Below are 57,671 nucleotides of genomic sequence, written 5' to 3' on the forward strand. Positions count from 1 at the left end.
GCTACCGCGGACTACTGCGCCATGCCCTGACCGCGACCGGTGCGGCGTCCCTTCCGGCTCCGGGAGCGAGCCCCGATGAGCCCTGACACGACCAGCCCCGCTCAACGGCATGAAGTCGTGCCCGGACGAGATCCCGGTTCTGCAGACCCCTAGAACGAAATGAGAGACACGATGCCTGCTACCCAAGAGAGGACCCAGACCCGGCGGCGACTTTCACCCGTCACAGCGGAGTCATCGCTGTTCACGTTCTATGACATCGAGTCCTTGTCGAATGTGTTCAGCCTCGTCGCCTACACGCCGCGCCCGGACCCGGCCCGCGATGCACTCGAGGTCTTCTACCTCGTCGACGACGCCACGCTGGCCGCAGCGGTCCAGACCCGCTCGCTGGTCGAGGTGATCCGCACCGGCAACCCCGGGCTGCCACAGGTCGAGGTTTCGCTATACGACCTCCACACCATCCGAGGCAACCTGCGGCTGGCGCAACTGATCGGGCTTTCCGACGCAGAGCAGGTGTGCGATCCGGAGCAGGACTCCTCATACCCCGGTGACTTGCGTCCCGTCTGTGACACCGACCCCAGCTTTGACCCGGCGGTCCACCCGTTCCTCGCCGGCTACAACTCCATGAACTACGACACGACCATGTTGGCGCTGTACCTGTCCGAGGTGTACTCCGACGTCGTCGACCACCGCGCCCGCCTGGCGTACGCACAGCAGCAACGCCGCAGTGCGAGTACGCCGCAGCGCGTCGCAGAGACCGAACAACTTCTCGTCGATGTCCTCGCACAGCGCCCGCAGTTCAAGCCGATCACCGCGGCCGCGTTGCGCGCACACAACGACGAGCTGTTCGATGCCAAGAACATCGAGTACATGCCCGGTTACCTCGGCTGGGACACACCTCAGGGCAAGATCCGCCGCGCGATGCTCCAGTCCGGGCGTCACCTCGACGTCGCGCGGCTCAACGAGCTGCAGCGCAAGGTCGGGCTGAAGCGCCTGCTCGGCATGCTCGGGCACCAGATCAAAGAATCCGACAAGCTGGGCCACGACTCGATCATCACGACGCTCGAGGAGCTCTACGAACTGCTGGCCTACAACGTCGCCGACTGTTTGGGCCTGGCCCAGCTGTTCGAGCACCCGCTGTACTCCAGCGCCTTCGACCTCAAGGCCGGCCTACTGACCCAATACCGCGAGACCGTCTTCAACCGCAACGAGACGGTACGCCGCGACCGGCTGACCATCGATTCGTCCTCGGCGAAGTTCGTCGGCCGCATCCTCGCCCCGCACACGCCCCTGAACGACATCGAGAAGGTCTCGTATGTCTACCCCGCCGCAGAAATTGCTCACGAGCGCGGAATCGCCCAGGTCAACGTGCTCGACGAATGCGTGCGGTTCTTCGAGGAGCACGTCGCCCCCGATCGCGCCGCCAACCCAGCACAGGCGAAGGCGCACACGGACTTCCTGCAGGTCGTCGCGTACTACCGGTCGATCGAGGGGCAGAACTTCAACGACTCCGAGGAGTACAGCGAGCTGTACGGACTCCCGGTCCGGTCGCTGAAGGAGATCCCGAAGTCGCCCAACAACCTGCCCTACTTCCTGGCCGACGGGACCCCGTCGTCGTGCTTCGCGACCTTCTCCACCGGGGGGATCCACGGGGCCGAGGCCGATATCGCCGGGTTCAACAGAGACCTCGCGGAGCACCGCGCCAGCACGATGATGCTCGGCCTGGCCCGCCACCTCTACCCCGACGCGAAAGACTTCGTCGCCGAGGCGAAGCGCCAGCACAGCATGCTCGCCCTGCCAGACGGCACGTCAGTCGACAAGCGTCTCGTACTGCTCGGATCGGACCCGGCGAAGGTCAAGTACCGCAAACCCAAGAAGGACGACCCAGTCCAGGCAGAGCAACTGACGCGATCCCAGACGCAGATCCCTGACCCCGCAGGCCTCCTGGCGGTACAACGCCCGGACCACGAAGCCCTGGACGTTGCGATCACCGACAGCATGAGTCCCGGCGGAGTGTTCGTCATCCGGGGCAAAACGGTGCTGGCAAAGTCCGCGGCCACGTCGGCCGAGTACCGGACGGAGGCGGCGAAGAAGGCACCGGAGCTGTTCGTTGCCAAGGAGGACGCGTCCACCAAGCTCCACCCGAAATACGCCCGGACCTCGACCGGCCACGTCACCCACGAGGACTTCACGAGCTACTACCCGAACCTGCTGCGCAACATGAGGGCCTTCTACAACCCCGAGCTGGGAGAAGACCGCTACGCAACGATCTTCTTCGACAAGGAACGACTCGGACGCGAACTCAAGCAGCCCGGCCTCCGCGCGGCTGAGAAGGAACGCCTGACCACCTTGCGCAACGGGACGAAGCTCATCCTCAACGCCGCGTCCGGCGCAGGCGATGCATCCCACAAGAACCCGATCCGGATGAACAACCGGATCATCTCGATGCGCATCATCGGTCAGCTCTTCAGCTGGCGGATCGGCCAGGCACAGACGCTCGCCGGTGCCCGGATCATCTCCACGAACACCGACGGTCTCTACTCCGTACTGGACCGGGAGATCAACGACCAGGTGCTCGCCGAGCAGGCAGCACTGATCGGGGTCGACATCGAACCCGAGCCGATGTTCCTCATCAGCAAAGACTCGAACAACCGGCTCGAGCTCACCGCACCCCGAGCAGAAAGCACGCTCGCCGAAAGCCAGATCATCGCTGCTTCCGGCGGCACGCTGGCCTGCCATGTGGGACCCCGTCCGGACAAGTCACTGGCCCACCCGGCCGTCATCGACTTCGCCCTGGCCCAGTACCTGCAGGTGGTCGCCACCAGGGGAGAGGCCGCACTGTCGGAGGCCTTCGACACAGACCTCGGGCGCAAGCTCATGGGCGAGGCGATCGACCCCGAGGACCCGCTGCGAACGGCGCTGCTGTTCCAGAACGTCATCGCCGCGTCGCGCGGCTCCATCACCTACCCGTTCGCGGCGGCCCCACTGGACCCCACTGCAGGCGACGAGGGCCAGCGGATCGTGGACCCGAGGCCGCTGCAGATGGTCAACCGGGCATTCGTCGTGCGTCACGGCACCGACGGTGCGGTCAGCCTGCTCAACGCCGGCGCCTGGAAAATCCCACCGGCCACCCAGGCGAAACGCCGACAGGGTGCTCAGCGCCCGGTACCGGACGAGATCGCCACATCGATCCTCGCCCATCACGGCTGGGCCGCGACCCGCTGGATGAACTCCCAGAACCCCCGTCTGACCCTCATCCCCGAAGACCGAGACGTCTCCACCCGCAAAATCAACGGCATCGACCCCACCTGGTCCATGGTCATCTGCAACGACGACCTAACTGCCCTGGGACCACCCGCCCTCATGGCAATCATCGAGGCACTCGACCTCGACGTGTACACCCAGATGCTCGCCGAGACGTTCACCAAAAACTGGATGAACACCTAGATGGACACCGTCAAGCGTGACGTCGACCGGTACCTGCCGAAGGAACGTCTCCCACGAGGCTTCCTCTACCTGAAGCTCCGGTCACCCCTACGCAGCGGCCTCCACGCCCCGTTCGTCGCCGACCTGTGCGGCGATCAGTCGGGTCCCGAACCCGAGCGGCGGACCACTGAATGAAGACCGCGACCGCCCGAAGACACCAACACAAGGCAGATCGATGAGCCGCGGCCTCACACGATCGAACCGCCAAAACACGACCGCCTTCGGCCGCATCACGAACCACGACCTCCTGGGCTTCGACCAAGCCGCCAGGGATCTGATACTCAACGCGATCGCGCAGGGCTGCACCGGCAGAGTCTCAGCCAAAGGCCACTGCATCCTGCGAAACAACACCGCGGAGACCGCCTCGGTACCGCGCAACATGACCGCTCCGAACAGGGCGTCCCGCAACGCCAAGGCTCAGATACGCCGGCTGCTGGCCACGCACCGCCTGGACGAGGACCCCGAACAAGACACCCTCGCCGAACCATCGGAAACACCGAGACCGATATCGATTGCCCAGGCATTCAACGACTACGCGGGCCCGTTCTCTTCGTGGCTCGACGAGCAGGCCGACGGCCTGCCGGGGGACGCCGCGATAGAAGTCCGGTTCGACCAGAGCGGCGCACCCACGTTCCGGCTGAGACCGCACCCGGCACCGGTCGCATCCGACGATCGCCTTGCGTGTGAAGAGAAACCGAAAATTCCTATGACGACCATCCCTAAGACGTCACGCCGCCCGCACGAGAAAGTAGGCGATCACCCGAGCCTCGTTCCGCAACGCGTCCGCGAGGAACGCAGCACGACGACCACCATTGCTGAGCTGCAAGCCGAGAACCAGAGCCTGCGTGCCGAACTCGAGCGCCAGCGGAGCAGAGCCGACGAAGCCGAGGCACGGATCGCACTGGTCAAGGATGCCCTCGGCGTCTGAACCAGGAAGCAAATCCAGCACAGCAGGTCATCACGCCGAACAGGAGTACCAGGTATGCGCCGGATCCCAATGAAACGACAGCACAACGCTGGGCCTGAGGCCGGCGCGAAGGAGGACAGGCAGAAGCAACTGGCGATTCCGACAATCGTCGGCATCTTGCTCCTGTCCCTGGCCTGCCTCGTCGGCGCCTGGGCACTCCTGCGCTGAGCAGCACCAAGGCCGGCCCTCCATAGACCAACGACGAAAGGAGGCAGCCGGCCAGTCCAAGGCGGCTCGCCCACGATGACAACTCTCGCCACAACCCCGCCCTCGGCCCCTCGCCTCATGCCGCATCAGCAACACACCATCGACTTCATCGTCGACCACCCGTTCGCCGGTATCTGGGTAGACGTCGGCGGCGGTAAGACGCTCTCCGTCCTCAGCGCCCTGCAACGCATTCGGCCCATCGGCCACATCCTCGTGATCGCCCCCATCGCGGTTGCCCGCTCCACCTGGATCGACGAGATCGAAGACCGAGGCTTCAACATCCGCACCCGGTCATTGATCGTCGACGAACGCGACCGGAAACTCTCGCGCGAGCGACGCGTCCAACGGTTCCGGCAGGTGTTGTCCGACCCGCCGACCATGTACTTCATCAATGCGGATCTGCTCACCCAGCCGTCCCAGCAAACCAAGGTGATCACACCGGTAGTGAGCAAGAAGGCAGACCCGGTCATGTCTGCGGAGGCGGCCCAGATCCTGCAGTTGGTGCGAACCCGAAGGATGCTCAACTACGACGAACTCGTCACCGAATACCGCGACCTGGCGGCCACAGATCCCGGCCGCTCGACCCCTGCCAAGTCCAAGATTCACACCTGGGTGCAGGAGCTACGCAACGCTTCCCTGGTCACATCGGCGTCGTGCGCCTGCCGCACCTGCTCCGGAGCCGGCTGCCCCGAATGCAGGTTCGGCCTGGTCGACCAGATGCCGATCCAAGACCTGAACGGTCAAAAGACCCTCATCTGGCCGTTCCAGACCATCATCATCGACGAGAGCCACGCATTCAGATCCCACTCCTCAAACCGATTCAACGCACTCAAGGCCGTGCGCCCAGCAGTCACCCGGCTGATCGAGCTCACCGCCACGCCAGCGCCGAACGGCCTCGAGGGCCTGTGGAGCCAGGCCTACCTCCTCGACCAAGGCAGGGCTCTGGGGACCGACATCGACGCGTACCGCCAACGCTGGTTCACCCCGACGGTCATCCCGGACTCCAAAGCGCCCCCGAAATGGAAGCCCAAGCCGGGCGCCGAGCAGGAAATCCAGCAGGCCATCGCACACCTCGTGATGAGCGCACAGAACACGTCAATCAAGCTGCCGCCACTCATCGTGGAGGACGTCCACGTCCGCCTACCTCCCGACCTGATGACTGCCTACCGGGAGTTCAAGCGCGACCTCATCGTCCAGATCGTCAGCCAAGCGGCGCTGCAGAAAGCCGAGCTCGCCTACGCCGACTGGCTGCGAAACTCCGCCGAGCCCGAAGCCCAAACCATCCGCACACACCTGGCGACACTGACCGGCGACCTACGCGACGCCTACACGACGTTGCGCCAAGCAACGATCGGCAAGTTCCTCCACCAACCCGACGAGCACCTCGTCCGCACAGTCGTCGCCGACAACCGCGCCGTGCTGATCAGCAAGCTCATGCAGTTCGCCTCAGGCACCCTCTACACCTCCGATCCTGACGACCCGAGCACCAAAGGCCAGTACGAGATCATCCACGACGAGAAGATCCAGAAAACCTCGCACCTGATCCGCCAGAACGCCGGAGAACCCGCGCTGGTCGCCTATCACTTCAAGTCGGACAAGGAACAGCTGCACACCCGTCTGAACAAGACAGGCATCCCTACCGAGGTATTCGACGGCTCGCGCACGATGATCCGCCGCTGGAACGCCAAGGACATCCCGGCGATGCTGATCCACCCGGCTTCGGCCGGCGCCGGCCTGAACCTCCAGCGCGGCGGCTCCACGCTGATCTGGTACACGCTGCCGTTCCTGCTCGACTACTACCAGCAGACCATCGGCAGGCTGTACCGCCCCGGGCAGACCAAGCCCGTGAAGGTCTACCGGATCATCACCGCCGGCACGCAAGACGAGCGCATGCCTGGGGTCTTGTCCACCAAACGGCAGATCCAGGACAGGCTCCTCCGATACGTCGACGTCGACAAGGCTCTACTCGCCGCACTCGACGACGAGATCCGAAGTGACCTCAACGACCTCTGGTCCACCCTGCGGCTCTGAGGCTCAGCCCGTGTGCCGCAACCGCCAGGGTCGGCTCTGCCCAGCCGGCGGAGCCGACCCGGGCGAACAGCGCAACCGACAGGAGATCACGACGATGCCCAAGACCAGAAAATCAGGCAACCCGGCTAAAGCAGCCGGAGGCCGGCAGCGATGGACCCGATTCGTCCAGCACGAGAACACCACCACCGGCGAGCAGGTCTGGCAGAACAGCCGCTACATGGTGCTGGTCGCCACCCGCAACGACCGAACCGTTCGATGGGGAGGACTCGAAGGTACCCATGATGCCCACCTGTCATTCCGCCGCCGCGACAGACAGCCCGAACCGATCACCTGGCGAGACATACAACGGATCAAGTCCGAGTTGTGTGGATCAGAAGCCGAAGCCATCGAGTGTTTCCCTGCCGAGTCACGACTGATCGACGGCAGCAACCAACGTCACCTATGGGTCTGGCGGGCAGGCAATCTGAACAGTCCACAGTTGGGCTGGTACAACGGCCGAGCTGTGGTGGGCGAGGTGCTGTCCGAGGCTGACGCTGCCACGGTTGCGCCGCTGGTCACCGTGCACGGAGGCAAGCTGTCCAACGCCCGGCAGAACCCGTTCGAAGACGGCGCCGACGCCAACTTGAACCAGCAAGGTGTGATCTGGCCATGACGCTCCAGAGGACTCGATACGCATCGGCACACGAAGTGAGGCACAGCAATGCGTGACTTTACGGCCAGCAAAGCCGAGGAGAACTCCGAGCCTGATCAATCGGGTTCGCAGTTGGGCCCTGCCGATCGAGGCTTCCGATTCAACGGGCTGAGCACCGATGATGACACTGCGATGACTGTTGCTCTCAAAAACTCGATCGCCGGCACGCTCGCCCTGTCGGGCATCAGCGGCATCAGCTTCGCTGAGCCCCAGGAAATTACCGATGCCCGCGCCCGGATCCAAGGCCGCGAGAGCACCTTCAGGCACGTCACTGACGGCACGCCCACCGGCTGTCTGTGTGGTTACACGCCCCAGAAGCCCCCTGCACGCGGGGCACCCGATTGCCCAGCCTGCGAGCTGCTCGATTGCTAGTACACGCTCCTCGCGACGGAGCTTGCGGCTAGCCGCCGAGCCTCGGTCGATAGTGGAGCTGAGCATCCTCCGCGCTGCGCCGGGTTTCCTGGATCAGGATCGGCTGACCGTTGTGGGTGGCGATCCGGCGCGTGACCAGCATGGGGAATCCCTCGGGGATACCCAGTGAACGAGCGTCGCCTGGCGCCGGAGGACGGGCATGGATGTAGTCGTTGAGATCCAGCTTCATCCCCGCGGCCTTGGCCGCTTTGTAGGTCTGCCGGGCAGAAATATATTGCCGCCGGGCCAGTCCAGGTAGTGATTTGGCAACGACTGTGGGCAAGTAGCTGCGGACGAAGATTCGTGTCCCAGCGTCATTTTCGAGGATCCGGTCTGAGGCGTAGAACGCCGTGCCTTGAGGGACGCCGAGGGCAAGCGCCAACGGCGCATCGGCACTGGTCTGGTACTTGGACGGGGGCTCGATGTCGTGCCACTCGCCACCGGCGGACTCGGAGTCGACATAGTTACCGTCTCCGTCAACGGTGATCGTGCGCGGGTGTGTATGACTTGGCCAATCGCCCGACCTTCGCACGAACGCCCGTTGGCCCTTGATGGTCTGCACGAGCCCTTCACTGCGGAGTTGGGCAATCGCCCGCCGCACCGTTACCAGCGACACCTCATGGACCCTGGCCAACTCGCCTTCGGATGGCAGTACGGACGCCGGAGCAAGGCGGCCGGACGAGATCTGGGCTCGCAAGTCGTTGGCGACCTTCTCGGTCAGACTTACCCGCCCATCTGTGCTCTCCGTTGCGCCTTTGGTACTCACTGCTACTCCCTCTTCTCATGTTCAGGAGTCCTTGATCTCGGGATCCAGGTTCTCTCGGTCTCTAATGGCTCTAATAGTTCTATTACACAGATCCTCTTCTTGCAATAGGGTGTTGCAAGAACCTATTGCAATACGTCAAGGCCGCCGGTTAGGCTTCGCGTGTCGATTCAGCAGCCGGTCGAGGGAGGGATCAGAGATGAAGTCACGACTCCGTGGAAGGTGGATACCCCGTGGCTTGGCGGTAGCCGGTCGGTGTCGCGGACCCTGTTCCACTGACGCGACGCGTACCGCCGCGAGATCGTGCAAGCGGTGATGTCTGCATGGTCAGCGCCTTCGACTGGAGGCACGTCGAGCTCATGCGCCTGATCGTCGGCCGCCCGCGATGCGAATGCACGTGCAGGTGCGAGTGCTAACGCCTGTGCAGGTGCGCTTAGGGGTTTTGACAGGTCGGTGTAGGGATGTTGCAGGTTCGTGCAATCGAGACCGATGGTTCTTGATTTGGGACGATGCCGAGGGCAATGATGGTCGGTCTGTTGAGCGGGCCTGGAGGTTGGTTGCCGAGGGCATCTAAAGCTCCGGAGCGCGCTCTCCACGTAGCGCCAGTCATCCGAGGCTGTGGCCACCTTCGGTGGCCGAGGATCGTCAGCACATCGAACAAGCTCGACGGGGGTCGGGAAGCGATGTTCAAGCAGTGTCAACGTAGTTATCCACAGATCCACATTCTTCCTCCGCGACAGGTAGCCGGAGTGGATAGTCTTCTGTTGCTGGTTCAGCGGCCAGTCGGGGGAGCAAGGAGTGGGGTCGAAACTGCTACTAGACGGGAGGTGATTGCCGTGCGAAACGGCAGTTGTCAGCGTGTGGCCCGGACCAGACAGTCTGATGACGGGTTCAACCAACGGAGCCAGGCCATCGGTCATCAAGGAGCTGACATCGGGTTTCACCGCACTTCGCGACCGTGCGCGTGAAGGGGGCACGCCGATGAGCAATCTGCAGCCTGAGGCACCCAGCCCGGGTGAATTTCAGGGTTACAACAGGGCCCGCTGCCTTATGTGGTGCCATGAGGCCCGGGTCCGGGTGTTCGAGCGTCTCGACAAGGAGACGGCTTTCATCAGAGACACCTCGGTCGAGGCCGTCCACGTCGACAACACCAAGCTGGCCGATCGGGTCTTCCTGACGGCATTCGACGATGAAGGCCGCGTTGTCAGCGGCGACACCCTTTACAACGACGAGCCCGATCAGCGCCTGGAGGTCGCGTCGGAGTTCGACCACGACTTCACTCACATGGAAGTCCCACCCGGGTCGGACCTTGAGAAGGTTGTTGCCCGCGAGGACGGCTGGGTCGTCAACATGGAAGTGGTGCGGGAATACGACGTCGTCGACGATCGCCGGAAGACGCAGCGTGCCGTGGTACTCGCGCATCTGCCTGACCTGATGAAACGGGGCGAGGCTCGCGGCTTCCTGCTCGGCCAGGACGAGCCCGACGAGGAGGCTGATGCGGAGTGAGAGAGCCGTTGCTGCCGTTCACCTGCCGACCCAGAAGTCCCGCCCGGATGCATTGAGCCCGGCGGGTCTCCTACATTTGGGCGGCTCGGGCGCCGTGCGGCGTCTACGGCGACGATCAGCGCAGCTGATCCGGAAGGGGCAGAGCAAAGGGTGACCGCAGCAGCACGAGGATGCTGTCGACAACGTCCGGATGAATGTGGACGGTTGCAGCGGACCGACTGACGTCGGTCTCGGGTGCGATGTGGTGCGGCGTCGGAGCCGGCCGAGTGGTCCACGCCCGCAAGCTTGCGGCGGCATGCCGGATTGCTCCTCCATCAACCGCTGCCATCACGCCGGACAGTCGTCCGATGCGCGGGTGTCGATGCCACTCACCTCGTGAATGCCGGACGAAGGAACAGCGATGGACGAGCGGTGTATCGGGCCTGGCTTCTGGGAGATCGACGGGTTCCGTGTCGAGCGCCGAGCCAGGCTCTGGGGCGTGTACCTATCACCCAACACTGAGCCGGTGTTCGAGCATCGCACGCTCAAGTGGTGCCGGCAGTTCGTCGCGGACGGTATGGCGCATGACGCACTGACCGACAGACGTCGGCGATAGCCCTCCCCGGAACCCGCGTGTCGACACCTTGTTGACATGACTCTTGCCATGGGCACCGAGCTCGTCGGCCGCAGCGGGAAGCCAGCAGTGAAGACTGCCGCCTAGATCAAGCCCAGGCTCCGAGTGCTGCCAGCCGGGGCCGGCGCACTGACTGCGGCTCCTGATTACCGAGCTGCATGTACCTGCCCGAGACCTGAAGGACGTCGACCATCGGCGTCGGACCTACCTCTCCCCAGGTCCCCACTTGCCGTTGGCATTCTCCAACGCTGCTGGACGCCAAGCCGGTTGGGTTCGCCTGAGCCGGGAGGCGGTCCAGTTCCCCGATAGCGCCAGGTCACCCGATCTGAGCCGAGATCGACGCGGCAGTAGCTGAGCTCCGACGTGCTCCCTGTTTTAAGACCCAGACCAGCGAATCCACCTAGAAGGAGCGCCATCATGGCCAACTATTCAATCTCTGCCGCCCAGCTCAGCGAGGGGGAAATCGTCCTCATCCGCGGCAAGCTCGGCTTCTCCCGCCTGACCCGACTCATCGACGGCGCCCAGCTCGAGGCATCTGACGCGCGCAAGGTCCAGAGCGGCGGGATCGCTGTTGGGAAGCCTCACACCTCGGCGACCATCACCCATGCCGAGGTGATCTGCAAGGATGCGGACAATCCCACGGTGGAGGAGCGTTACGTCGCCGAGCGACGCTTCGCGTCTGCCAAGCACCCGGATACCGGTGCGAACTACTCGATCGACAGCAAGGGCAGCCTGCCGGGCATTGCAGTCCCCGGTGATGGCGGCAAGGTGGTTCCGGACGACTCCGGCAGGGAACTGGCCCAGGGCCTCGACGTGACTCTGGTGCTGCGCGTCTTCAAGCCGAAGGGGTACGCCAACCGCGGGCTGTCGCTCGATACGGTGATTGTCAACGAGCCTGTTCGTTACTACGTGGGCAACACCAACGCTGCCGAGCTCGCCGCTCGTGGCATCGTCTTCGCCGCGCCGCCGCAGAGTGTGCAGGCGGCCGCGGCTCCCGGGTCTGAGCAGCACGGGGCTGTGGCCACGGTCGTCGACGACGGAACCGGCACCGTGATCGACGAGAACGGCTTCGCGCTGCCTGGCCCATCGGCCCATCAGCCGCAGCAGGCCGCACCGGCCACCGCGGCGGCGCCCAACTCGGTGCCCGCTTCGCAGGCAACCGCGCCGGCGGCGCAGCAGGAAGAGACTCTCGAGGCCAAGCTCGCGCGGCTGGAGGCGGAGAACTCGGCGCTCAAGGACGCCGGATCCGCCATCGGCACTCCGTTCGCACTGACCGCTCCGGCAAGCCCGTGGAGTGACGACTCCCCGGCAGGCGAGACCGCGGGGATCACCTATCAGGGCTGAATCCCCGACGACCGACATGGCCCCTGCACCGAACATTCCTGCAGGGGCCATGTCATGCCCGCTCGCTTCGTCGACACCACTGCCGTCCTTCAGGAAAGACCTCGATGACGCTTGACGATCCCCGCATCAGGTTCGCCGACTTCTATGCCAACCCGGCGGTCCGCGCGCTTGCGGGCGCTGCCCGGTGGACGATCTCCGGCAGCCTCGGCGATGACCCTGACGATCCGACGACCACACGTAAAGCACCCATCGACCTGCGCGCGCTGCTCGACCGCAACTGGCTGCGAGGTGCCTGGACGCTCGACGAGCAGTGTCTCGTGGTGCTCGACGAGCTCACCGACAGGCTCCCGGCGGCTACCAACACCGCCTTCTACCTGCGTGCGCTCACCGACGGCCTCATGGTGATCGACATCGAGCCAGATTGCCCGCCGGAGGTCGCCGCCCAGCTGCTCGCACTACCTGCCGTCCTGTACCGCGAGCAGTCGATGTCCGGGCTGGGTTTCCACGTCGTGACTGCGCTGCCGGACAACTTCCATGCGTTTCCTGTCGCCGCCGGCAAACGGGTGCTCCGCGAGGAGCACGGCTGGTACGAGATCTTGCTCGACCATTGGGTGACGTTCACCCGCAGTCCGCCTGCACCCGATGTCCTGGCCCGTGCCACGGCGGGGCCGGCAGGGCAGTTCTCCACGGTCGAAGACCTGTACGCCTTCCTGGCCCAGAATGCGCGAATCCCTTCGGCGTCCGCAGCCGACGTCGACACCGGCGTCGAGGCCCCGGACATTCCGGGTGGAGCACAGATCGTCAGACAGACGGTTGCCGGCGCACGCCGCAGGTTCAAGACTCTCGACGACTTCGACGGCGACCACTCGCGTCACGAATTTTCAGTTCTCGGCACGCTCCACCACCAGCTGCTCAATCACCTGGTCGAGCACATGTCCGTCGGCCGGAGCTTCTCCAGCAGCGACCGGGCCTGGCTGCTGTTCCAGGCAGCTCAGCAAGTGATTCCACCGCGCGCGAAGCACAGCGAGCGCCGCAACGGGCGCCCGTTCCTGCTCGACCGCGCCGCGGCGATGATCGCGCAGCCGACGTCCGACTCCTGACCTCCCTGTCAGCCCACCACAGAAAGCATCCTCACCATGCGCTTCAACGACACGCTGTCCGAGGTCATCCAACTGGACCTCGAGATGAATATTGTTCCCGCCCTGATGGGCGAGCCCGGCATCGGCAAGTCCTCCTGGGTCGAGGCGCTGGCCTACTCGATGAACACAAGGGCCTTCGTGCTGCCGTGCAACCAGCTCGCTGACAAGGCAGACCTCACGGGTGCGCGTCTCGTGCCGACCAACGGTGGGTCCTACAAGCAGGTCTTCTACCCCCACCACGTCATCCAGGACTGCATCGACTATGCCGAGGCGAACCCGCGCGAGTGGCCGATCCTGTTCCTCGACGAGATCAACCGAACCACCGCCGACGTTACGTCCGGCGCGCTGACCTTGGTCACGCTGCGCTGCATGGGACACGTCGAACTGCCCAAGAACGTCCGCATCATCGTGGCCGGCAACGACAAGGGCAACGTCACCACGCTCGACGAGGCCAGCCTGTCCCGCTTCTCGATCTACCGGGTCGAACCCGAGGCCGCGACGCTCATGAACATCCTCGGTGACGACCTCAACCCGTGGGTGAGGAAGGTCCTGACGCAGTATCCGGCACTCGTCTTCCAGAAGGCCGTGTCGGGCATCGCCGCAACTGACGGACCCGACGATGACGACGATGCCACCACTTCGTCATTCGCCGAGCTGTTCGACTCCGGCGAGGAGATGAACCAGCTAACCACGCCGCGAACGATCGACAGCCTGTCGCGCTGGCTGAACAAGGCCAGCCGTGACCAGTTGTCGCGCTACCTGGCCACGCCGACAACGATCGGAGACCGTGAGACCTACGTCCTGAACGAGGTGATCGAATCGCACGTGGGCAACACGGCGTTCGCTCTGCAGGTCGTCGCGGTCATCGCCGAAGACCTCGCCAGCGGGGCCGGCCAGGCGGTGTCCAACCAGGTCGTCGTCCCGAAGCCGAACTGCTACGCAGAGCTCAAAGCCGCACAGTCCGTGACGGACCTGTCGGCGCTGATCGCGGACCTGACCGACTCTGACAAGTCCGGTTCGCTGCTCTACGCGCTCAGGGATCACGAGGACAACACCCGGCTGATCGAACAGCTCGCCCAGGCGACGAACCAGATCGAGACGGCTCATATGCGGACCCTGTTCGAGATGCTCTCTGCTGCCCAGGCAGATACCCAGAACGTCGAGGCCTTCCTCAACAGTGGGACACCGGTGGCCGAAAGGGTCAAGCCGATGATCTCGGCGTTCCTGTGATCGAGGCCTGCTCACCGGATACCCCGAAAGGAGGGGCCAGTCATCATGACAATCACCGTTTCCAACCAGAAGCCGGCCGTGCTCGACCCAGTCCACACGATCTCGTGCAAGGGTGACTACGATCCACTGCCCGTCCTCGGATCTGTCGTCGTGGACCCGCTGCGAACGCCACTCAACCCCGGCGCCCCGGCGAGCATCACGGATGCGCACGGCAACGACATCGGGCCGGATATCGAGCAACTGCTCATGTCCTGCCTTGCCGAGACCGTGCAGCCGGCGGCTGAGCAGACCATGAAGGAGATCCTTGGTCAGACCCTGGTCAGCTACGACCAGGGGACGACCCTGCCGGTGGGCGAACTGTTCGCTGCCCAGGCAGGGCGGGCACACAAGCTACCTGCTCCCAGCCGGACGGTCATCTACACCGCGCACCAAGACGTGATTCCCGCCGCCAAGGCGCTCTTGTCAGGATCCGGCGACAGCAACGAGTTCTTTGCGGCCCTCGCCTACGCCTATCACCCGGACACGCTCGGATTCTGGTTCCAGTCTGCAGCCGCATTCGACGACTTCAAGGCCTGGCTCACCGTTCAGACCCAGGCCATGAGCGCCGCGCTGCCAGTTCAGACGGTCCGGCTGCTCGGCGACTTCGCCGCGCTGCCGCTCAAAGGCCTGACCGAGTCGCTTCAGCTGCGCGTCGACGATGCCGACGGCAACGACGAATTCTCGTTCGCGCGGGTCATCGTGCACATGCTGATGCTCTACGTCGAGCAGCAGCGTGCGGGTGCAACGCTCCAGCAGGGAGCGGCAACAGGCTGCACAGCCGGTGTCTTGCCCTTCACCATCGGAGAGCTGTTTTGCCCGCGGTCGCTCGTGCTGGTGAACGTTGAAGTGCACGCCCGGGCACGTGCCAACAAGATCACCGCCGAGTGGATGATCATCAACCAGGCCCTCGCTGCGCCGGTGAAGGTCGTCTCAAATCAAGCGTTGTCGAAGCTCACGACCCTGCAGCGCGCGACAGCCCGGGCCAAGGTTCTGGCCGGCGCACAGCAGACTGGCTGGCCGACAGGCCGGGCCGCCCGGGTGATGTTCCGTAAACAGCCGCCCTCGAAGGTCGACCTGTTCGCAGCGCTCACCCGGGTGCTGAAACGGATGGGCAAGGTCAATCGGTCACAGAACATCTTCCGCAGGTCGAAGACCACATTTCTGAAGGCGAACCGCCGTGATCCCGACGACTTCAACAAGGCCGGCCGGATCACCAGCGTGAGCTATATGCCCGACCTCCACCTCTATGTCGACACCTCCGGGTCGATCAGTGAGGCGAACTATCAGGAGGCGGTGCTGATGCTCATCAGGATCGCGAAGAAGCTCAACGTCAATCTGTACTTCAACTCGTTCAGCAGCGTGCTCTCGCAGGAGACGTTGCTGAAGGTGGAGAACAAGTCCGTCACCCACATCTGGCGGGAGTTCCGCAGGGTCCCGAAAGTCAACGGTGGAACCGACTACCTCCAGATCTGGCGCTACATCAACGCCAGCGCGGTCCGCAAGCGCCGGCTGAGTCTGGTCATCACCGACTTCGAGTGGACTCCACCCTCGACCCGTGAGGACCACCCAGCCAACCTCTACTACGCGCCGTGCGGAGCCATGGACTGGGACTCCATGGTCAGCAACGCGAAGCAGTTCACGAGGGCCATGCAGCACATCGACGCGGCCACCGCGCAACGACTGCTGGGAATGATCGCCTGAGCCTTCGCTCCCCAACGACGGTGCTGCCCACTCGGGCGGCACCGTCGTCCCGTCTCGCCACATTTCACCCGCGAAGGAGCACGATCAATGGGCCTCCAGAACTTCACAGGCCGTCCCGACGATGACACGGGTTCGCCGAGTGGACCCGGTGGCCCGTCCGGCTTCGCTGTCGGTCTGCCTATCGGAGACGACGAGGACACCAACGGCAATGTCGTTGAAGAGATGCTCATCGACTACAACGAGAAGTACCGAAACGCTGAGCCCACGCTGTTCCGCGACAGGCTGACCGAGCAGATGCTCTCGATACTCATCGGAAGGACCAAGCCCAACGCGCTGCTGGTCGGTCCCGCCGGTGTCGGCAAGACCAAAATCGTCGAAGATATTGCCCGGCGCATTGCCCTTGGCGACACCCTCATCCCGGATCGGCTCAGGAACCACACGGTCTACGAGCTGCCACTCTCGAATCTCGTCGCCGGATCCTCGCTGGTAGGTGCGCTCGAGGAGAAGGTGAAGGCGGTCGTCACCTATGCCTCGGATCCCGCGAACAAGGTCATCTTGTTCATGGACGAGATCCATCAGCTCACCACCAGATCTGACGGTGGCACCTACGGGAAAGTCGCGCAGATCCTCAAGCCCGCTCTGGCACGCGGCGACATGATCGTCATCGGTGCCACGACCATGCAGGAAGCGCGCTCTCTCGACGACGACCCCGCGTTCAAACGCCGCTTCTCCCGGCTCATCGTCGATGAAATCACGCCCGAGCAGACAGGAACCGTGCTGGAGAAGATCCGGCCCGGCCTGCTGGCTCACTACGGGTACCAGATCAGCGTCACCGACGACGTTCTGGCCACCGTGGTCCGGATAGCCGACGCGAACTCGCACCTGGGGTCCCACCGACCCGACAATGCGATCACGCTGCTGGACCGGGCGATGGCCAACCGAGTCCTCGAGCAGAAACGGCTCATTGCTGTGGCGAGTGCGGCCGGTGATACCGCAGCCGTGCAGGCACTCCAAGCGATCCCGTGCGTGCCGCTCACCGAGACCCGGGTTGTCGACGTTGCTCGTCAGCTTGTCACCGGCAACGCGATGAAGAACGTCTTCGACGTCGCGTTGCTGAGCGCCGCTCTGACCGAGCGGCTGCAAGGCCAGGACTCTGTGCTCACCACCCTGGTCGACCAGATCGCGCGTGAGCAGCTGGAGGTGTTCCCGCGCACAGCACCAGTGGCCTGGCTGTTCGCCGGCGCTTCCGGGGTCGGCAAGACCGAGACCGCCAAGGTGATCTCCGAGCACCTGGCCGGCCAGGAGCCGATCGTGCTGAACATGACCGAGTATCACCACGACTCGTCCATCTCCCGGATCATCGGCGCGCCTCCCGGCTACATCGGTTCGGACTCGAACGCCGAACTGCCGTTCGATTCGCTCGAATCCAATCCGCACAGGGTCATCCTGCTCGACGAGTTCGAGAAGGCCGACCGAGCTGTGCAGCGCCTGTTCCTTCAGGCCCTCGACGAGGGCTTCATCACCACGGCACGAGGCAAGCGGATCGACTTCTCCAAGGCGTTCGTCATCGCGACAACCAACGCAGCCCGCGACGTCCTTGACGGCCAGCAGGTCGGCTTCGGCGGTAGCCCGAAGGCCGTTTCGAACCGCAGTCTCAAGGCAGCACTCGCGCAGTTCTTCGACGCCGAGCTGCTCGGTCGCTTTTCGACGATCGTCGGCTTCAACCCCATCGACGAGCAGACCTACCGCGACGTCCTGACCGCGCACTACGCGCATCAGCGGGGACAAGCCGTCGACGCTAAGCCTCGGCTCAACCACGTCCTCCCCGCAGCGCTCCCGGACGCTGAGCTGTCTGCCATGTCCGAGCGAACCTTCGTACCCAGCCATGGGGCTCGTCCCGCTGCGCGTGCGATCAGGGGCTGGATCGAAGACGCCCTGATTGCCGCACAGACGGCACCTCCGATCACCGCGGCACAGCAAGTTGCTCCCGCCCCGGACGACCCCGAGCTCAGCGACTGAACATCAGCTGAAAGCAACAGTCCGGACGCTCGGGGTGCGTGCGCGGTCCTGGCGCAATCCACCGCGCGCTGCCTTCGGCGCGCGGTGGCCGGGGCCTCACGGCCCCGACGGGTGGGAACACGAGGCATCTGCCCACCTCTTCGCGAACCCTTCCCGGCTCGGTTCGCCGAGTCGCGCCCAGTGGTCACCGCCTGCTCCTTCGCAAGCAGGAAGGAACATCGCCGGCCCCTCTTCGCGCAGCACGCCGATGCCCTGCGGCATGCCTTCCAGCCCCTTCTCGCCGGATCACAGAAAGCGCGCACAATGCCTCTCCTACTTGACGACATCGATCTCACGATGCCGACCGCAGTCAAGGTCGTCGACCCGAAGTTCTTCTCCTCGAAGCTGACCGGCAACGGCAAACACAAGACAGGCCTGCTCCGCGGCGACCTGCGCCCGGCCAGCACCTCCCGCAACAGTGCCCATGCCGCGGGCACCATCGACCACATCGAGGTCAAGTCGAGTTCCACCCAGCACGGCATCACGACCGCCAGCATCCCGTTCGCGCCGGTGCTGCGCCGCGCGCTCACCGAGGCCGGCGGCTCCTTCACTCTTGCCACTCCGCAGGACCAGGACCGGTGTGCTGTCGAGACCGGTTCGACAGACTGGGACGTCGCCTTCGACATGACGCCGCAGGGGGCCAAGCTCGTCGAAGACGCGAACGGCGGCGGCGCGAACGGCGCTCCGAAGATGAGCCGCGACTTCGTCGTCCAGTACCGGATGGAGCTGTACTTCCTCAGGAAGGGCCACGCCGAGCCCGAGCGTACGCCGATCGCCTCGACGACGTCCGGTCCCGGACATCACACCGCCGCTGCTTTCGTGAGCTGGGACAACAGCCCGATGGACAACGCGGGTGCCTTCGTGACCGAGGTCCTGCGAGCGATCGGCCTGACCCACCGAAACCCTGACCTGCTGGTCGATTGGCTGACCAACGAGTTCAACATCCACGACCGCATCACCCGTCAGGCCGAAATCTGGGACTCCGAAATGATCGCCGAAGAGATCCTCGCCTACATCGACGGTCTTCCGGCCTCGCCCACGAAGCAGCACCTCAACGCCCTCGCCGTACAGCTGCGCTACCTGGAAAACTACAACGTCCCCCTCGAGGCCTACCGCTCGATCCACCAGAAGATCGAGACCACCTTCGACAACGAGACCGCGGCGGCACTGTCCAAGCAGAACCTCAACCTGCTGATGAGCCACACGCTGTTCCACCTCGAAGGAATGAAGTCGCAGCTGACCACCGTCGCCGCGCCGGGCCTGGCCCCGGTCATGCCGACACACCTGTCGGTCCAGCAGCGCGCTGCCCTCACCACCCACGAACCGCTCGTGATGGTCCAGGCCGGCGCAGGAACCGGCAAGAGCACCGTGATCCTCGAACGCATCAAGTACCTCGGAAGCTGCGGTGTCGCCGCCTCCGACGTCACGGTGCTGAGCTTCACCAACGCCGCAGCCGACAACATCACCGCGAAGAACCCTGACGTCGGATCGATGACCATCGCCCGGATGATCAACGACATCTACCAGCTGAATCACCCGATGCACGAGCTGTCCAGCATCGACACGATCATCAACTCGATCGACATCTTCTACCCGACCAGCGACTTCGCTGCCGGATTCCGGCTACGACTGCTCGAGGTCGACCAGAACAAGACAGGCGCGTTCACAGCCCTGAACACCTACATCGAGAACCACTTCGATGAGGTCATCGCCCTGCTCGACATGATCAAGCAAACCTCGCTCGAGTTGGAAATCATCATCTGCTACCAGCGGATCGACACCATGCTCGAGCCGACGAACGTGCAGTGCAAGTACCTGATCATCGACGAGGTGCAGGACAACTCGATCTTCGAGTTCATCTACCTGCTGAAGTACATCACCAAACACGCCCAGTCCCTGTTCATCGTCGGCGACGCCAGCCAGACCCTGTACGAGTTCCGGTCGGCCAACCCGCGCGCACTCAACACCCTGGAAGGCTCAGGAGTGTTTACGACCTTCAAGTTGACGACCAACTACCGGTCCAACCAGGAGATCCTGGACTTCGCCAACGTCGTACTCGGCGATCTGGAAACCAACCAGTTTGCCGGCATCCAGCTGCAGGCCAACTCCCTGGCAGTCCCGACGGCGAAATCCTTCCAGGAAAAGGTCACGCTCGACTACCGCGCCGTGCCGAAGCTGACATCATTCGTCGCCCAGGATCTGGCCGGCATCGTAGGCCGCACCATTTCGCGCTACGTCGATGCTTGCCTGGCCCGCGGTGAGCAGGTGTGCTTCCTGGCCTACTCGCGTCGCGAGGTGACCGTGATCCAGACTGCGCTCGAACAGGTCTACCCCCAACGGCATGTTGCGTCGCTCGTCAGCGACAGAGTCTTTGCGACCGATGTCTTCTCCAAATACATCAAGCTGTACTGGAACGACGTCCTCCAGGTCCAGCCTCCCGCCGCCTCGTTCGTGGTGACCCAAGGCATCAAGAACAATCTGGACAAGCTGACCAAGAACGCCGGGAACCAGAAGGTCGTGATGGCCGTGACGGGCATGGTGTCGAACTGGTGGACCGAGAACGCCGCGACCGTCCGCGGATGGGAACAGCTCTACCTGCAGGGCGTGCTCACGCAGGACGACTTCTTCGAGCGCCTGCGAGACAGCCTGCTGTCGTTCGAGATCCGTCACAACGCAGTGCGCCAGTCGCTGGTGAACCAGAAGAACCGTGACCGCAAAGCCAAGAACGCCGAGTCCGACGCCGACCTGGTGGTCTCGACGATCCACGGTGCCAAGGGCATGGAGTTCGACAACGTCGTGGTGCTGCACAAGGAAGGCGCCGCGACGACCCAGGCGAGCCGTCGCGAGTTCTACGTCGCGTTCACCCGCGCCAAGAAGACTGAATACATCCTGTCCTACGGCACGGTGAAGAACCCGCCGATCGAGAGCAGCTACGCGCAGATCGTCAGCCTGCTCACCAAGCGCGACGCCCAGACCGCTGCACGTGCAGCCGGCGTCGATCCGGATCTTCTGGACGACGACGGCACCGATCCCGGTGTGTTCGGCGACTTTTCCACGGTCGCCCAAGCCGTCTGACGACACGCGTCCTTCACACACCGCAGAGGTGGGTACCTCGTTCAGCGATCACGCCTACCTCTGCGGTGTTCCCCATCCAACCAACGAAGCAGCCAAGGGAGTTCGCTGTGACTGCCATCGGCGCCCATGTTGAGTCCGGCGAATTCATCGAGAGCCCCCACGCCACCTACGACCTGATCATCTGCCACGACAATCGGATCATCTTCCGCGGTCACTACGAGACACGTGAGAAACGACTGGACCAATGCATCGGTGTTCTGACCAGCTCCGATCTCCTGGCCGGCACGATCACTCCAGAGCGTGCCTCCATGATCCACGAACTGCATCACGCTCATGCAAACACCAACCCCGACACGATCATCAACAACATCGCGGAACTGTGCCGCCGGTGGGACATCCAAGTCTACGAATGCACCACCTCCAGGCGGAGCTACCAGCATGTGACCTCGAGGCGGACAGAGTCGCCTCAGGGGCTCTACTCAGTTATCACGGTCTACGGTCCTGGCCAGATGATCGCCGAACACTTCCCCAACCGGGATTCCCGTACGGCCAGCCTCGTCAACCGCGCCGAGCATTTCTTCGCCAGCCCTGGTCAGATTCCCGAGCTCGTACTCTCCGACGAGCAGCGCCTGGCCGCGCTCGTGGCCACATTTCTCATGCCGGCCACCATCGCCCTGACGGAATCCGTGCTCGACGAAGCCGACGGTAGCTATCGTCCGACCGGCGTCCCCGCACCTCTGCGAACAGGTCTCAGTTCGAACAACGCGGTTGATACCGAGCTGGACCTACACGGCGGCGCCCGCTCTGCTCAACCCGAGGGACTCAGCGTGACGTGAGGCGCGACAGATCAAGTAGCAGGAGCAGTTCCTGCGCCTACAAAGTCACTCCGCCCTGAGCATCCCTGCAGCTCCCGATGCGTAGCCCGGCGAGGCCATCGAAGTCGCCTTGACCGCGGACCTTCGCTGCTAATCGTCGACGCGACCGATCGATGCGGGCTGGGCCGATTGCCCTGTCAGAGAAGGAACCCATGGACACCAGCAACGCCGAGGTTACAGGCGAACTCCTCCCGGCCTACAGGTGGAAGAGATGCCCCTGCGGACGGGAGCACGGCAACGGAAGCCGCAGCGGAACTCGTCACACCAAGCACAACTGTTCGTGTGGACGGGTGCACGGAGCTGACGAGACGGTCGCTGTCGGTCGATTCCGTCCCGCCGGCCCGGCCGGCTACAAAGCGAGCCCGGCGATTCGGGCGGATGCCCCTCTCCGGCGTACACGCCATGAAGCGGAGCAGGACGTCTGTGACCAGTTGGCGTCGCCCAACAAGCCAGGCTGGCCGCGAGACGGCCGATGACAAGCCAAGACGTCCGGGCCGCCGGAATGAGCAACCCCATGTGAGCGAAACCAGTCCACCACACTCACACATCCTGCGAAAGCGAGAGCCTCTTTATGCCTGCGTCCACGATCGTTGCTTCCGGCGGTGCGTACCGGCTGTACGGCGACTCCGTGCAGACCTACGAACGGCTGCCGGTCGCCACCTACACGATCGCCTTCTCGGAGCTGAGCGGCTACACCCTCCACCGCGTCGAGCCCCTGGCATCGGGAGAAGAGGCCATCTACGGGAACCATACGGAACGAGTCCGCCGGATCGCCAGCGGCTACTCGGCGATGAACCGGTCGCTGGGTGTCATCCTGTCCGGCGACAAAGGCATGGGCAAGAGCCTGATGGTCCGGATGATCGCCGAACGGATGCGCGATGAACGGAGCCTTCCCACCGTGCTCGTTCAGCACGCCACACCAGGTCTCGCTTCGTTCCTCGACGAACTCGGCGAGACCGTAGTCGTCTTCGACGAATTCGAGAAAGTCTTCCCGAACGAGGGTGAGAACGAGGCGCAGAACCAGTTCCTGAGCTTGTTCGACGGACTCAGTACGACGAAGCGCCTGTACGTCCTCTCGGTCAACGAGCTGCGCCGCGTCAACGACTACATGCTCAACCGCCCCGGCCGCTTCCACTACCACATGCGCTTCGACTACCCCGACGCCGAGACCGTAGCCCAGTATCTGCGCGACCAGGTGCCCGGGATCGACGAAACGGAGGTGGCCACGGTCGTCGACTTCTCCCGCAAGTACGACGTGAACTTCGACCACCTCCGCGCGATCGCCTTCGAGCTCACCCTGGGCGAGGAGTTCACCGATGTCATCGGCGACCTGAACATCAAGCGGAACGAGACCTTCACCCCCTACGTAGAGGCCCACATCACCTGGGACGACGGCGACACCGATGTGATCTCCGGGCAGGTCGACCTCTTCGACCGCGAGGGCCTGCAGGCGATCAACGCCTGGGAACTGGAGACCTCGCTGCAGTTCCGCGTTCGCGACGCCGTGCCGTCGAAGGACGGCTACCTCTTGCCGCGCGGTGCCTTCGAGACCGTCGACACCCGCGACCAAGACGACCGGCCGCGCGAGGAGAAGCCGCGCGCCGCCGTCGCTGTGGCATTGCGCCGCACCCGCCAGCACTCCATCGACTTCTGAGCATCCCGCGGGCGTGCGGCTCCGGTAGCTCGGCGACGTCTCGAACCACTGCAGGCCAAGGCACGGCGCCAATCCGGCCCGCCGTGACCGTTGGCAGTTGGCTGCACAGCCGGCCAGTACCTCGGCCACCACGAATGAAAGGCCAGCCATGGATGATCAGAAGCCCGAGAATCCGTACGCCCAGACGTACCTGAACTTCCTCAATTACACTGCCGGACACGAGCTCAACGTCGTCCATGACAACGGTCTCTACCGGCATCTGCGGATGCGTGACCCGCAGATGGGCGGTATCTGGAGCTGGGATGTCATCACGTGGCCCGGGCACCTGGCCACATCCGGCGACCTCGCTTCCGGGTTCGTCTTCGCGCGCATCGAGGACATGCTCGACTTCTTCAACCGCGCCGGCCACCGCAGCCACTATTCCGACGGTGCACCATCGATCGATTTCGCCTATTGGGCGGAGAAAATCGTCGGGCGGGACTGCTATGACGGCGTTCGAAAGTACTCCCACAACATCTTCCTCAGGTACGTCACGCACACTCTTCAGGAGGACTCAGTCCTTGGGCTCGATGCCCAGATCGAGTACGAGAAGACCGTGGAAGTCGCCCGCCGAGTCACCGCGCGCAACGGCGTCCACTACGAGGACTACCTCGAGCACCAGCGCCAGAATTCTGCTCTCGCGCACCTGGACATCGACGGCGACTCGGCCGACGAAGAGCAGTACTTCGGGCTGCCGATCCCCGAGACCTCGCCGGCCGAACGCCGACAGGAACTGATCCAGGATGCCCGCCAGGTCGAGAGTTGCCGCGAGGACGCGCACCAGTGGCTCAACGACCACGACGACTACCTCGGCCAGGACACCTGGGAATGGGACCTGTCCGACTTCGACACCAGCTTCATCACCGCTTGCTACGCCCTCGACAAGACCGTCCAGGCCTGGGCGGAACACCTCGCCGCGAACGCCGAGGCTGCTTCCTCGTCCGCCGCTCACACCACACCCAACAGGATTCAGGTCTGACATGCCCCAGTACCGCGTCATCTCCGAACTGGACCCCGGCGATGAGCATCGCGAGCCCCGTGGTGCGCGTCTTCGCCTGGATGAGGCCCGCACCGTGACCGTCGTCCAGGCGGCGAGCCTTGCTGACGCCGCCGCTGACGCCGGCGATGTCGAACCGCACAATGAACGCCGCATCATCTCCGTTGAGGAACTCGGTCCCGTACTTACCTTCTCCGATGAGGTACTCAGCCGTGCTCTGGGAGACGCCGCAGGTTCACCGACAGGCGAGCCACTCGTAGACCCTGAGGCCTTCGGCGACGACCACACGCCGCTCCTTCGGCGCCCGGAGTTCGTTACTACCGTCCATCAGGTTGTCTACGGTCTACGCGAATCCGGGCTCGTGCCGGGCTTGGAGATCTCGGTGCTCGCCAACGAGCCCGATGAGCCTTACGCAATGATCGAGGTTCACGACGACGCCCGCGGCTTCTTCCTCTCCCGAGGAACCGAGATCCGCAAGCTGACCGACGACCACTCAGCCACCGCCTGGAACGAAGTCCTTGCGGTCGCGCGCGCCGTCATAGCCCTCAGCAACGACCTGCAGTGACCGCCGTGCACGCAGACCCTCAGATCATCTGGTCCGCGATCGCACTGCTCGGAGTCCTGATCCTGGCGGGGCATGCAGGCAGGGGCCGCCGGCGTCGAGACCCGAATCGGTTCTACACCTGGCCCGAGAAGCAAGTACTGATCCAGCAGGCCGCCGGCCGCTGCGAACACAAGCCGCCGCTGTGGAGACGTTGCCCAGCGCAAGGAACACAGGCCGACCACATTGTTCCCTGGAGCCGCGGGGGACGGACCGAGTTGTGGAACGGGCAGTTGCTCTGCGAGCGCCACAACCAGCGGAAGTCGAACCGCGTCCCGAGCACGCTCTATCGATGGCGGCTGCAACGACGCCGTACGAAGTACTGACGACCCGCCCTGGCGCTCAAAGCCTCGCCGTTGAAAGCCGCGTCCCGGCGAACGACCTGGGACACCGCGCCAGACGACGAAACCGGTTGTGTACTTCACCGCCCCTACCCATGCTTTTGCAGCCTCCGTCTGCAAAAGCCCGCCCGCCCGTCTGCAACTGACGGCTGTCTTGAGGAGACAACCACCATGCCCCTTGACTACATGGTCGGTTCGGCCAGAGACCCTAACGGCGCCAATCGCCAGACCCGCAAGAGAATCGAAGCCGCTGTCAGGCGGACCCTGCGCACCGGCGGCGTGCAGGCACTGACGGCCGTGGACGCAGCCTCGGACATGGTCATCAGCTACTTGACGACAGCCAACAGCGCGAGCCTCAAGCTTGTGCACGATGTCGCAGGAAACGAGATCGCGCGCCTGCTTGAGGAGTTACTACAAGGCGGCGTCCAGGACCGCCCATGAAGACCTTTGACGAACTGATCAGCCGGTTCGATCAATGGTCGGCCGAACGCGACCTCATCGAATCCGACGTACTGCACTCCCGCAAGGCCTGGGAAGACTCTGACGATGCCGGCATCGCGCTCCTGCGAGAGATGGTCGCGGCTCTGCGCTGCTGCACCGCTGAGGGCCCCGCCTGCGGTGGGGTCCGGACGCTTGGCGATCTCGCCGCTGGCCGGCCACTGCGCGTCGACCCGCGGCTGGCGCCGTCAGCTGGCACGAGCCGTGAGTAGCAAACCGGGGCCCTGCCCGGATTGCAGCGCGGGAGCCCGACAACCGCACGCCAACGACTGCGACGTTGCGCGATGCCTGACCACGGGAGGCCAGCGCCTGTCCTGCCTCATGCTCGGTGCGTCACAGAGTCATGACTGCGGACACGACACCTGGTCCGGCGAGTGGCCGGGCAACGCTGAATGCCGCGAGTTCGGCTGGTACGTCTACGGCGACCCGAGCGTGGACGGTTTCTGGGTGCGCTGCGGCGCCGACCACCCTCAGGCGACCGAAGACCTCAACCGTCTGGTCACCGAGGCCGACTGGAACCCGGCCCTGCAGCGCTGGCAGCAGCGGCCGTGATCAGCAGCAAACCGACCTCACGGCTGGCTCGGCGTTGTCCAGCGCAGCCACTGGACGAACTCCACCAGCCCATCATGCTTGCCCTGCGTTGCGCAGCAGGCTCATGGACTGCCTACCGCGACCACCATAGATTGCGACAACGATGGCCTGGATCAGATGCCCCCATTGTGACGAGAAGCGGGACACCTCCGGGCGCTACACCTCGCCGACCAACGCGAAGCGCGATCACGACTGGTGGCTTGAGGAGCACATCTCCGGCAGGTGCGTCCTGAACGATCTGTCCACGGAGGACGCAGCCCGGAGCGCGGCCACCAGGCGACAACCTGAGGGCACAACTGACCTCTGATCGAAGCGCCATCCCCGGCGCTGGCCTCTTGTACTTCCTCTACCTGACTCAATCGACTAAGGAGCCCGCCATGGGCGCAAGTATGAGCACGGCATACGTCGCCGCGCTTCCCGACGCCATGCTCGACTGGGATGCCGGTTCGGAGGCTCTGGACGAGATCACTGATCCGAGTGCCTTCGGGTGGGATTCGTTCGAGCTTGAGACTCAGGCCGAGTTCCTCGACGACGATGGCGGCATCCCCGAAGAGCCGACCTTCGAGATGGCCGATCTCGCGACACTCAAGAAGTACGGACGTCGCGTGCTCACCGAGCTCAAGGATGCGCTGGACACACCCGACGTCACCTTGTTGACGATTGGTGGCTACTGGATCTATCTCACCGGAGGACTCGACGTCGACGCTGGAGTCGACGACGAGTACGGCGCGATCTACGCCTCTCTGGGACTGCCCGATGCGGTGATGAAGGCTGTGGGCTTCGTTTCAAAGCCCGAAGATCCTCCATCGCGCCGATCTGGTGCTCAGGGAGACGCGACCGATACCGACGTCGTTGATGCGATCGCCCTCGGTCTCGGAACGAAGCCTCTTTGGAGTGGCGCAGACGAGCTGATGTGGATCGCAAAGGCGATCTCCGAGGTACGCACCGAGCCCGGCGCAGTAGACCCCGTCGGGTACTACGAGGACTTCACGGGACGAACCGGGTTCGATCCACTGGACGACGGCTTCCTGAGCCGATATGTCGGTGATGCGGCCGACGATCACCCCGACGAGCAGAAGGCCGGCTGATGTTCAGCACGACTCGTCGCGTCGTGGCAGTCAGCGCATTCGCGGGCTGCAGCGTTGCTGTCCTGGCCGGCTGGCTCGCCGGGTTCTTCGCTCGGGTCGTGACCGGTGTCAGCAGGTCCTGGGACTCTTTGCTCGCCTGGCTGCGGGCACCTCTGGACATGAGCCATCTCGTTGCCGCGACCGCCGCAGTCCTTGTCCCGCTGGTTCTGATCCTCGTCATCATCATGGTCCTGTCCGACGATTGACTACCACCACATCTGTGCCTTGCACACGACGAACCCCGAGCACACAGTGCACCCCGGACGCGATTGCGCCCGGGGTGCACTCTTTTTCGAGCATCGGCAGACCTGTGTTGATCCTGCCGATGTCCGTCCAGCCTTGGATGCGGCGTTGGTTAGCTAGGCGACGCAGTAAGGCGCCGAGTTGGGCAGCGCTCTGGCAGCCTCGATTGCCGGAATACCCGTGTTGGCGAGGTCGACAAGGTTGTGGATGGCGCGCTCGCCCGCGGTCCAGTCGATGTAACCATCCGCTGCGACGATCAGGACGTGGTCGGGGCGGGTCATCAGGTTGCGGAACGTGTCGACGACGGCTGTGCTGCCGCTCTCGCAGGCGTCAAGGATTAGAAGCTGGGCGGTGATACCCCCGGCGGCGTGTAGCGCCGCGGCCAAGGCGGGCAGGGTTGTACCGAAGCCCCAGTTGCGGGCACCGATATACCAGGCGGCATCGCCGTACGGCCACGGCGAATCGTCTCCCCAGGATGTGGGGCTGTAGCCGTGGCCGGTCAGCAATACTGCGTCGGACGTACAGATTGCCTCGGCCAGTTGGCCGAGGCCTCCGGCGACGATCGGGGAACCCACCGTGCCCGGTGCGCGCTGATGTAGTTGCCTGGCAAATTTCTGGTACGCGGGCAGTCCGATAAAGGTGACGGGGTGCAGCAGACTGGGCACGAGACTGACGCTAGCAGCGGCTGCGTCGCTGGACGGCTGCGACGGTCTGAGCCGCTGTACGCGTCTGGGACGCATGGTTAGGCCGGTTCGCCTTCCACGATCGCCTCGTCGGTGAGACTGGGGTGTCCCTCGAGTTGCCGGTTCACGATGGGCGAGGCAGAGAACTTCAGAACTGAGTAGTCGTCGACCGCGGACTGGCCGAAGTGGACCTTGTGGCCCTTGTGCGCCTGGTGGTAGAAGCGGCCGAAGCCTGTCAGTACGACGGTCTCGCCTTGGGCGACCGCGTCCATGAGCTCGCCGAAGATCTCTTCGTAGACCGAGGTGACCGTCTTGATCGGCCACCCACTGCGCGCTGCGACGCGCGAGATGAACTCGCGCCTCGCGACGCGCCGGTGTGAGTCGGTCATCACCTGCGTCATGTTCAGACCCTGCTCTCTGTTTCTGCGTAACGCTGGTTTTGTTGGGCTCGGTTGACCGGAAGAGGTCTCTTGAATGGTCAGCATCGGCTGGGGCGTTCGGTCCGGCTCGGCCGATTGGCCGTCAGAACTCGAAGCCTTCGTCCAGCGGGTGACGGAGGTCGCGGTCCTGGATGTCCACGGTCTCGATGTGAGTGATGGTTCGCAGGGTCTCCTTGGACTGGTCGCGTTCCTCCTGGGCGGCGACTTGGTGTGCTGCGCGCAGTCTGGCCTGGTTCTGCTCGCGGCCGACCTCGGACGCTGCCGCTATCGCGGACTTGATGAACTGCGTGGCGGCGGTGGCCGTCTTGTCCTGTTGCTGGTAGTGCCGGGCTTGGTCCCACTTCGCCCGGTCGTCCGGTGTGACGAAGCCGAATCCGAGGGCGGTCTCGCTGGGGCGGGGGAGCCCGTTGCCCTTGTGCTGGTTGCTCATAGCTTCAGTTCTCCATTTCAAAGCTGATAGTCACCGACTGCGGCAGTACGGGATCGGTGTGATCGGTCCGGGACGTCAGGCCTGGTATTCGTGCTCGGTCCCCGCTGACTGTGAGGTGCCGTTGGTGCGGGGCTCGCTGGTGCTCGATGTGGTGGGGGAGGTGCTCTGCTGCTGCGACTGCCATCTGTCGTAGGCCTCGGCTGGGTCGTTGCCGACGTGGGCGATGAACTGTTGCCAGTTCTGCCCGTACCGCTGCGCCCACTGTTGAGCGAACTCCGGAAAGGCAGCGTCGACGGCCTCCAGCGCGTCGGCGTAGGCGTTGGAGTAGAGCAGCCGCTGATCTTTCTCGCTCACGCTGTCAGCGGCCATGGCCGCCTGCATGGTGCGTGATTGGAAGAGCCGGTCCGGCAGCGTGCCGGGCATCCCCTCTCCGTCGACCTTTTGCGCGCGGGCGACGCAGCCGAGCATGTAGCCGGCGAGGTCCTGGTTGAACGCTTCCATGTCGCCGTGCGCAGCCGCGTGCGACATGGTCATTGCCATGGTCTCGGACATCCGGTCGCGATGTTCGGCCTGGCCCATCTGGGGGCGAAGGGTGAACGCGCCGAGCACGCCCTGGCGGCTGACGGCGTCCTCGTACCGGGTTGGATCGACGGGCCATCCGGTGCAGTCCATGAAGTCACCGCGCCAGACCGTCTGCATCTGGTCGGTGCCGGCGATCCGCTCCTCGTGCGGGGGCGACATGTGCCATTGGCCGTGGGCGAACCCGTTGACCATCACCTGCACGCGCGGGTCCTCCCGGATGCGCTGCCCGAGCACGACACGCGAGGACTCTGTGACTTCTTCGCGGCTGATGCCGTCCTCTTCGGCTTGCCGGTACAGCCTGGCGATCATCGTGGTGTAGCTCGCGGTGATCGTCTCGGTGTCCGCACCGGGCTGACGCAGGGCCGCGAACGCGTTCTCGGTCAGTGCCATCTCGGTCATTCCCGCGGAGCGTGGCGTGAACATCTCGCGGTGGCCGCGCTCACGAAACTTGACGTCGGCGTAGCGTTTCTGCCACTTCTTGGACAGGTAACCGCTGGGATCAACGGAGTCAGTATCGGGTCGCGACCCTCTGCGTTCGGCCTCGTGGCCTGATGCCATTTGCTGTGCCCAGTTCATCTTCGACTCGGCCTTGGCGTCGATGCGCTGCTGGATCGCCGTCGAGACTGGTTCGAGGCGCTCTTTGACGATGTGGCGGAACGTCGGCGACATCAGGTACATCGCCGCCATCGTGGACATCACGCGCACGACCGACGCCGCGCTGACGCCCTCGTTCAACGGCCGCATGGCGGCCATCACCATCGTCTCGGCATGCACGCGGCGCATTGCGCTGAGCTTCTCGACGCGCTCGTCGTCGTTGAACCCTCGCACGAGAATCTTGGACGCACGCAGCGATTCCATGTACTTGGTCCCGGCGTCGCGGACGTTCTCGCGCAGCAGCTTGAGCTGCTCGCGGTCCGTGAGATCTTCGGCCGCGTTGGTCTGCTCGCGGTCGGCTTCGCGCCGGCGGGCCTGTTCCTCCTCGCGGCGGCGCTCCCGGGTACTGAAGAAGTCGCGGGTGCGGTCCCACCGGTCCTGCCAGCCGGAGCCGCCGGTTCCGTTCTGACCGGAGGGCTCGTCTTCCCACCACTCGGCGTCGATCGGCTCCTCCTGGGCACCGGTTCGACGGTGCTGACTTTGCTCCGGGCTGAAGACCAGTTCGCCAGTGATCGGGAGCGCCTTGCGGCCCCGGCTGTTTCGTTGCGCCATGGTGCTCAGCTCTCCATTTCGTAGCCGGCGCCGTCGGCGGGCGCGGCTGGTTCACGGTCGATCAGCGGCATGTAGGCCGGGGGCTGCCCATGGCCAGGCCGCGCAGCGGCGGCCACTGCGACGGCATGTGTCGAGCGGCGGCGGTCGCCTCGTGCCTGTGCTGCGCCGTGCTCGTCGGCGACGACGTCGCGTTTGACGAGGGCGTCCGCGATGGTTTGCACTGTGGGTTCACTGTGCGACCCCGGGTCCGGGAGCAGACCGTTGGCGAGCCGGCGGGATCGTCGGGTGGCTGCTGAGCAGAACTGTTCGTTCATCTCGCCGTCGAAGAGGTTCTCGTGCTTGCCGGCGGCGACGATCAGGTCCTCGAGGGTGCCGCCGTACGCCATCCGATCCATCAACGAGCCTTGCAGCGACGGATCGTCTTCCAGGTTGCGTACGAGCCCGGTTTTCGGGTCGGTGAGCGCCTGGGCCACCCGGTCCACGTAGGCAGGGTTGACGGTGACGGCGAACCCGTCCTTGGCCCGGTAGAAGTCAACGAACTGCTCCACCCATTGCTCAGGTGTCGCCTGGAGCGGGACACCGTCCTCGAATTGCGCCCGCCACTTGCCTGGCCCGAGGTGTTCCAGAACGCGCCCGCGCCACAGATCGCGCCCCGGGCCCTGCAGCATTTCGTACTTGTGCCGGGCCTCGGCGGCGTCATGCTTGGCCTGCAGGACGGACTGCGTCACCGGGTAGGTGACCTCGAGGACGGCTTTCATGTCCTCATTGCGCAGCGCGCGGACGGCGCGCTGGCTGTACGAGCCGCCGAGGCCGGTGCCGTGGGCCTTGATCGCGGTGGCGAACATCGAGGCCTCCTGGTCGGTCCGATTGATGCCGGAGCGGCCGCTGTGGCCGCCGAGGTATCGGGCGTAGTCGGTCAGCTTCTGGAGGTTGCCTTTGGCGCCGGTGGTGACGCAGACGTCGCGCACGCTGTTCAGGTGTGACTGCAGGTCGGCGAACGACAGCGCCGTGCCGAACTCGCCCCGTTGGGCGCTGCGGTAGAAGCCGCTCAGCCGGACGGTCACGTCGTCCTGACGCGCACGGGTCGTCTCCGGAGCTTCATCGGCTGCGCCCCAGCGAATGAGGTTCGCCGCGCCACTCAGGCTGTCCAGCTGTTGGCGCAGCTCGGGGTCCTTCGAGAGCGCCACCTGGGTGTCGAGGGAGACCTGCATGGCGAACGGGTGCGTGCCTTGCTCGCTCACGACACCGGTGTCCAGGAGGTTCGCCGGCACCGACAGCTTCGCCATGGCCTCGGCCTTCGCCGCCCGGCTGTGCAGTTTCACCACGGCGACGGCGTCGCCGTCGAAATCGCCGTCGAAGCACTGGTCCATCACCGGGTTGATGGCCACGCCGGTGAGTCGCTGGTCGACCGCGACGCGCAGATAGCGCACGCCCGCGTCGCGCAGCACCGGGTCACGCCAGACGAGCGCGTGGTCACCCTCAATCAGGCCGAGCTGATCGGCCATGACCGGGCTGACAGCGATTTGGTCGACGTCGAGGCGGGGATCTGCGGTCCATACGGCGGTCGCGGAGTCGGCGAGCCGGCTCGACATGAGGCCGGTCTTGAAGATGTTGTGTTTCCCGCTGAAGACTCGCTGCTCGAGGTCGGTGGTGATGGCCTCGAAGTTGCGCTGGGCCCGGGCGGCGGCCTGGCTCATGGCGTCGACGAGTTCTTCGCGCTGGCCCTGGCCGAGGGACCCGGCGTTGAGTTTGTCTTGCAGCGCCCGGTAGCGGCAGGCCTGCTCGTGGATGTCGAGGTAGCGGTTGGTGTAGTCGTGGGTGACCACGCTGCCGTCGTCGAACTCCTGGCCCGAGCGCAGGTGCGAGGACAGCACCGGTACTTTCCAGGAGGTCCCGGAGGCCGCCTCGGTCTGTTCGCCGGTCAGGTAGCGCAGCGGGAACGGGATCTCGAGGTCGCCTCCCTTGTCGCCGATGAGCGCACCGAAAGATCGGCGCATCGCTACGACATGCAGCCCGCCGTTCGAGGTTCGCACCAGCTCAGGCATCGCGAACAGGCGACGCTCGGGCTGCTCATCGACCATGTCGTGGCCCGTCCCGCGGTCATTGTTGTCGCGACCGATCACGCGCAGCGTCCCGTCTGCCGCCATGGCGAGCCCCACGCTGAGCATGTACTCGCGCAGGTTCGCCTCGGCACCGGCGTTGTGGCCGTAGAACTCCTGCATGATCGCCGGGCAGTCCTGCGCACCGAGCGCCCAGGCCAGCTGAGAGGAGGCCTTGCGGCCCTTGCCGGCCAGCACCGATTCGTCGTCGTAGATCTTCGTCTTCTCGTCGACGGCCATGTGGGTGACGATGAACCGCATGCTGCCCAGGCTCCCCGCCCGCACACCACCGCCTGGCACCGTCAAATCCTTGGCTCCGGTGGCCATGAGCTCGCGCGCCGAACCCGCATTACGCCGTGAGATCAGCGAGAACGGGCTCATCACCACGTGGAGGTCCGGGTTGGCGCGGAACCAGGCAACCTCTTGCTCGACGCGCTGCCGGCCGGCGTCTTCTGGGCGCATGCCGCGGTCGACGACCAGCGACACCACGCCCTTGTTGCCGTGAAGATCCGACAGTTTGTCGCCGACGACCAGGTCGCGCAGCTCATTACCCGCGCCGCGGATCTGGTTGGCCTGCGCGAACTCGCGGCTGATCACGATCGGGTCGTCTGCCGTCCAGCCGCCGAACGTCATCATGGCGGTCCCGGTGGCCGACGTGATCTTCGATGACTGCATCAGCGTGGACGCGGTCATCTGCTGGCGGTCGAACGGGTCGTACCGGAGTGTTTCGAGCTCGGGGCGGTTCATCAGCGGGGCGCGCCCGCCGGACGTCGTCGCCGGGTCGCCGGGAACGATCCGTCCCTCAGGACTCACTGTCGCGTCTTCGGTGAGGTAGCGCACGATGCCCTGGTTGGTCGCACCTCCGGTCATGACCGGGTCGAAGTAACCGGCGGGTGCCGAGACGCCGTTCTGGTCGGTGCCGGTGAGGACCGCCATGTTCCGGCCGCCGGTGAGCTTCCACGGGTCGAAGTGGTTGTCGTCGGCGGGGTCGGACTCGCCCTTGCTCGCCTGGTGCTCCGCGTAGACCGTTGAGCCGGTCTTGATCTCGTTCGAGTAGCGGACCCGTTTGGCTTCGGTGGCCAGGATCGCTGCCGTCCAGGGGTCGAGCTGGCCGGAATCCTCGTCGCGGGCGCGATCGATGAAGTCGGTTGCGTGCTTGGTGCCGTACAGCTGTGTGTAGACGCGGTTGAGCGACGAACCCTCGCCGACCTCGCTGCGGCCGGACAGCAGATCGCCTGCGACCTGGTACTCGATCCGGTCGATCATCGTCTGCTCGTAGCCCCGCAGCAGCGTCCGCTCCTCGACACTCTTGGTCTCGCCCGGCACCTGAGGTGCGATGCGGGCCTCGTATCCAGGCACGATGAGGCCGTTGTCGCCGCTGATGAAGCCGGTGATGATCTCGCCGTGCCCGCCGACGTCGAAGACCTGCCCGATCTGCCCGGTCACGGCTGTCGTTGAGCCGTCACGCCTCATCTTCTCGGCGGTCCAGCGGATGACTCCTTGCTGGTCGATGACAACCTCGCCCGGCTCTGCCGCGTTGCGCGCGAGGCTCGAACGGACGGTGTCACCGACGCGCCGCACGAACAGCGAACTGTGCGCATCCGCAGGGACGGCTGTCGTCTCGTCGAACCGTACGAGCCGATCCTTGAACCGGTCGGTCTGGAATCCGGAGCCGCGCATCTCGCCTGGGCCGGCCTCGATTCGGCGCAACGCCTGGGCGAGCTCGTCGAGGTTCGACCACTGGCCTTTCGGGCTGGTCATGTACTTGGCGACGCGCACCGGGTCGAAGCGTTGCTCGACGAATTCGCCGTCGACCAGGAGCGTCTCGGGTTCCCAGGCGCCGATGAGCTCGTCGGCGATCTCGTCGGCGTGTGCCCGGACCTTCTCCGCGGCGGTGCCGCCGTAGACGAGGTTGCCGAAGTCCGGTTCGATACCGGGCCCCGAGGACTGGAATTCGCCGATCATGCCGAGGCGCTCCTCGTACATCTGCTCCGTTGCGCCAGGGCGCAGGAGCTCGCCGCGATGCCCGGTGAGAACGTCCCAGTAGGAACGCTGAACGGTCGCGATCTCGGGGTCGCTGGAGTACTGCGGAGGCTCGAACTCGACCAGGTTCAGGCCGGCAGATCGCTGCTCCTCGAAAGCGACGATGAGACTGTCCGCATCCAGCGAGGCCCGCAGGTTCTCCCGGGCGCTGTCCACGGCCTTCGAGAGGTACTGTTCGGCGGCCTCGGCATTGACGAAGAACTCGGGCAGGCTGCGGTCGTTTGCCTCACGGCGAAGCATCACTTTCGAGCCCTCGCGATGGCGCTGGCCAGCCGACCGGTAGTCCTTGACCACGAACATCGAGTCCTTGCCGACGTGGTAGCTGTCCTCGATCTCGACCGGTTCGGCGGCGCCCTGGCGGCCTCTGCGGGCGGTCTCGATGTGTGTCGATCCGTTCTGGCCGGCGAGCAGGCCGGGACGGTCCTGGCGTACCACCGCTCGGCCCTGCGCGAAGCGGAGCAGCTCGACGGCCTCGGCCGGAGTGGGGGAGTACAGCGCGGTCTTGCCCCGCTCGATCTTGTGGTTCGTCGAGTAGCGCACGACCATCCCGTTGTCGTAGATGCGGGCGCCGGCATAGTCCTCACGGGGCCGGGGCTCGGTGAGGCGGATCTCCATCCCGGTCCCGGAGACGCGGGCCTTGATCTGACCTGGATTCTGGTCCCGGCGTACCTCGTAGCCGAGTCCCTGGGCCTGTAGTTCCCGCAGCATCGCGACCGACCGCTCCACGGCGGCGGCAGACATGAACCGGTTGCGGTCCACTCTGCCGGTGCGAGGATCGCGGCCGCCGTCGAGAACCCACTGGCGCACCTGCTGGTAGTCGCGGACGCTCATCGAATCGCGTAGCGCGGTCAGCCCGGAGGCGTCTTCGTCGGTCATCGCGAGACCTGCCTCGGACAGGCGGCCGCCGGAATCAGCGATCCACAGCATTGCCTGCCCGTGCTCGGGACTCGCGGCCCGGTTCGTCTCGCCGTCCATGTCCCGTTCGATCGTCTCGTCGCGAAGATAGACCAGGGCAGTGCCCGCGCTCTTGATCGTTGCCCGCTGCGACCACTCCGGGTCGTACGGGCTGATCGGCAGGGCCGGAGCCGCGTTCACCGGGCCGGCCAGGCCTACCTCGCGCAGGAAGCGTGCCTGTAACTGCTGCAGGAGCGGGTCTATGACCGTGTGCTCGGTGAAGATCGGCCCGGAGTCCGGCACGCACTCCTGGATCGACGCGTCCAGCGCTGTCAGCAGGTCCTGCACGCCGAGCTGCGGGTCGGCAACAGACGAGCCCCGCGGGGCCAGCCGTTCGTCGGCGCGCAGCCTGATGGCCTTGGCCTGTGAGATCGGGATGACCTGGCCTGCTCTGTGCCGCGCCAGCCGGATCGCGTCGTAGACGACGTACTCGAAGAAGTACCGCCGCAGCCCGTGTCCTGTCTTCATCGTCTATCGCCTCCATGGGAGTGATCGGCACATAACCATTCTATAGAGAGTAGATCATCATTCGTGATGCTTATTCAATGATCGCTTAAAAGATGAGTCGGCCGCGCCCACGCCTCAAGGCAGGGCGGCGGCCGACGTGGACGGCGGAGGCTGGGTCCGGTTCAGCTGTCCAGCATCTCGACTGCCATCGCGCGGTCGAACGCGCCGCCGGCCAGGTGTTCCCAGGTCGGCAGGGAAGCCAGGAATCGGTAGAAGTCGGCTGAGATCTCCACCGTTGCCAGCGCCTGCAGGTCTTCCGCGCGCAACTCGCTGTCGAAGAAGACCCGTGAGTCTCCGCTGCTGGCCGCACTGTTGAGCTTGCTGGCAGCCTCGGCGAACGTCGACGAGTGCAGTGGCGTGATGTAGGTCCGCGACCCGTCGGCGCTGCGCAGCTCTCCGTCGCCGCCGACGGAGAAGTGGTCCCGGTCTTGCTGGAGCTCGACGAGCGCTGACTTGTACGCCTCGGTGAGCTGCCGGTCCAGGCTCTTGACTCGTGCAGTTCCGTCGGGTTTGACCAGCATGTCTTGGCTGATCGTCGCTTCGGCGTAGATGAGCCGGCGGCGCGCGGCGGCGGCTGTCTCGCGCTGGGCGACCTCCGCGGCGACCTCGACGTTGTCGACAACTTGGTCGTCGTCGTAGATCATCGCGACGTCGAGGTCATCGGCGTCGACCTCGCGGACCGCGTGCGGGTCGCGTCCTTGCTCGACGTTGACCTTCATCTGCACGATCTCCATGACCTCGTCGGAGTAGATGTCCGGATCGAGGCGCGCGATGTCGACGTCGGCGTAGCCGTAGCTCTCCTGGTAGACGTCCTTCGCGCTGCCGGAGTGGATCGCCTGCTTCATCCGCTTGTCGAGCATCTTGCGGAAGTCCGGCTGGTTCATCCGCACGTCGAAGTCCAACGCCGAGCTCAGCGTCGGGATCGTCTGGAGCGTGTAGGGGTGCCCGGGGTGGATGATCGCGTCCTCGAACAGCCGCCACGACATCGGCAGGCTTGTCTCGTTGCGATTCCAGACCGGAGGGTCGCCCGCGCGGAAGACGATCGAGTTGCGTTCGGGGATGAACGCCATGTCGTTGTACTTGATCAGCGGCTCCTCCTTGGTGTTCATCGTGTAGGAGACGCGGCCCTCGGTCTTGCCGCCCACGACCTTGTCCAGGTCCTGGCTGATCTGCTTGGAGTCGATGTAGGACTTGTGCGTGGTGCCGCTCATTTTCTCGAGCGTCTCGATCATCGAATCGTCGGTGGACTTGAGGAACACGATGTTGCTCGTGTTCCCCTGGACGATCTTGTCGACGCTTTCTCCGTAGACGTCACGCAGCTGCTGCAGGGTCTGCAGGATCAAGGTGAACTGCTGTTCCTGGCCCAGGCCGATGGAGAGCATCGTCTCGAAGCCCGCGATGCCGTTGCCGTCGGACTGCAGGTTGCCCAGCTCGTCGAGCATGAACCGCGTCTTGTACAGCGGTTTCTGGTTGCTCTTGGTCATGTACGACTTGTCGAAGTTCAGATCGACCAGCTGTTTGATCAGGATCAAGATCAGCTTGGCGTACTTCATCAGGTGTGGTGGCGTCACCAGGAATACGGCCTTCGGGGCCTCGGAGTAGCGCACCATCGTCTGTGTGATCGCGCGTGCGTGACCCCTGACCTTCTCGGGGGCACCGGATGCCGTGAGATCGAGCCGGTCTTGCGGATAGGTGGTGTCGGCCGGCTGGTACTCGGTGATCGCGCTGTCGTGCGTGGCGTCTGTGTGAACCGGCCGGAGCTCACGGATCACGCCGTTCTTGACGATCTTCTTGCCTGTGACGGGCTCGGCGACGTAGTGCCGGCCGTTGAGCGAGACCTGATAGTTCTTCTTGAAGTGGAAGTAGAAGGTACGTATCAGCATCTTCGACTGTGGGTTCACCAGTTCGAGCTTCAGCCAGGCCTCGTCGGTGGGGAACTTCCCCTTGAAGTAATACCGGGCCCAGCCTTCACGCGAGACGATGTCGGCGTGGTCGAAGTCCTCGCCGAGAGGTTCGGCGAATCTCGGGTCGGCATAGGCCGACCACATGGCCTGCTGGCCGATGAGGTGGTCGCGCTTGAGGTAGTTCATGGAGAAGCGCACGCCCAGCCTGCGCGGGAACGACAGCCCGCCCAGGTCGGTGTTCTGCGAGGGTTTGCCCGAGGTGAGGGTCGAGATCGTGGGGTCGGTGAAGAAGCTCATGGCCGTGATCGCGATGCCGTACACCGACGCGAGCATCTTCTCGGCACCCGCCATCGCCCGCAGCGCGTTGTTGGCGTTGCCGATGAGCGTGCGCATGGTGTTGGTCGGCAATGCCTCGGTCGCGTTGAAGTAGAGCGTGAGCATGTCTTGGTCCGCCTTGCCCTCCCACAGGAACGCCTGGCGCTCGGCGTCGTCGCGGGCCGCTTCGAGGCCGGCCTCGTCGTTCTCGAATCCGCCGGCCTTGACCTTCTTCTCCAGCTCGGCCTCAGGGTTCTTGAGCTTCTTGCTCGTGAGTTGGACGAAGAGCTGGTAGCAGTTGTAGAGGGTGACGTGCCCCCACATGTCGTCGAGGCGCCTTTCCAGCGTTTCGGGATCCATGCGCGTCGCCGCGGCATGCTCGCGCAGCTCGCGTTCCTCTTCGAGATAGAAGTCGATGAGGCCGTAGGCCGCGCGCTTGAAGGCGTTGTTGGCCGCGTTCGGCCAGACCGGGTCCTCGCCGCCGTCGACGGGGAAGAAGACATCGGCGATGTTCTCGACGTACAGGGCGCACTTGGTCGAGTCGCCCTCGCGTGCCGCGTCGGCCGCCATGCCCAGCGGGTTGTAGATGTCGGTCTTCATCGCGTTGATGAGGTTGAACTGCACCGGTTCGAAGCCGCGGGTCACGAACGGGACGTAGTTCTTCACGAGCAGTTCGCCCTTGGGATCGTTGATGACCATGTTGGACGGGCGCTTCTCGCGCGACCACATGTCGAGCATCGGCTCGATGTAGGTCTGCCCCTTACCGGCCCGGGTGATCGCCAGCACCATCGTGTTCACCGGTGCGGTGTCCACGATGTACGCCCCGCCCGGGCGCTGGACCTCGTAGGCAGGAAACGACCAGTCGTCGTTGATCAGGTCGGCGACCGTCTTGTAAGGACCGAGCTTGGCGCGGTCCTTCCCGTCCCCGTTGTACGGGATCACCGTGGTGGAGTACTTCTTCCGCAGACTCTTGTCGGCCGGCAGCCCGGAGGCGTCGAAGAGGTCGTCGCCGAACTGTTCATCGATGATCGGCAGCGAGTCGAAGACCGGTTCGCCGGTGTCGTCGTCGATGGCCTCACCGGCGTAGTAGACGAGCTGGCCGTCCTCGTCCACGACGTCCGCGGCGGCGCGACGCGACACCGCGATCATCTTGAGCCCCTTCTTCTGGAGCATCATGTGACTGATCATCGAGGAGACCTGGACACCCGAGTGCGCGCCGGTATCGGGAAACCAGTCGAACTTGCGCTGGATCTCTTCGGGCACCGCGATGTGCTGGTCGTTCTCGTACTGGTTGATGTCGGAGGTGTCGCGCATTAGATTGGCGGCGTCGACCCGCTTCGAGACCCAGGCGGCCAGCACGACGCCGAGCACAAGCCCCGTTCCCAGCGAGACGAACAGCTTCAATCCGGACACGTCGGCCAGTTGAGCACCGAGATTCGTCGTCTTGGCAGGTTCGGTTCCCTGCTTCTTCGCGTCGTGCTGCTTGGCTGTGTACCACTGCGGCACAGGAACGTCAGCGAGGTCCGGATAGCACTTCCCGGTGGGCTGCCCGGCCTTGTCGAGCTGCTGGTAGCAGGGTTCGGCGGCGCCACCCTCGGCGGTGCGGGTCGACTTGATGTAGAACTTCTCACCCGGGCGGTCGCCATTCGCGGTGTTCGAGATCGTGCTTCCCAGCCCTAGGACGACCAAGGCGATCACCGAGTAGAGGACCCAGGTGATGACGGCGATGATCGCGCCGGCAATGATCGCGCCGGCCATTCCGGGTGCTTTCGATCGCCTGGCCTGCAGCTGGCCCCGGTCGAGCTGTTGCCGGTCGTGCACGTCGCGATGTGACAGCGTCTGCCCGGAGGTCCGGGCCGAGATCTTGTCCCAGCCGCTCGCCCTCGCCCGCGACGCCTTCCGCTTCCCTCGCGCCATTGGTGCGCTCCTCGTCCTCACTGTGTTGCCGGAAAAGTCGATGACGGCACCGGCGCGGGGACGGTCCCCTGTACGCCGCTAGCCTCTTTCTGCGATCGGCTGCTGCCCTGCGGTGCGCTCAGATCAGGGTCGCGCCGATGACGAACCCGCCCGCCAGCATGAGTAGTGCGAGCACGGCCGCCATCGCGATCAGTGCTGTGTTGGATCGCGACTGCATCAGGTTCGATCGCTCCAGATCGTTGATGTAGGCCTGGCGGTCTGCCTGCAGCTCATTGACCCGTGCGTCGTAATGCTTGCCGAATGACTCGCTCATGTGGTCCATCTGCAGGAGCAGGTCGCTGACCCGGTTCGTCTGCGACGTCGTCTTCTCGCTCTCCAGGTTGAGGCGGTGCTGCCACTCCTCGTCCCGGGCGCGCAGTTGCTCGATGGTGGAGTGACGCGCGTGCTCGAACTCCTCCTCGGCCCGGCGTAACTGCTCCTCCTGCTCAGCACGCATCCGGGCGATCGCCCCGGCGTGCTCGCGCTCGAGCTCACCGATCCGGTTGACCGTGGCCTGCTCGGTGGCCAGCGCCTGCGCGCGGCTGATGTCGTTCTTGCGGTTCTCGTCGATGACCGACTGGATCTCGTCCGTCAGGCGAACCAGCAGCGCGCGCTCGGCAGCCAGAGCCTCGGCTTGGCGCTCGGCCAGCACTTCGAAGACCCGGGTCATGCCGATCGCCATCTTGCGTTGGGCGTCCTTGCGGCGAAGACCGAGGATCTCCTGGCGGGTGTAGTCGTAGTCGTTTTCGACCTTCGCCTCGATCGCCGTCACGGCATCGAGCTGCTCGCGCCGGATCCGTGGACTGTTCCGCTCTCGGTACTGCGCCTCGGCCTGGGCGGCCGCCTGCTGACCGACCCGGGCGATAGCGGCCTCGAATACCTCGGCGATCTCGGCCTGAGCCTGTCGGCCCTTCTCCTCCCTGGCAGCCAGCGCTTCGCGGTACTCGGCCCGCGCTCCGGCGGTGAGCCCCTGGTAGACGCTTCCCTCGCGGTCGATGGAGACCTCGCGGATCACCTGCTCTGCGTGCAGGCTCATGAGCGTGACGAACTGCGTTTGCAGCGTCGTTTGACCGTCGGCGTGCAACTGCGACAGTTGCGCGTTCGCCTGCCGAACCAGTTGCGCGACCTGATCGCCGAGCCATGAGGTGGCAGCCTGTGGTGCCTCGATCTGAACGGTCAGTGCGCCGACGCCGAACGACGTGGTGAACTCGTCCAGCGTGACCTGCAGGTCAAGGTCCTCGCTGAGGAAACGGCGAGCCAGGCTTCCGCGCACCTGAAGCTGGTTCGCTACCGGCGCGGCCGGCAGCTGTTCTGTGGGCTGATCCAACCCTTCGCCGCCGGACACCGGATTGCCCGGTCCGATGACCCCGTCGGCCAACTCGTCAGGGACACCGTGCTCGTCGAAGGACGGCGAGTCGAGATCCTCGTCGTCGGCGAAGGCGGTCGAGAAGTCCAGATCGTCGTCCGGGTCGGTGCCGAATACCGGTTCCTGGTCGAACAGTGGGTCGCCGTCGTCGAAGGACCTCTCGTTCGGCTCCACCGCGACCTCAGCCAGCTCGGCGTCGGCGGCCGCTTCGGTGAGGCCGGCGTCCATGTTCGCCTCGCCGCTGTGCCGCGCCCACATCTCGGCGCCGATCGCGTCCCTGAGATCGACCCGGCTCTGCGAGACTCCTTGCGCCTGAGCGAAGGTCGCTGGTGCCGCCAGGTCGACCTGGAGGCCCTGGCCGCCGGGCTGGTAGACCACCGCCCAGGTGTAGTCAGCAGTGGTGAGCAGCCCGTATTCGTCCATACGCTCGAGCGTCCCGATCGTCGGAATGATCCCGAAGATCTGCTGGTCGAGCATGTCGCTGGTCGCTAGCGTGCGGATCGAATCGTTCTCGATCAGCTCGATGATGGAGCCCCTGGCCTCGTCACGGCCGTGACGCCTGCTCAGGCCGCCGATGCTTTCTGCGGCAAGCACCAGGACCACCCATGCCGTCCCGCTGGGCAAACCGAAACGCTCGTTGCCGCGGAGCAACTCGACAGCAGCCGGGACGGCGGTCTCCCGGACCACCGACGACAGCAGCTCGTCCGGCTTCTTCTGCCGTTCCTTCCTCCGAACGGCATGCTTGGGTCCTGTCAGGATGCTCACACCAATGGGTCCCTTCGATCTATAGCCCGATTTGCCTCGTCTACCAGGAGGTCGATGCAACACCATCCGAAGATACCATTCAATGATCATTTAATAGATCATCCGGAAAGGATTGTGGATAGTGGAGGGACTACCTCATCGCGGAGACCACGATGTGGCCGTCTGAGATAAGCATCGTTTTGTGATCGCTGGCCAGCTCGCCCTTGACGTCGACGCTGAGCCGGCGCTCGGCGGGGTGCTCGTTGACGAAGCGCGCTACTTCCGTGCTGACCTCGTCGGTGAGCTTCGCGACCGCCGTTCGAGCGCCGCCGGCATCGGAGTCGGAGTCGCCCTTGTCGTCGACCAGATACTGCAGGACTCGCTCGGACATGACGACCTGTGCGTTGTGCTTGACCCGGACCTCCTCAACCAGGTTCCACAGCTTGTTCTTCACGATCTTTCGTTGTGTCTCCAGCGAGAGCGGCTGGAACGGAACGATCGCGTCGATGCGGCCCAGGAGCTCGGGCGGAAAGCGATCGGCGCCAGCGGTGGTCGAGATCGACCGCCGGATCAGCTTGTCGTACTCACTGAGCTTCTTGCCCGAGCCGGTGTCGTCCGGCTCGTACTGCGCGATGGTCGAGAAGATCTCGTTGCCCACGTTCGTGGTGAGCACGATGTAGGTGTTGAGGAACGACACCTCGCGGTTGTTGTCGTCGGACAGCCGGCCGTCGTCGAGTACCTGGAGCAGGACGCGCGTGACCATCGGCGAGGCCTTCTCGATCTCATCGAACAGCAGCACGGCGTGGGACAGGTCCCAGACCCGCTTGGTGAGCTCGGAGCGGAACATCCCGAAAGAGTCGTCCGAGGCGAACTCGGTCATGTCGAACCGGATCAGGTGACGCTGATCGTCGCCGAACAGCAGCCCGGCCAGCTGTTTGGTCAGTTCGGTCTTGCCGACACCGGTGCTCCCGGCAAACAACATGGATGCCATGGGCCGTGATGGATCGTTCAGATCCGCAACGCACAGCTGCAGCCGCCGTGCAACGACCGACGTGGCAAGGTCTTGGCTGTACACCTTCTCGTCGAGTTGCTGCTTGATCATGGTGCCGTCGACCCTGAATGCGACGTTGACGTTCAGCGACTCCATCAGTACGTCCGAGAGCAGGCGCTTGTCGATAGCCCGGTTCGTGTGCCGATGCCAGCCCACCATTGAATCGAGCACCAGGATCGACTTACGCGGCTGCGAACTCGCCGGCATGTATCGCTGCGTGTACTCGTAGATCAGCCGGAAGAGATGGTCGCCGTGGAACTGATCGGCCACTCCGTAGCGCTCGGCCATGCCTTCGAGAATCTTCACCGTTGTCGCCTCGTCCGGTGGAGCGAGATTGATGCGCTGCAGCCGCTCCACGAGGGGCTGGTTCGGCGCAATGTGGCGGTGGAACTCCTCGTACGTCGTGGCAGCGATCACCCGAATTCCTCGGGCCCCCGAAGCGGCGAGCACAGGCTTGATCGCCTCGACCGCCGCATCCGACAACTGCACGATCTGATGGAACTCGTCGATGAACAGGACCAGCTCACGGCTCTCGTCGCGGGCAAAACGTTCGGCCTCGTCGAAGAAGCCCTTGAGCGTCGAGGCCATGCGGTCGGAGTCGCCGGCCTCGGAGATCATTCGCGCCGGGTCGACTTCGAGGTAGAGCCGCTGTGTGTCGATCTGACTGACGCCCTGGACGAGCACGGTCTTTCCGGAGCCAGCAGGAGCCAGCAGCAGAGCGTTGCACAGTTCGGCGCGCCTCATTGCCGCCAGCAACTGTGTCATCTCGTACCCGCGGCCCACGATCTCGCGCTCCGGCGGCTTCATAGGGCTGGACAGGCGGGCAAGCAGTGCGTAGCCCTCGCTCAGCCGGGAACCGTCGAACATGGCCTGCTTCCTCCGCTGCAGTCATGACACGGTCCTCGCACCACCTTGGTCGAGGCGCTGCGAGGACCGTATGAACCCACCCCGGCTACCGGGGCCTGATGGTTGATCTGATCCCGATCAGCCCACCGCGAGCTCCTCGCCTCTCGCCGGCGTCGCGGCGTCCTCGAACAGCGGCACGTCACCGTGCTCCGCAGCGGCCTGCGCCTCGGCGACCGGCGTCCCAGCCTCCTGCTCAGCCGAGGTGCCTGCGGCCTTCCTGGCCGCCTTCATGGATGCGAACTGGCCGTCCATCGTCTTGTCGTCGATCTTGAAGTCCGACCGGGTGAGCGACTTCGAGTTGAGAACGAGCCCGCCGCCCTTGGTCGACGGCATCACGTTCGCCTTGACCGCGTAGACGCGGCCGATCTCCTGGCCGTCCTTGTTCATGATCGGCTCCGAGTTGGGGCCAGCCGCGTCGACGATCTCGACGAACTGCCCCTTCGAATACGGCGCGCCGTTGTTGAACCGGCTCTTGCCGTCCTCGTCCTTCACTGGCGCGGAGACCAGGTGCAGGTTCGTCTGCTCCGGTCCGCGCGGGTCGCGGTGATCCACCATGACGTCGATGAAACGCGTCTTCCCGTCCTTCGTCGCGCTGTTGTTGTACGTCTTGGCCAGCAGGTTGACGCCGGTCATCGCGCCCTTGCCCTTGAGCAGTGCCATGATCTCTTCTCCCTGTTTCTGCCCGGCTCGACCACGAGTCGGTCTGGATCGGCAACATCCGCTGCGGGTACGAGACCCTGCCCGCGAATCGTCCACAGATTACTATCTAGATAGTCATTAATGCAAGCATGGAAGAGTATCTAATGATCATCTAATAGGTGATGTCGCTGGCCCGACCTGCCTAGGTGTCGCGGTTCGCCTCGGATTCGTGGGGATCTGGGGAGTCGGGACCTGAACGGCCGGCCTCGAGGACGACCCGATCGATCTGGTGTTGGAGACGAATGACGAGGGCGGCGTCGAGTGCCGAGGTCGTCCGGCGGTGGGTGAGGTCCTGCTGGGTGCGCAGCTGCGCGAACCGGCTCGGGAGGATGCTCTGGCCGGCAGAGTCCATAGACCGTGCCAGTTGTGCGGCGAGCTCGGTCATGGCCGCGACGTCGTCGACCGGGAGGTCCCTGATCGCCGGTGCCTGCCCAGAGTCGTCCAGGTAGGCCATCGCCGCGATCAGGAGCCGCCGCCGCTGTGCGGCCGTGGTGGTGAATCCTGTCCGGGCCTGGGCGCCGATCGTGACGTCGGAGAAGAAGTCGTAGCCGAGGTGGTGCAGGTCGAGCGACCTGACTTCGTCGAAGTCGTAGTCCGCGCCTCGGGTGATCTCTACCCCGGTGGGCCCGTCGGCGGCGTTCAGGGTGACCAAGACCAGCCCTGATCCGTACAGCGAGGCCCGCAGCCCGTCCAGACGCTCGTCGTACGACCGCTGCATCGTCAAGATCCGGTGGTCGAGGACGGTGCGGCCCGCGGTGCCCTCGGTGAGCAGACGCCCTCCGGGCTGTCCGTAGATTTCGCGGCCCAGTCGCTCTGCTTCTTGAGCGTCCCTCATCCGCTGTAGCGAGGCATCTCTGCGCAGGCTCATCAGTGACAGGAGCCGTTGACCGTAGTCCGAGACTTGCCTGTGCTGCTCGTACCACGCGCTGGTGTCGCCGACGAACGGCAGGAAGTGCCGATACTTGGCGGTGAGCTTGCGGTGATATTCCTGCTCGAAGCGGTAGAAGTCGTACAGCGGGCGCGATTCCTCGGCCGCGACGCCGGCCGCCTGGGCCTTCTCCCATTGCCGGGCCAGATCCCGATAGGCCAAGACGCGCTCTCGGTGGTGTTCAAGCCGGGAGTTGTAGCTGCGCAGCCGGAAGGCGAACGAGACGAGGTCGGTCTCCTCGGGACCGCTGTCAGGGGTGCGGTCGTGAGCCAGTGCGGTCAGCTGCTCGTAGTCCAGGCCCATGATGTCGAGCATGGGCGTGCGGATGCGCAGCTGATCGGCAGGAAGCGAGCGCACCAGTTGGTAGACGCCGTTGACCGCCTGCTCGAGGATCTGCGCGCGTCCGCGGCTCACCAGTTGTTGCCACTCACGTGTTGTGAGCGATTCGCTCGCGCGGCGCTGGTTGGCGTAGTCGACGGTCCTTTCCATGGCTTGCGGCAGTGGGGAGCCGGGGCGCTCGAGCTGCTCGGTGACGAGCTCGGTGGCCAACTGGTTCGCCTTACGCATGCGGCGGTCGTTGCTGCCGGCACGCCAGAGCCGGTGGTCTTCTGGGAGGCACGCGATGAGGAACTGGGGGAGTGCGTCGTCGCGCATGCGTTCGTGTGCCCAGCGCTTGATGAAGGTAGTGACGTTGCGCCGCTCGTAGCCAACGGCGCTGGACAGGTGCGCCATCGTCTGTTTCTCGTCGAGCCAGGCGTCAACGCCGCGGCGGAGCCTGGATTTGTGCCGGTCCAGAAGCTTGCCCCGCTGAGTTCCGGACGGTGTGACCGTGCCGGTCCCGGCGTCGACCATGGCCAGATGGCAGTGCACGTGCTCGGTGTCGACCTGGATGACCCCGACGTAGCGCAGATCGTCGAAGCCGCTGTTGCCTGAGCTCATCCGTTCCAGCCCGTGCATGATCGCCAGACGCAGCTTCATCTGGTCGATGTGACCGCGGTAGTCCCCTCGTGCCTGGCAGTGGAAGTCCTGATCGACGATGCCGTGCTTTTTCAGGTAGGCCTCATCGAACGACAGGACCGTCTTGAGTACCGTGCGGCCGGCCTCGAAGTGGTGCTGGATGTCTCTACTGGCCGCGCGTAACTGTTCGTCGGACAAGGACACCGAGCTGTAGCCGAAGGCGACGCCGCCGGCGCCCTGCGCCTGGCGCATGTCGTTCTTGGCCGCTTCGCGCGATATGGCGTGGTCGACGGCTGATGCCCGGGCCATGTAGCGGACGATGAAGTCGTCGGTGCGCAGCCGCTGTACCGGTGCCAGCGACTCGGTCGCCTGCTCCCGCGCCATGTAGCGCTCGACGTAGCTGCCCGGCGTCGCACCCCGTGACCCCGAGCCGTCCGGATTCTTGATCGAGAACTCGTTGACGATCACTACGTCCTGCTTCAGGCCCATGCCCGTCCCCCTGGTGATCTTGGCGGCCGCCATCGCGGCGACAAGGTCCTCGCCATCCGCCGCGCCGTCGTACCGGCCCGATGTCAGACCTGGTGGTCCGGGACCGACCCTGCTTCGCCGGCATCAAGGTCAGCAGCACGCAGCCTCACTTGGCGCCTCAGTTCGTCGAGACGAGTCATGTCGGCGGGCGGCTCGGTGTGGAAGGGCTCGACAGGCAGTTCCTCGGCTGTCTCGCCGTCCAGGTCGACAGATGCAACCGGCTCCGGTCCCTCGTCGATGGCGGCCTCGGCGCTGGTCTCCTCGAGAGAGCCGGCGACCCTGGAGCGGTAGACGTTCTCGGGGGTGCCTGCTTCTTCCTCGCGCTCCAGGCGAAGCTGCGCCTGCTCGGCGTCCAGGGAGGCAGCGACCGCCTGCATCCGCGTCGCGAGTGGGCTCTCGGCGTCGTTTTCTGCTCCGGGTCGCGCCAGGGTCGTGCGGGTGTGTGCTTGCCCGAAGTCGGCGTCGTCGAACAGCGGCGTGAATGCGTCGGAGCGAGCGCTCACGCCAGTCTGGTTGACCACGTGCTGGTCGTGGCGCGGGCCGGCCGTCGTGCTGTGATCGGCGATGTACTCCGTGATGTCGTAGCCGGAGGACTCCAGATCGACGTCGAGGCTGCCGAGGCCGTGGACGCGGACGAAGACCACGGGCACGTCCGGGGCGCTCTCGGGCGTTGTGACGAGCGTTGTGTCTCCGGCCGGAGCGAGCACGAGGGCATCGACGGTGGCGGGCAGCTCCCAGTCGATCCCGGTGACTTGCTCGGGGAGGGTGAATGCCGGGGAGAAGTAGCCCTTGAGGGCCAGTTGTACGAGTTGCTGGTCGTCGAACTCGTAGAACACGTCGACCGGCTCGCTGCCGCCGATCGGGAACGTCACCTCGTCGACGCCGTACGGCAACTGCTGATGAGGACGCACCGAGCGCAGTTCGCCGTGCAGGTGGAGGTATGGCCGGTAGTTTCTGTCCGGGCCGTGGTGCTTCAGCTCCATGGATTCGACGAACACGGAAACCTCCGCGTCGATCTTCTCCGTCCGTGTGGTCTCGACGCCGCGCTCGCGCAGTACGCGGTGCGCCCACACGTCGTTCATGGCAAGTCCTGCGATCCTCATATCAGAAGCTCCTGTCGGCTCATCTCCGGTTCCTGGCCGGCTTCTTGCGGGTGGCCCGTCCGTCGCGGTGAGCGGTCTCGGTGCCGGCGACCTTCTCGGGTCCGCTGCGCCGGGCGTGCTTGAGGCTGGCGATCCGGCCGCTTCCGGCCCGCCACAGCCAGCGCATGAAAGCGATCTCTGCGACCGCGAGCGCGACGACGACGAACAGGAACGGCACGAGCCAGACTGCGATCGTCGCGCTGGCAGTAGGACTGCCGAGCGACGTGCCGGACCGTTGATGCAGGTACGCCCCGATCAACGGAATGACACTCACAGCCGTGACCATGACGAGCATGTAGTCGGCCAGGGCGGTGGCGAGCCGGATCACAGCCGTCCACACCAGTAACGGTGTGCCCGCCTTGACCCGGACAGTCACCGCGGCGAATGCCGCTCTCGTTGGGCTCTCCGGGCGTTCGGTCTTGCCCTCTTCTCGCTGCTCCGGCTGGGCAACCGCCTGCGCGGGCCTGGAGATCGTCGTCATCTGTCTGATGTCCTTCGTCTGAGGTGGTGGTTGCCGGCTCGAGAGCCAACGGCGGCCGGCGCCAAGGGCCGCGAATTTGTCTGCGGTCAAGCTGAATAGGGTCATCGCGAGAAGCGGGTCGAGCCCCATGGAGCAATCCCGACCAGGTTCGAGACCGTCCCATCGGCGCTGACGGTGGCGTAGAGAAGGACCCGCCGAAGAGCGGTCGACTGCCGCGTCGCCCGCCCCTCTCCGTTCTGCGCCGCGCTGCTGACACCGACCTCGATGTCTGCGATGACCGCGTAGCGGTACCGGGTGGCTGCCACTTCGACCACGTCGACGTCGAGGTTGCGGCTGACCGCTGAGGTCATGGCGATCGCGTCGATGTAGTAGCGCCGCTTCCGGCCGGCGTCCTCGTTGAATCTGGACGGCGGCAGGAAGGTCTGCAGGAAGGCGTCCTTCTCGGACAGACCGAAGCGGTCCTTCAGCGATTCCCGGGCGAGCTCGTAGGTCTCGCCGGAATCCCAGGTGAAGGCCATGGACAGCAGCTGGGCGAGGGTCGCGGTGTCTTTCCCGACCCGGGCCGCGCTGATGCCGATCCCTGCCAAGACGGTCTTCTCCGAGACCTCGGCTTCCTGCCGGGCCTCTTGTGAACTCGACGCCTCCAGCGACCTGACCTGCGACTCCTGAGCAGCGAGATGCCGCGACTGGTCCACCGCCTCGGCAGTAGCCAGGACGATCCCGGTGGCCACTACGGTCGCGAACGCCAGGATCCAACGGTTCCTCGCCCAGAACCCACTCTTGTCCGGCACCGTCATGGCTTCCGCACCGGCCCTTCTCCCAGCTCCGGCGCTCTGCCGGCCTTTGCGGCGTCCGTCTCGGGCTGGTGCTGCCGGCCCGCGGCCGTGACGACCAGCCCGAGTCCGCTGAACGTCCGCCTCGAGCCGTCGTAGGTAGCGCTGGCCCAGGCGAGCACCGTGGTCTTGCTGTCCCTGCACACCCAGACCACCCGCGCCCTGGTCGGCGCGTCGAGCGTCGGCATCACTGACTCCACCCTCCAGCCGTACGACTTCGGATCCGCCGCCTTCAGCCCGTCGTAGCGGACATACCAGGCAAAGCGCGGGTCCATCTCGTCCCTGCCGAAGTAGGGCGTCGTCGTAAAGGCGTAGGCCAGCCGTTCGTCGGCGACGAAGGACTTCGGATCCCAGAACGGGGCCAGGACCCGGCGATGCTCGACGGTCTTCAGGACGGCTTCGTTCGGTGCACCGTTGCCGGCACCGGGAGCGTTGTTCACCGCATGGAAGAGCCCGGTGTACTCCTGCTGCTTGTCCGCCACTGCTTTTGCAGCCGCCGCGGCCCGTGCGTTGAGCACCGCGAGCGCCTTGCTGTCGACCTGTGCCGCCGTCGGGGTGGGGGCGCCGTCCGGAGTCACCGCGGAGGAAGTTTGAAGCGCGCTGATCCGGAGTGTGTTTGCCGCGCTCTGCTGGTCGTAGATGCGGTTTCCGACCGCGCTGAGGACGGCAGTAGCGGCCAGTGCGAGCCCCAGCACGATCGCGAGGCGTTGTCTCGGGCTGTGCCTGGGGCTGCTGGGCGAGTGGGCTCCGGAAAGTCTGCCCGGGTGAGTGCGCCGTGCGGCCGCCCAGTTGTTGAAGCGGACCTCGAGATCGGGCCCCGTGACGTTGCTGCGCTCGCGGCGTCGCCGTTCGGTCAGGTTCTTCTCGTCAGCATCCGTTGCCTCCGGAACTGGGCCGGTCGTCTGGTCGGTCATCTGTTCGTCTTCCGGGTCGTTCGAGGGGTCGCTGAGTGGGCTTGTCCTCGGAGCAGAGAGCGGGTCGCTGGCGGTCATGACTTTTTGACCTGATCGGCAGGAAGCATTAGGTCCGAGACGTCAACGAACATCCAGCCCTCGGCTGCCATTGCCGCGGCGCTGTCGACGCGCACCCTTCCCATGTAGGCGCAGTAGCCCGCCTCGCCGAGGATGACCTTGTCGCCGTCGACACCAAGCACCACGAGCGTGTGCCCCCATCCCGTGGAGCTCGGGCCGGATCCGACCGAGTACGGGACGGGGCTCGCCTGCATCTTCTTGCCAGTCTGTTCCGCGATCGAGTAGGCCGTCCGGATACCGTCGCCCGGGGGATAGGCCTGGAACGATGTGTACTTGTTCACGAAGTAGGTGCTGAAGCTCGTGCAGTTCATCGCGTGGTTGCTGCCGCACGATCCGGGTCCGCCCTGGTCGCCGTAGCGGCTGTCGAGGAACTTGTCGCCTTCCTGATTGAACAGGCTGATGAGCGCCTGTGCTTCCTCGTTGGTCATGCCGCCGCTCTTCGGTGAGACGGCGCCGTCGTTGCCTGGGGCGTTGCAGTGCCCGCCTTCGAGGAGGAGGTTGACGATGGTGCCGCCCTCGTTGAGGAAGTCGCCCACCGTCGTGCGGACCAGTCCTTTGTCGACCGTCCAGCCGCTCATCTTGGCGAACCACATCTCGGCCTTCTGGCCGCGGGCCGCGATCCCGGCGGGTCCGTCGGCCGATCGTTCCCAGTTCTCGTGGAAGTACGTTGCGGCCTGAGCTGGAGTGCCCTGTGGGGTTGTGAGCATGCCCTTGAAGACCCGGACGTCGCTGGGGTTGTCCCCGCCGTTCAGATCGGCCATGAATCGCAGTTGCAGTCCGAGGTTCCACCAGTCCGAACCCTTCGCGCCGGCGTAGTTGCGCAGCAGGGTGTTCCGGCCGAAGGTCCACTGGCCAAGGCCGATGCCGTTGTCGGTGTTCAGTGCAGCGGTCTTCTTCTGGTCGGTCATGGCGTAGGTCCCGGTGGGGAAGTTCTGCACACTCGTCGGGTCGATCCCGGACTCCTGGGTCCAGTTGCCGAGGATGCCGGCGATATTGACCTCAGGCATGCCCCAGGTTTTCAGGACCGAGTACACGGCTTGGGCGTTCTTGTCGGCGTTCGTATCAACCGGGTCGTTACTCCCGACCGGGACCACGCTGTCGCCGCGGGCGCTGCAGTCCGTGGCGATCGGATCGTCGTGCACGGTGAAGGTTGTGCTGACGACGCTGAGAAGGCCGCCAATGAGCGCGAGCACGCCGAGGCCGGACACCGCTGCAAGTCCTGCCGCAGCGACGGTTGTCGAGATCACCGCACTGCCGCCGGAGATCGCGGCGACGACCTTTGCCACCGCGGCCCCGGCCGCCATGAACGGCTTCGTGGCAGCATTCCACATCGCGCTGCCTGCACCGACGATCCACTGCAGCATCATCTGCAGGAACGACAACGCCTGCGCGAGCATCGCGAAGAAGAACGACTTCAGCCAGTTCAGGAAGAGGATGAGTAGCGCGAGCAAACCAGCCGGCGGCGTAGCGGACGCCGCGGTGGCCAAGGCCACCTTCTTGTTCCGGCCACCGCTGTTTGGATGTCCCGGTCCGTTTCCGGCAGTGGTCTCGGGTTCGTCGCCTGAGGCTTGGTCGCGCCGATAGCTCGTGCCGCCCGTGCCGAGTTTCGGGTGAAGATCTTGGTTGTCGGGATCGACAGTGGGGCCTGCGTGGTTACGGTCGTCCGGCTCCGGGGTGGGAGCGTGCTTGTTCCCCTCCGAGGTCTGCCGCAGGGCGGCAAGCCCGGTCTCCTTCGCGGCGCCGACGCCTGCGCCTGCTGCGCCGCCCTGCATCGCGCCTTCGGCTGCACCGCGGGCTCCGGCGGTCAACAGCCGTTTCTTGCCGTCGGACAGCCGGTCTCCGACGGCCTGGTCGACCGCGGCATCGGCTGCGGCTCCGGCCATGGCGCCCTTGAAGTCCCCGCGGGCCGGAGTTTTCCCGCCCTTCGGGCCACCGGTGGCCCCTGCCGTCGGCTGCTCACTCGTGCCCGCGTTCGTGGTCGCGTCGTGGGTCTGTGAGGTGTCGTCCTCCATGTTTTCCTCTTTCTTGTGGCGGCAGGGAGCCCTGTCGGCCGCGCGAGCTTCTTGCCCCAGACCTGCCGAGGTGGCTTAGCTGTAGGTCACGAGGAAGTCCTCGTCTGCGTTGGTCGTGTTGTTGGTGCGCACGTCGCGAAGGTCGACGTCGAGCTTGAGCAGGCCGAGCAGGAGGTCCGATTGGTACTTGGACTTGCTGGCGTAGTAGTCCTGGTATGCCTGGGACAGGTTGTTCATGACCGTGGTCAAGGGGCGCATGGTGACGTCGGACGTCCGGTAGTCGGTGGTCAGGCTCTTCCCGTTCGACAACGTCCACGCGATGTCGCTGATCTCGCTCGACGTACCGGTGGTGCTCGCCGTCTCCGCTGCCTTGGTCTGGAGGTAGTCGACGTAGCTTTGGCCTTTCGGCACGAGCTGATCGAGGTAGCCGGCTTCGACGTTGCTCGAGCGCCAGTCGAACTTGAACCCGCCAGGCACGACCTTCGTGGTGTGCAGCGCGAGCGTCGACTCGCCGGCCTTGGATTCAGCCTTGGTTTCGCCGGTGACCTGGTCGCCGGCGATGCTCGCCGGGACGGCCGGTGGGCGCAGGAACAGGCCGTCGACCTTTGTCGTGGCAAGGTCTTTGCTGTAGGAGCTGATCTGCGTGAGGCTCGTGCGCATCTCGCCGAGCTTTTCGTCGAGAGCGTCGCGAGCCTTGGTCTCCTCCTGTTCGAGGACGACCTCGTAATAGGCGCGCGCGGCATCGAACTTCGCCGCGTCCAGCGAGTCAATCGTCGTGCTTCCCGAGGCCCCGGGATTGAGAAAGATCCGCCACTGGTCGTACTTCGCGAACGACCTGTCGCCGATCAATTCGTCGGCGTTCGCCCCGTCGGCTCGCTGCTTGCTGAAGGAGAGCTCTGCGTTGGCCCGGATGGTGAGGTTGAGCACCTGCGGCTCGAACGCCCGCTGCGACTCGAGAACCACGCCGACGTAGCCAGTTGCCCCGAAGACGTGGAACGACCCGGTAACGCCGGGGGTCTTCAGCTTCTCGGTCTTGAGTTTGTCGTCCGATCCGAGCAGGAACGCTTTGTAGTCGGACGCGTCGTAGGAGATCTTGGCCCGATCGTCGAAGTGCATCATGATCAGAGCCTTGTTCTTGCGCTTATTGGTGTAGACGCCGTCGACATCGCCACTGAGCTGTGTCTTCGAGGTCGTGAACTTTGGGGTCCACAGAGCCCTTTCGGCGAGAGTGTCGCGCCCGGCCGTGATCGCCGACACACCCGATGCCGCGAGCAGGAGCACGCCTGCGAGGGTGAGCACGCCGAAGAAGAGCCCGAAGCGCTCAATCGCGTGGTGCGAGTCGAGCCGGAAGACCTTGCCGAATGCGGTGAGCCTGTCGTTGATGCTCATGTACGTCCCTGCGGTTGTCGGCCGTCGAGTGCCGATGGAGCCGGCGTGCGGCTGGTCTGGCTATCGGCCTTCGATCGGACCCGGTGCGACGACGATCGTTCCGCCGCCGAGCTCCTCGATCGTGGTCTGGCCACCGGAGCCCACCGCGTTGACGAGCGTCCAGCCGCCGGTGCCGACTGCTCCGCCGATCAGAATGAGCATGACGATCTCGCCCCAACCGTGGCCCTTACCGTTCTGCTGCCCGCCGATGAGCTTCTTGATGAGCTGCACGACTCCCCAGATCAAGCCGGCCGTGCCGAGCGCCATGAGCAAGAGGCCGCCGGTCGTCTGGAGGTAGGTCTTGGCATTCTCCAGGAAGGACTTGACGTCCCAGGCCGCGTCAGGCAGCGGCACCTGCGCCTGGATGAGCGCCGAGGCGACTGACTCGCTGATCCGATTCATCGATCGTTCCCTTCGCGTTTCGATCCGTTGCCCGAAGAGGCCCGGGCAACCTGGGTGATCATCATTGAATGAGCTTATCGAATAATCATCTAAATAACCATTAAATGATAAGCGGATGCTCGGGAAGCGGGTCGGGTCGGGTCGCGATGCGAACGGACCGGGTCGAGCCATGGGGGTGCCTGCCTGATCCCGACCCGCTAGGGGCGCCTCCACCGGAGTGCTCTGTTCGAGCGTCAGTTCGTAAAGATTTCGGCAGATCGGCAGCGGCTATCGGCAGTCCCGACTGGCGCTAGATCGCAGGTTTCGATACAGATACGAGCCGAAACCGAATCAGAGACCGATGGGTTGCCGCTGTAGCTACAACGGTTTGGGTTCGGTAGCCTCCTGGTGCACATCACGCGTGCCCCCGATCGAAGCCGGAAGCCCTCCTATGCCCCCCATGCCTGCTCTGCCCTCCGACACCTTCGCCCGCCGTCTCCGAATGGAGCGCGAGAGGCAGGGGCTGAGCCAGGCGGAGCTTGCGCGGAGGGTGACCGAAGTCCTGGGGGTCAATGTTGACAAGTCAGCAGTAGCGCGCATCGAACAACAGACCCGAGCGATTCGCCTCGACGAAGCGGCCGCCATGGCCGAGGTCCTCGGCCTCCCGATCGCGGCACTCCTCTCCGATCGCAGTGCAGGAGAGAATGAGGCGCTGAAGCAGCAGTACCTAGCGGACCGCGTTGCTGCGCAGCGCCAGTGGGAGCAGATTCGTCAGGAGATCGATCGGCTCACGGGTCTCATTCAGAGCCTCAGTGGGACGAATGAGTTCGACCGTGACTCCGGCCGCGGGTAGCTCTCGGATGTAAGAGCTCTGACGGAGCCGGCGCCAGTGCCCGCATCCCGGGCCAGCTGTTCTGCGGCTGTCGTCAAAGGGGTGTGCGTTCGAAGTTAGGGATCATGGCTGCAAGCCCTGCTGTCTCTGGGTCTAGCTGACGAGCTGCCCCTTCACATACTCGTCAAGGTCCGCCTCGCGGTAGCGCACGGCCTTGCCTACCTTCGCGTAGCGGGGACCCTCGCCTCTGAGTCGCCAGCGCTTCATCGTCGAGCATCCGACCTTGAGGTAGTCCGCGGCCTCCTGTGGCGTCAGGACCGAAGGGGTGGCACGTGTCTCGGGCACGGATGACTCCTCGTGATTGCGTATGGGGATCAGATTGGATCTAATAAGCTATCAGATGATCATTCAGATAGCATTCAATCTCTTTGTGTAGGGGTGGGACATGGCGCAGAAGGCAACAGGACGGCCCCGGCCAACAACGTCTCGGCTCGAGATCGGGGAGCACAGCATCGATCGAGTCGAGCCGAAAGAGCACGATGACGGCACATGGTGGCTCACCTGGACGATCCGGCTGACGGATGGACGCACCCGGAGGCCGCGAACGAAGGGTCGTACGAAGACCGAGGCGAGACGTCGCGCCAAGGACAAGGCAAAGGAACTTCTGGCGGCGTCTAGAAGCGATATCTGGAAGGTAGCCGACGACCTCGTCTCGTACATGGAGAAGGTGAGCAAGCCGGCAATCGAGACAGCGAAGCTCGCAACCAACTCACGCGACAGGTATCTGTTGGTCTACAAGCTGATTGTCGGCGGCTGCCTACGTGAGGACCACAAGCACAGTCGTAGCCTCAAAGGCCACACAATCGGCACCGGGACACGCTTTCGCGCCCTCGAGAGGTGCCTCGTGGAGATCGCCGAGCTTCATGGTTCGGAGACCGCCCACCAGGCTCGCAGTGTGCTGGGCAAGTATGTGCTCGACCAGCTCATCCGCGACGAACTGATCGACGCC

The 57,671-nt window shown here is 64.8% G+C and carries 47 protein-coding genes (2 of these 47 cut by a window edge); 28 read left to right on the forward strand and 19 right to left on the reverse strand.

Annotation, left to right across the window (positions count from 1 at the left end; translation table 11 throughout):
- From E1261_RS00490 to E1261_RS00515, 8 genes are all read left to right on the forward strand, one after another.
- Window positions 1-86, forward strand: the 3' portion of a protein-coding gene (locus tag E1261_RS00490) for a DNA primase family protein (protein WP_132399933.1). It extends 1,780 nt beyond the left edge of the window; the window shows 86 of its 1,866 coding nt (coding positions 1,781-1,866); the start codon falls outside the window, past its left edge; the stop codon is at window positions 84-86.
- Window positions 87-171: 85 nt separating this feature from the next.
- Window positions 172-3,444, forward strand: coding sequence for a hypothetical protein (locus E1261_RS00495; protein ID WP_132399936.1), 3,273 nt, complete (start codon window positions 172-174; stop codon window positions 3,442-3,444).
- On the forward strand, window positions 3,445-3,618 hold the full coding sequence (locus E1261_RS45030) for a hypothetical protein (RefSeq protein WP_165952288.1): 174 nt from the start codon (window positions 3,445-3,447) through the stop codon (window positions 3,616-3,618).
- Window positions 3,619-3,658: 40 nt separating this feature from the next.
- Window positions 3,659-4,411 (forward strand): hypothetical protein, encoded by a 753-nt coding sequence (locus tag E1261_RS00500; RefSeq protein WP_132399939.1) that lies wholly within the window; start codon window positions 3,659-3,661, stop codon window positions 4,409-4,411.
- Window positions 4,412-4,465: 54 nt separating this feature from the next.
- Window positions 4,466-4,618 (forward strand): hypothetical protein, encoded by a 153-nt coding sequence (locus E1261_RS45035; protein ID WP_165952289.1) that lies wholly within the window; start codon window positions 4,466-4,468, stop codon window positions 4,616-4,618.
- A 117-nt stretch (window positions 4,619-4,735) separates the two neighbouring features.
- The gene (locus E1261_RS00505; protein WP_238175924.1) at window positions 4,736-6,688 is read left to right on the forward strand and encodes a DEAD/DEAH box helicase; all 1,953 of its coding nucleotides are present in this window, start codon (window positions 4,736-4,738) and stop codon (window positions 6,686-6,688) included.
- Between the two features lie 94 nt (window positions 6,689-6,782).
- A complete protein-coding gene (locus tag E1261_RS00510) occupies window positions 6,783-7,340 on the forward strand; it encodes a DUF7694 domain-containing protein (protein WP_238175925.1) in 558 nt (185 codons plus the stop codon).
- A gap of 48 nt (window positions 7,341-7,388) precedes the next feature.
- A complete protein-coding gene (locus E1261_RS00515; RefSeq protein ID WP_132399947.1) occupies window positions 7,389-7,751 on the forward strand; it encodes a hypothetical protein in 363 nt (120 codons plus the stop codon).
- Between the two features lie 28 nt (window positions 7,752-7,779).
- Here E1261_RS00515 and E1261_RS00520 read toward each other — a convergent pair whose 3' ends face one another.
- Window positions 7,780-8,556 carry a GntR family transcriptional regulator gene (locus tag E1261_RS00520; RefSeq protein ID WP_132399950.1) on the reverse strand — a complete coding sequence of 259 codons (777 nt, stop codon included), beginning with the start codon at window positions 8,554-8,556 and terminating at the stop codon, window positions 7,780-7,782.
- Window positions 8,557-9,435: 879 nt separating this feature from the next.
- Here E1261_RS00520 and E1261_RS00525 point away from each other — a divergent pair.
- The 18 genes from E1261_RS00525 to E1261_RS00610 all read left to right on the forward strand — a co-directional run bounded on the left by E1261_RS00525 (window position 9,436) and on the right by E1261_RS00610 (window position 28,187).
- A complete protein-coding gene (locus E1261_RS00525) occupies window positions 9,436-10,059 on the forward strand; it encodes a hypothetical protein (protein WP_238175926.1) in 624 nt (207 codons plus the stop codon).
- 400 nt (window positions 10,060-10,459) lie between these two features.
- Window positions 10,460-10,654 carry a hypothetical protein gene (locus E1261_RS00530; RefSeq protein WP_020385285.1) on the forward strand — a complete coding sequence of 65 codons (195 nt, stop codon included), beginning with the start codon at window positions 10,460-10,462 and terminating at the stop codon, window positions 10,652-10,654.
- 435 nt (window positions 10,655-11,089) lie between these two features.
- A complete protein-coding gene (locus E1261_RS00535; RefSeq protein WP_132399953.1) occupies window positions 11,090-12,016 on the forward strand; it encodes a hypothetical protein in 927 nt (308 codons plus the stop codon).
- A gap of 104 nt (window positions 12,017-12,120) precedes the next feature.
- Complete coding sequence (locus tag E1261_RS00540) at window positions 12,121-13,116, forward strand: hypothetical protein (RefSeq protein WP_132399956.1); 996 nt, start codon at window positions 12,121-12,123, stop codon at window positions 13,114-13,116.
- Between the two features lie 36 nt (window positions 13,117-13,152).
- On the forward strand, window positions 13,153-14,385 hold the full coding sequence (locus tag E1261_RS00545) for an AAA family ATPase (RefSeq protein ID WP_132399959.1): 1,233 nt from the start codon (window positions 13,153-13,155) through the stop codon (window positions 14,383-14,385).
- A 45-nt stretch (window positions 14,386-14,430) separates the two neighbouring features.
- On the forward strand, window positions 14,431-16,125 hold the full coding sequence (locus tag E1261_RS00550; RefSeq protein WP_132399962.1) for a vWA domain-containing protein: 1,695 nt from the start codon (window positions 14,431-14,433) through the stop codon (window positions 16,123-16,125).
- 87 nt (window positions 16,126-16,212) lie between these two features.
- Entirely contained in the window at window positions 16,213-18,144 is a 1,932-nt protein-coding gene (locus tag E1261_RS00555) for an AAA family ATPase (RefSeq protein WP_132399965.1), read from the forward strand.
- Between the two features lie 303 nt (window positions 18,145-18,447).
- A complete protein-coding gene (locus E1261_RS00560; RefSeq protein ID WP_132399968.1) occupies window positions 18,448-21,258 on the forward strand; it encodes a UvrD-helicase domain-containing protein in 2,811 nt (936 codons plus the stop codon).
- Window positions 21,259-21,365: 107 nt separating this feature from the next.
- Window positions 21,366-22,094, forward strand: coding sequence for a hypothetical protein (locus E1261_RS00565; RefSeq protein WP_132399971.1), 729 nt, complete (start codon window positions 21,366-21,368; stop codon window positions 22,092-22,094).
- 610 nt (window positions 22,095-22,704) lie between these two features.
- Window positions 22,705-23,787: an AAA family ATPase gene (locus E1261_RS00570; RefSeq protein WP_132399974.1), complete on the forward strand. Its 1,083-nt coding sequence runs from the start codon at window positions 22,705-22,707 to the stop codon at window positions 23,785-23,787.
- 148 nt (window positions 23,788-23,935) lie between these two features.
- Window positions 23,936-24,805 carry a hypothetical protein gene (locus tag E1261_RS00575; protein ID WP_132399977.1) on the forward strand — a complete coding sequence of 290 codons (870 nt, stop codon included), beginning with the start codon at window positions 23,936-23,938 and terminating at the stop codon, window positions 24,803-24,805.
- Window position 24,806: 1 nt separating this feature from the next.
- Window positions 24,807-25,388 (forward strand): hypothetical protein, encoded by a 582-nt coding sequence (locus E1261_RS00580; protein WP_132399980.1) that lies wholly within the window; start codon window positions 24,807-24,809, stop codon window positions 25,386-25,388.
- A gap of 5 nt (window positions 25,389-25,393) precedes the next feature.
- A complete protein-coding gene (locus E1261_RS00585) occupies window positions 25,394-25,750 on the forward strand; it encodes an HNH endonuclease (RefSeq protein ID WP_157630302.1) in 357 nt (118 codons plus the stop codon).
- A 186-nt stretch (window positions 25,751-25,936) separates the two neighbouring features.
- Window positions 25,937-26,206: a hypothetical protein gene (locus E1261_RS00590; protein ID WP_132399983.1), complete on the forward strand. Its 270-nt coding sequence runs from the start codon at window positions 25,937-25,939 to the stop codon at window positions 26,204-26,206.
- The gene (locus tag E1261_RS00595; protein ID WP_020385298.1) at window positions 26,203-26,475 is read left to right on the forward strand and encodes a hypothetical protein; all 273 of its coding nucleotides are present in this window, start codon (window positions 26,203-26,205) and stop codon (window positions 26,473-26,475) included. The genes E1261_RS00590 and E1261_RS00595 overlap by 4 nt, the downstream gene beginning before the upstream one ends.
- Before the next feature lie 109 nt (window positions 26,476-26,584).
- Complete coding sequence (locus E1261_RS00600; protein ID WP_020385299.1) at window positions 26,585-26,815, forward strand: hypothetical protein; 231 nt, start codon at window positions 26,585-26,587, stop codon at window positions 26,813-26,815.
- A gap of 416 nt (window positions 26,816-27,231) precedes the next feature.
- Window positions 27,232-27,942: a hypothetical protein gene (locus E1261_RS00605; protein WP_132399986.1), complete on the forward strand. Its 711-nt coding sequence runs from the start codon at window positions 27,232-27,234 to the stop codon at window positions 27,940-27,942.
- Complete coding sequence (locus tag E1261_RS00610; RefSeq protein ID WP_132399989.1) at window positions 27,942-28,187, forward strand: hypothetical protein; 246 nt, start codon at window positions 27,942-27,944, stop codon at window positions 28,185-28,187. The genes E1261_RS00605 and E1261_RS00610 overlap by 1 nt, the downstream gene beginning before the upstream one ends.
- A gap of 153 nt (window positions 28,188-28,340) precedes the next feature.
- On the opposite strand, the gene E1261_RS00615 is transcribed toward E1261_RS00610, so the two are convergent.
- The 17 genes from E1261_RS00615 to E1261_RS00695 form a co-directional block, all read right to left on the reverse strand.
- Window positions 28,341-28,889: a hypothetical protein gene (locus E1261_RS00615; protein WP_132399992.1), complete on the reverse strand. Its 549-nt coding sequence runs from the start codon at window positions 28,887-28,889 to the stop codon at window positions 28,341-28,343.
- A gap of 77 nt (window positions 28,890-28,966) precedes the next feature.
- Window positions 28,967-29,308 (reverse strand): HU family DNA-binding protein, encoded by a 342-nt coding sequence (locus tag E1261_RS00620; protein WP_132399995.1) that lies wholly within the window; start codon window positions 29,306-29,308, stop codon window positions 28,967-28,969.
- A 121-nt stretch (window positions 29,309-29,429) separates the two neighbouring features.
- Complete coding sequence (locus E1261_RS00625) at window positions 29,430-29,777, reverse strand: hypothetical protein (RefSeq protein WP_132399998.1); 348 nt, start codon at window positions 29,775-29,777, stop codon at window positions 29,430-29,432.
- Window positions 29,778-29,852: 75 nt separating this feature from the next.
- Window positions 29,853-31,565, reverse strand: a complete 1,713-nt coding sequence (locus E1261_RS00630; RefSeq protein WP_132400001.1) for a hypothetical protein — start codon at window positions 31,563-31,565, stop codon at window positions 29,853-29,855.
- Window positions 31,566-31,570: 5 nt separating this feature from the next.
- Window positions 31,571-37,129: a hypothetical protein gene (locus E1261_RS00635; protein WP_132400004.1), complete on the reverse strand. Its 5,559-nt coding sequence runs from the start codon at window positions 37,127-37,129 to the stop codon at window positions 31,571-31,573.
- 161 nt (window positions 37,130-37,290) lie between these two features.
- Window positions 37,291-41,304: a type IV secretory system conjugative DNA transfer family protein gene (locus tag E1261_RS00640; protein ID WP_132400007.1), complete on the reverse strand. Its 4,014-nt coding sequence runs from the start codon at window positions 41,302-41,304 to the stop codon at window positions 37,291-37,293.
- 118 nt (window positions 41,305-41,422) lie between these two features.
- Entirely contained in the window at window positions 41,423-43,474 is a 2,052-nt protein-coding gene (locus tag E1261_RS00645) for a hypothetical protein (RefSeq protein WP_132400010.1), read from the reverse strand.
- A gap of 130 nt (window positions 43,475-43,604) precedes the next feature.
- Window positions 43,605-45,371, reverse strand: coding sequence for an AAA family ATPase (locus tag E1261_RS00650; protein ID WP_132400013.1), 1,767 nt, complete (start codon window positions 45,369-45,371; stop codon window positions 43,605-43,607).
- Between the two features lie 117 nt (window positions 45,372-45,488).
- A complete protein-coding gene (locus E1261_RS00655) occupies window positions 45,489-46,070 on the reverse strand; it encodes a hypothetical protein (RefSeq protein WP_132400016.1) in 582 nt (193 codons plus the stop codon).
- A 181-nt stretch (window positions 46,071-46,251) separates the two neighbouring features.
- On the reverse strand, window positions 46,252-48,483 hold the full coding sequence (gene mobL / locus E1261_RS00660; protein ID WP_238175927.1) for a relaxase MobL: 2,232 nt from the start codon (window positions 48,481-48,483) through the stop codon (window positions 46,252-46,254).
- 83 nt (window positions 48,484-48,566) lie between these two features.
- Entirely contained in the window at window positions 48,567-49,625 is a 1,059-nt protein-coding gene (locus E1261_RS00665) for a hypothetical protein (RefSeq protein WP_165952290.1), read from the reverse strand.
- A 19-nt stretch (window positions 49,626-49,644) separates the two neighbouring features.
- Entirely contained in the window at window positions 49,645-50,145 is a 501-nt protein-coding gene (locus tag E1261_RS00670; protein WP_132400025.1) for a hypothetical protein, read from the reverse strand.
- A 101-nt stretch (window positions 50,146-50,246) separates the two neighbouring features.
- Window positions 50,247-50,942 carry a hypothetical protein gene (locus E1261_RS00675; protein WP_132400028.1) on the reverse strand — a complete coding sequence of 232 codons (696 nt, stop codon included), beginning with the start codon at window positions 50,940-50,942 and terminating at the stop codon, window positions 50,247-50,249.
- Window positions 50,939-51,892: a hypothetical protein gene (locus E1261_RS00680; RefSeq protein ID WP_132400031.1), complete on the reverse strand. Its 954-nt coding sequence runs from the start codon at window positions 51,890-51,892 to the stop codon at window positions 50,939-50,941. The genes E1261_RS00675 and E1261_RS00680 overlap by 4 nt, the downstream gene beginning before the upstream one ends.
- A 74-nt stretch (window positions 51,893-51,966) precedes the next feature.
- A complete protein-coding gene (locus E1261_RS00685; RefSeq protein ID WP_132400034.1) occupies window positions 51,967-54,021 on the reverse strand; it encodes a phage tail tip lysozyme in 2,055 nt (684 codons plus the stop codon).
- A gap of 75 nt (window positions 54,022-54,096) precedes the next feature.
- A complete protein-coding gene (locus tag E1261_RS00690) occupies window positions 54,097-55,410 on the reverse strand; it encodes a hypothetical protein (protein WP_132400037.1) in 1,314 nt (437 codons plus the stop codon).
- Window positions 55,411-55,470: 60 nt separating this feature from the next.
- Entirely contained in the window at window positions 55,471-55,851 is a 381-nt protein-coding gene (locus E1261_RS00695) for a hypothetical protein (protein ID WP_020385318.1), read from the reverse strand.
- Window positions 55,852-56,290: 439 nt separating this feature from the next.
- Between E1261_RS00695 and E1261_RS00700 the strand changes: the two genes are divergently transcribed.
- Entirely contained in the window at window positions 56,291-56,683 is a 393-nt protein-coding gene (locus tag E1261_RS00700) for a helix-turn-helix domain-containing protein (RefSeq protein ID WP_272948536.1), read from the forward strand.
- 132 nt (window positions 56,684-56,815) lie between these two features.
- Here E1261_RS00700 and E1261_RS00705 read toward each other — a convergent pair whose 3' ends face one another.
- Window positions 56,816-57,007 (reverse strand): helix-turn-helix transcriptional regulator, encoded by a 192-nt coding sequence (locus tag E1261_RS00705; RefSeq protein ID WP_165952291.1) that lies wholly within the window; start codon window positions 57,005-57,007, stop codon window positions 56,816-56,818.
- 100 nt (window positions 57,008-57,107) lie between these two features.
- On the opposite strand from E1261_RS00705, the gene E1261_RS00710 reads away from it, so the two are divergent.
- Window positions 57,108-57,671: the start of a site-specific integrase gene (locus E1261_RS00710; RefSeq protein ID WP_132400043.1), read on the forward strand. Its footprint extends 771 nt past the window's final position; only the first 564 of its 1,335 coding nucleotides appear in the window; the start codon lies at window positions 57,108-57,110; the stop codon falls past the right edge of the window.

It is taken from the genome of Kribbella albertanoniae, from assembly GCF_004348455.1.
Lineage (GTDB): Bacteria > Actinomycetota > Actinomycetes > Propionibacteriales > Kribbellaceae > Kribbella > Kribbella albertanoniae.

What these genes read in the sequence shown, in the direction of transcription:
- E1261_RS00495 (WP_132399936.1), top strand. Translation starts at nt 172, where the DNA reads ATGCCTGCTACCCAAGAGAGGACCCAGACCCGGCGGCGACTTTCACCC.
- E1261_RS45030 (WP_165952288.1), top strand. Translation starts at nt 3,445, where the DNA reads ATGGACACCGTCAAGCGTGACGTCGACCGGTACCTGCCGAAGGAACGT.
- E1261_RS00500 (WP_132399939.1), top strand. Translation starts at nt 3,659, where the DNA reads ATGAGCCGCGGCCTCACACGATCGAACCGCCAAAACACGACCGCCTTC.
- E1261_RS45035 (WP_165952289.1), top strand. Translation starts at nt 4,466, where the DNA reads ATGCGCCGGATCCCAATGAAACGACAGCACAACGCTGGGCCTGAGGCC.
- E1261_RS00505 (WP_238175924.1), top strand. Translation starts at nt 4,736, where the DNA reads ATGCCGCATCAGCAACACACCATCGACTTCATCGTCGACCACCCGTTC.
- E1261_RS00510 (WP_238175925.1), top strand. Translation starts at nt 6,783, where the DNA reads ATGCCCAAGACCAGAAAATCAGGCAACCCGGCTAAAGCAGCCGGAGGC.
- E1261_RS00515 (WP_132399947.1), top strand. Translation starts at nt 7,389, where the DNA reads ATGCGTGACTTTACGGCCAGCAAAGCCGAGGAGAACTCCGAGCCTGAT.
- E1261_RS00525 (WP_238175926.1), top strand. Translation starts at nt 9,436, where the DNA reads ATGACGGGTTCAACCAACGGAGCCAGGCCATCGGTCATCAAGGAGCTG.
- E1261_RS00530 (WP_020385285.1), top strand. Translation starts at nt 10,460, where the DNA reads ATGGACGAGCGGTGTATCGGGCCTGGCTTCTGGGAGATCGACGGGTTC.
- E1261_RS00535 (WP_132399953.1), top strand. Translation starts at nt 11,090, where the DNA reads ATGGCCAACTATTCAATCTCTGCCGCCCAGCTCAGCGAGGGGGAAATC.
- E1261_RS00540 (WP_132399956.1), top strand. Translation starts at nt 12,121, where the DNA reads ATGACGCTTGACGATCCCCGCATCAGGTTCGCCGACTTCTATGCCAAC.
- E1261_RS00545 (WP_132399959.1), top strand. Translation starts at nt 13,153, where the DNA reads ATGCGCTTCAACGACACGCTGTCCGAGGTCATCCAACTGGACCTCGAG.
- E1261_RS00550 (WP_132399962.1), top strand. Translation starts at nt 14,431, where the DNA reads ATGACAATCACCGTTTCCAACCAGAAGCCGGCCGTGCTCGACCCAGTC.
- E1261_RS00555 (WP_132399965.1), top strand. Translation starts at nt 16,213, where the DNA reads ATGGGCCTCCAGAACTTCACAGGCCGTCCCGACGATGACACGGGTTCG.
- E1261_RS00560 (WP_132399968.1), top strand. Translation starts at nt 18,448, where the DNA reads ATGCCTCTCCTACTTGACGACATCGATCTCACGATGCCGACCGCAGTC.
- E1261_RS00570 (WP_132399974.1), top strand. Translation starts at nt 22,705, where the DNA reads ATGCCTGCGTCCACGATCGTTGCTTCCGGCGGTGCGTACCGGCTGTAC.
- E1261_RS00575 (WP_132399977.1), top strand. Translation starts at nt 23,936, where the DNA reads ATGGATGATCAGAAGCCCGAGAATCCGTACGCCCAGACGTACCTGAAC.
- E1261_RS00580 (WP_132399980.1), top strand. Translation starts at nt 24,807, where the DNA reads ATGCCCCAGTACCGCGTCATCTCCGAACTGGACCCCGGCGATGAGCAT.
- E1261_RS00590 (WP_132399983.1), top strand. Translation starts at nt 25,937, where the DNA reads ATGCCCCTTGACTACATGGTCGGTTCGGCCAGAGACCCTAACGGCGCC.
- E1261_RS00595 (WP_020385298.1), top strand. Translation starts at nt 26,203, where the DNA reads ATGAAGACCTTTGACGAACTGATCAGCCGGTTCGATCAATGGTCGGCC.
- E1261_RS00600 (WP_020385299.1), top strand. Translation starts at nt 26,585, where the DNA reads ATGCTCGGTGCGTCACAGAGTCATGACTGCGGACACGACACCTGGTCC.
- E1261_RS00605 (WP_132399986.1), top strand. Translation starts at nt 27,232, where the DNA reads ATGGGCGCAAGTATGAGCACGGCATACGTCGCCGCGCTTCCCGACGCC.
- E1261_RS00610 (WP_132399989.1), top strand. Translation starts at nt 27,942, where the DNA reads ATGTTCAGCACGACTCGTCGCGTCGTGGCAGTCAGCGCATTCGCGGGC.
- E1261_RS00620 (WP_132399995.1), bottom strand. Translation starts at nt 29,308, where the DNA reads ATGACGCAGGTGATGACCGACTCACACCGGCGCGTCGCGAGGCGCGAG.
- E1261_RS00625 (WP_132399998.1), bottom strand. Translation starts at nt 29,777, where the DNA reads ATGAGCAACCAGCACAAGGGCAACGGGCTCCCCCGCCCCAGCGAGACC.
- E1261_RS00630 (WP_132400001.1), bottom strand. Translation starts at nt 31,565, where the DNA reads ATGGCGCAACGAAACAGCCGGGGCCGCAAGGCGCTCCCGATCACTGGC.
- E1261_RS00635 (WP_132400004.1), bottom strand. Translation starts at nt 37,129, where the DNA reads ATGAAGACAGGACACGGGCTGCGGCGGTACTTCTTCGAGTACGTCGTC.
- E1261_RS00640 (WP_132400007.1), bottom strand. Translation starts at nt 41,304, where the DNA reads ATGGCGCGAGGGAAGCGGAAGGCGTCGCGGGCGAGGGCGAGCGGCTGG.
- E1261_RS00650 (WP_132400013.1), bottom strand. Translation starts at nt 45,371, where the DNA reads ATGTTCGACGGTTCCCGGCTGAGCGAGGGCTACGCACTGCTTGCCCGC.
- E1261_RS00655 (WP_132400016.1), bottom strand. Translation starts at nt 46,070, where the DNA reads ATGGCACTGCTCAAGGGCAAGGGCGCGATGACCGGCGTCAACCTGCTG.
- mobL (WP_238175927.1), bottom strand. Translation starts at nt 48,483, where the DNA reads ATGGGCCTGAAGCAGGACGTAGTGATCGTCAACGAGTTCTCGATCAAG.
- E1261_RS00665 (WP_165952290.1), bottom strand. Translation starts at nt 49,625, where the DNA reads ATGAGGATCGCAGGACTTGCCATGAACGACGTGTGGGCGCACCGCGTA.
- E1261_RS00670 (WP_132400025.1), bottom strand. Translation starts at nt 50,145, where the DNA reads ATGACGACGATCTCCAGGCCCGCGCAGGCGGTTGCCCAGCCGGAGCAG.
- E1261_RS00675 (WP_132400028.1), bottom strand. Translation starts at nt 50,942, where the DNA reads ATGACGGTGCCGGACAAGAGTGGGTTCTGGGCGAGGAACCGTTGGATC.
- E1261_RS00680 (WP_132400031.1), bottom strand. Translation starts at nt 51,892, where the DNA reads ATGACCGACCAGACGACCGGCCCAGTTCCGGAGGCAACGGATGCTGAC.
- E1261_RS00685 (WP_132400034.1), bottom strand. Translation starts at nt 54,021, where the DNA reads ATGGAGGACGACACCTCACAGACCCACGACGCGACCACGAACGCGGGC.
- E1261_RS00690 (WP_132400037.1), bottom strand. Translation starts at nt 55,410, where the DNA reads ATGAGCATCAACGACAGGCTCACCGCATTCGGCAAGGTCTTCCGGCTC.
- E1261_RS00695 (WP_020385318.1), bottom strand. Translation starts at nt 55,851, where the DNA reads ATGAATCGGATCAGCGAGTCAGTCGCCTCGGCGCTCATCCAGGCGCAG.
- E1261_RS00700 (WP_272948536.1), top strand. Translation starts at nt 56,291, where the DNA reads ATGCCTGCTCTGCCCTCCGACACCTTCGCCCGCCGTCTCCGAATGGAG.